Source organism: Lentibacillus sp. L22 (assembly GCF_040812445.1).
Classification (GTDB): domain Bacteria; phylum Bacillota; class Bacilli; order Bacillales; family Amphibacillaceae; genus Lentibacillus_C; species Lentibacillus_C daqui.
In genome coordinates, this window is sequence record NZ_JBFNXI010000009.1 from 57,672 (window position 1) to 115,342 (window position 57,671).

60 protein-coding genes, 1 other RNA gene and 3 other annotated features (1 of these 64 only partly in view) are annotated in these 57,671 nt (G+C 40.7%); of the genes, 7 read left to right on the forward strand and 54 right to left on the reverse strand.

All coding sequences use genetic code 11. The features are described from left to right. Positions 1-391: the 5' portion of a YqeG family HAD IIIA-type phosphatase gene (locus ABRT01_RS06580; RefSeq protein ID WP_367746628.1), read on the reverse strand. The gene continues 125 nt to the left of window position 1, outside the view; the window shows 391 of its 516 coding nt (coding positions 1-391); its start codon is at positions 389-391; the stop codon falls past the left edge of the window. A gap of 469 nt (positions 392-860) precedes the next feature. Between ABRT01_RS06580 and sda the strand changes: the two genes are divergently transcribed. Both sda and sigK read left to right on the forward strand, forming a co-directional pair. Further along, the gene (gene sda, locus ABRT01_RS06585) at positions 861-1,001 is read left to right on the forward strand and encodes a sporulation histidine kinase inhibitor Sda (RefSeq protein ID WP_269412134.1); all 141 of its coding nucleotides are present in this window, start codon (positions 861-863) and stop codon (positions 999-1,001) included. Between the two features lie 276 nt (positions 1,002-1,277). Beyond that, a complete protein-coding gene (sigK, locus tag ABRT01_RS06590; RefSeq protein ID WP_269412133.1) occupies positions 1,278-1,985 on the forward strand; it encodes an RNA polymerase sporulation sigma factor SigK in 708 nt (235 codons plus the stop codon). Between the two features lie 137 nt (positions 1,986-2,122). Here the strand turns inward: sigK and ABRT01_RS06595 are convergent, their stop codons facing one another. The 23 genes from ABRT01_RS06595 to cymR all read right to left on the reverse strand — a co-directional run bounded on the left by ABRT01_RS06595 (position 2,123) and on the right by cymR (position 24,139). Further along, positions 2,123-3,808, reverse strand: coding sequence for a DUF2334 domain-containing protein (locus ABRT01_RS06595; RefSeq protein ID WP_367746629.1), 1,686 nt, complete (start codon positions 3,806-3,808; stop codon positions 2,123-2,125). Next, entirely contained in the window at positions 3,805-4,590 is a 786-nt protein-coding gene (locus ABRT01_RS06600) for a hypothetical protein (protein ID WP_367746630.1), read from the reverse strand. Before ABRT01_RS06600 ends, ABRT01_RS06595 begins: the two co-directional genes overlap by 4 nt. Positions 4,591-4,779: 189 nt before the next feature. Then, complete coding sequence (locus ABRT01_RS06605) at positions 4,780-5,331, reverse strand: glycosyltransferase family 2 protein (protein ID WP_367746631.1); 552 nt, start codon at positions 5,329-5,331, stop codon at positions 4,780-4,782. Positions 5,332-5,359: 28 nt separating this feature from the next. Beyond that, the gene (locus tag ABRT01_RS06610) at positions 5,360-6,022 is read right to left on the reverse strand and encodes a glycosyltransferase family 2 protein (protein ID WP_367746632.1); all 663 of its coding nucleotides are present in this window, start codon (positions 6,020-6,022) and stop codon (positions 5,360-5,362) included. Then, the gene (locus ABRT01_RS06615) at positions 6,023-6,784 is read right to left on the reverse strand and encodes a hypothetical protein (protein WP_367746633.1); all 762 of its coding nucleotides are present in this window, start codon (positions 6,782-6,784) and stop codon (positions 6,023-6,025) included. A gap of 378 nt (positions 6,785-7,162) precedes the next feature. Then, positions 7,163-7,390: a YrhC family protein gene (locus ABRT01_RS06620; RefSeq protein ID WP_367746635.1), complete on the reverse strand. Its 228-nt coding sequence runs from the start codon at positions 7,388-7,390 to the stop codon at positions 7,163-7,165. 73 nt (positions 7,391-7,463) lie between these two features. After that, positions 7,464-8,153, reverse strand: coding sequence for a 5'-methylthioadenosine/S-adenosylhomocysteine nucleosidase (gene mtnN / locus ABRT01_RS06625; protein WP_367746636.1), 690 nt, complete (start codon positions 8,151-8,153; stop codon positions 7,464-7,466). Between the two features lie 26 nt (positions 8,154-8,179). After that, the gene (locus tag ABRT01_RS06630) at positions 8,180-8,905 is read right to left on the reverse strand and encodes a YrrS family protein (protein ID WP_367746637.1); all 726 of its coding nucleotides are present in this window, start codon (positions 8,903-8,905) and stop codon (positions 8,180-8,182) included. 205 nt (positions 8,906-9,110) lie between these two features. Then, positions 9,111-9,587 carry a transcription elongation factor GreA gene (gene greA, locus ABRT01_RS06635; RefSeq protein WP_367746638.1) on the reverse strand — a complete coding sequence of 159 codons (477 nt, stop codon included), beginning with the start codon at positions 9,585-9,587 and terminating at the stop codon, positions 9,111-9,113. Positions 9,588-9,742: 155 nt separating this feature from the next. Then, a complete protein-coding gene (gene udk, locus ABRT01_RS06640; RefSeq protein ID WP_269412125.1) occupies positions 9,743-10,384 on the reverse strand; it encodes a uridine kinase in 642 nt (213 codons plus the stop codon). Then, the gene (locus ABRT01_RS06645) at positions 10,366-11,037 is read right to left on the reverse strand and encodes an O-methyltransferase (RefSeq protein ID WP_367746640.1); all 672 of its coding nucleotides are present in this window, start codon (positions 11,035-11,037) and stop codon (positions 10,366-10,368) included. Before ABRT01_RS06645 ends, udk begins: the two co-directional genes overlap by 19 nt. Before the next feature lie 359 nt (positions 11,038-11,396). After that, entirely contained in the window at positions 11,397-12,512 is a 1,116-nt protein-coding gene (gene mltG / locus ABRT01_RS06650) for an endolytic transglycosylase MltG (RefSeq protein ID WP_269412123.1), read from the reverse strand. A gap of 159 nt (positions 12,513-12,671) precedes the next feature. Further along, the gene (locus ABRT01_RS06655) at positions 12,672-12,959 is read right to left on the reverse strand and encodes a DUF1292 domain-containing protein (protein ID WP_269412122.1); all 288 of its coding nucleotides are present in this window, start codon (positions 12,957-12,959) and stop codon (positions 12,672-12,674) included. Positions 12,960-13,109: 150 nt separating this feature from the next. Next, positions 13,110-13,526, reverse strand: coding sequence for a Holliday junction resolvase RuvX (ruvX, locus tag ABRT01_RS06660; protein ID WP_269412121.1), 417 nt, complete (start codon positions 13,524-13,526; stop codon positions 13,110-13,112). 3 nt (positions 13,527-13,529) lie between these two features. Further along, positions 13,530-13,796, reverse strand: coding sequence for an IreB family regulatory phosphoprotein (locus ABRT01_RS06665; protein ID WP_269412120.1), 267 nt, complete (start codon positions 13,794-13,796; stop codon positions 13,530-13,532). A gap of 123 nt (positions 13,797-13,919) precedes the next feature. Then, on the reverse strand, positions 13,920-16,556 hold the full coding sequence (gene alaS / locus ABRT01_RS06670) for an alanine--tRNA ligase (RefSeq protein WP_367746641.1): 2,637 nt from the start codon (positions 16,554-16,556) through the stop codon (positions 13,920-13,922). Between the two features lie 52 nt (positions 16,557-16,608). Next, positions 16,609-16,824, reverse strand: a binding site (T-box leader). 37 nt (positions 16,825-16,861) lie between these two features. Next, the gene (locus tag ABRT01_RS06675) at positions 16,862-17,938 is read right to left on the reverse strand and encodes an AI-2E family transporter (protein ID WP_367746642.1); all 1,077 of its coding nucleotides are present in this window, start codon (positions 17,936-17,938) and stop codon (positions 16,862-16,864) included. A 45-nt stretch (positions 17,939-17,983) separates the two neighbouring features. Next, the gene (locus tag ABRT01_RS06680; RefSeq protein WP_269412117.1) at positions 17,984-18,178 is read right to left on the reverse strand and encodes a hypothetical protein; all 195 of its coding nucleotides are present in this window, start codon (positions 18,176-18,178) and stop codon (positions 17,984-17,986) included. Positions 18,179-18,300: 122 nt separating this feature from the next. Continuing rightward, positions 18,301-20,670: an SF1B family DNA helicase RecD2 gene (recD2, locus tag ABRT01_RS06685; protein ID WP_367746644.1), complete on the reverse strand. Its 2,370-nt coding sequence runs from the start codon at positions 20,668-20,670 to the stop codon at positions 18,301-18,303. 18 nt (positions 20,671-20,688) lie between these two features. Beyond that, the gene (locus ABRT01_RS06690) at positions 20,689-21,357 is read right to left on the reverse strand and encodes a tetratricopeptide repeat protein (RefSeq protein WP_367746645.1); all 669 of its coding nucleotides are present in this window, start codon (positions 21,355-21,357) and stop codon (positions 20,689-20,691) included. A gap of 25 nt (positions 21,358-21,382) precedes the next feature. Then, complete coding sequence (gene mnmA / locus ABRT01_RS06695) at positions 21,383-22,495, reverse strand: tRNA 2-thiouridine(34) synthase MnmA (protein ID WP_367746646.1); 1,113 nt, start codon at positions 22,493-22,495, stop codon at positions 21,383-21,385. A 17-nt stretch (positions 22,496-22,512) separates the two neighbouring features. After that, on the reverse strand, positions 22,513-23,655 hold the full coding sequence (locus tag ABRT01_RS06700) for a cysteine desulfurase family protein (protein WP_367746647.1): 1,143 nt from the start codon (positions 23,653-23,655) through the stop codon (positions 22,513-22,515). 64 nt (positions 23,656-23,719) lie between these two features. Then, positions 23,720-24,139, reverse strand: coding sequence for a cysteine metabolism transcriptional regulator CymR (gene cymR, locus ABRT01_RS06705; protein WP_269412112.1), 420 nt, complete (start codon positions 24,137-24,139; stop codon positions 23,720-23,722). A gap of 214 nt (positions 24,140-24,353) precedes the next feature. Here cymR and ABRT01_RS06710 point away from each other — a divergent pair, with 214 nt between their 5' ends. Both ABRT01_RS06710 and ABRT01_RS06715 read left to right on the forward strand, forming a co-directional pair. Continuing rightward, a complete protein-coding gene (locus tag ABRT01_RS06710; RefSeq protein ID WP_367746648.1) occupies positions 24,354-25,634 on the forward strand; it encodes a replication-associated recombination protein A in 1,281 nt (426 codons plus the stop codon). A 101-nt stretch (positions 25,635-25,735) separates the two neighbouring features. After that, the gene (locus ABRT01_RS06715; RefSeq protein WP_269412110.1) at positions 25,736-26,407 is read left to right on the forward strand and encodes an RsfA family transcriptional regulator; all 672 of its coding nucleotides are present in this window, start codon (positions 25,736-25,738) and stop codon (positions 26,405-26,407) included. Between the two features lie 50 nt (positions 26,408-26,457). Here the strand turns inward: ABRT01_RS06715 and ssrS are convergent. The 4 genes from ssrS to ABRT01_RS06735 form a co-directional block, all read right to left on the reverse strand. Beyond that, positions 26,458-26,645, reverse strand: a non-coding RNA gene (ssrS, locus tag ABRT01_RS06720) — 6S RNA. A gap of 112 nt (positions 26,646-26,757) precedes the next feature. Next, entirely contained in the window at positions 26,758-28,530 is a 1,773-nt protein-coding gene (aspS, locus tag ABRT01_RS06725; protein WP_367746649.1) for an aspartate--tRNA ligase, read from the reverse strand. After that, entirely contained in the window at positions 28,530-29,813 is a 1,284-nt protein-coding gene (hisS, locus tag ABRT01_RS06730; RefSeq protein ID WP_367746651.1) for a histidine--tRNA ligase, read from the reverse strand. The genes aspS and hisS overlap by 1 nt, the downstream gene beginning before the upstream one ends. Positions 29,814-29,862: 49 nt before the next feature. Beyond that, positions 29,863-30,145 (reverse strand) — a binding site (T-box leader). Positions 30,146-30,231: 86 nt separating this feature from the next. Continuing rightward, on the reverse strand, positions 30,232-30,405 hold the full coding sequence (locus ABRT01_RS06735; RefSeq protein ID WP_269412107.1) for a sigma factor-like helix-turn-helix DNA-binding protein: 174 nt from the start codon (positions 30,403-30,405) through the stop codon (positions 30,232-30,234). 90 nt (positions 30,406-30,495) lie between these two features. On the opposite strand from ABRT01_RS06735, the gene ABRT01_RS06740 reads away from it, so the two are divergent. Continuing rightward, the gene (locus ABRT01_RS06740) at positions 30,496-31,215 is read left to right on the forward strand and encodes an N-acetylmuramoyl-L-alanine amidase family protein (RefSeq protein ID WP_367746652.1); all 720 of its coding nucleotides are present in this window, start codon (positions 30,496-30,498) and stop codon (positions 31,213-31,215) included. Positions 31,216-31,256: 41 nt separating this feature from the next. On the opposite strand, the gene dtd is transcribed toward ABRT01_RS06740, so the two are convergent. The 7 genes from dtd to ABRT01_RS06775 all read right to left on the reverse strand — a co-directional run bounded on the left by dtd (position 31,257) and on the right by ABRT01_RS06775 (position 40,134). Beyond that, positions 31,257-31,703, reverse strand: coding sequence for a D-aminoacyl-tRNA deacylase (gene dtd, locus ABRT01_RS06745; protein ID WP_367746653.1), 447 nt, complete (start codon positions 31,701-31,703; stop codon positions 31,257-31,259). Positions 31,704-31,764: 61 nt separating this feature from the next. Further along, entirely contained in the window at positions 31,765-33,969 is a 2,205-nt protein-coding gene (locus tag ABRT01_RS06750; protein ID WP_367746655.1) for a RelA/SpoT family protein, read from the reverse strand. A gap of 185 nt (positions 33,970-34,154) precedes the next feature. Next, entirely contained in the window at positions 34,155-34,667 is a 513-nt protein-coding gene (locus ABRT01_RS06755; RefSeq protein ID WP_269412103.1) for an adenine phosphoribosyltransferase, read from the reverse strand. After that, the gene (gene recJ / locus ABRT01_RS06760; RefSeq protein WP_367746656.1) at positions 34,657-36,984 is read right to left on the reverse strand and encodes a single-stranded-DNA-specific exonuclease RecJ; all 2,328 of its coding nucleotides are present in this window, start codon (positions 36,982-36,984) and stop codon (positions 34,657-34,659) included. Before recJ ends, ABRT01_RS06755 begins: the two co-directional genes overlap by 11 nt. 73 nt (positions 36,985-37,057) lie before the next feature. Continuing rightward, the gene (locus tag ABRT01_RS06765; protein ID WP_269412101.1) at positions 37,058-37,408 is read right to left on the reverse strand and encodes a LapA family protein; all 351 of its coding nucleotides are present in this window, start codon (positions 37,406-37,408) and stop codon (positions 37,058-37,060) included. A 97-nt stretch (positions 37,409-37,505) separates the two neighbouring features. Then, positions 37,506-39,779, reverse strand: coding sequence for a protein translocase subunit SecDF (gene secDF / locus ABRT01_RS06770; RefSeq protein WP_367746657.1), 2,274 nt, complete (start codon positions 39,777-39,779; stop codon positions 37,506-37,508). Positions 39,780-39,834: 55 nt separating this feature from the next. After that, complete coding sequence (locus ABRT01_RS06775) at positions 39,835-40,134, reverse strand: post-transcriptional regulator (protein WP_367746658.1); 300 nt, start codon at positions 40,132-40,134, stop codon at positions 39,835-39,837. Between the two features lie 205 nt (positions 40,135-40,339). Between ABRT01_RS06775 and spoVB the strand changes: the two genes are divergently transcribed. Next, entirely contained in the window at positions 40,340-41,884 is a 1,545-nt protein-coding gene (gene spoVB, locus ABRT01_RS06780) for a stage V sporulation protein B (protein WP_367746660.1), read from the forward strand. A gap of 130 nt (positions 41,885-42,014) precedes the next feature. Continuing rightward, positions 42,015-42,395: a TIGR04086 family membrane protein gene (locus ABRT01_RS06785; RefSeq protein ID WP_269412097.1), complete on the forward strand. Its 381-nt coding sequence runs from the start codon at positions 42,015-42,017 to the stop codon at positions 42,393-42,395. A gap of 135 nt (positions 42,396-42,530) precedes the next feature. Here ABRT01_RS06785 and yajC read toward each other — a convergent pair whose 3' ends face one another. From yajC to ABRT01_RS06880, 19 genes are all read right to left on the reverse strand, one after another. Beyond that, positions 42,531-42,791 carry a preprotein translocase subunit YajC gene (yajC, locus tag ABRT01_RS06790; RefSeq protein WP_367746661.1) on the reverse strand — a complete coding sequence of 87 codons (261 nt, stop codon included), beginning with the start codon at positions 42,789-42,791 and terminating at the stop codon, positions 42,531-42,533. Positions 42,792-42,809: 18 nt separating this feature from the next. Next, positions 42,810-43,949 (reverse strand): tRNA guanosine(34) transglycosylase Tgt, encoded by a 1,140-nt coding sequence (tgt, locus tag ABRT01_RS06795; RefSeq protein ID WP_367746662.1) that lies wholly within the window; start codon positions 43,947-43,949, stop codon positions 42,810-42,812. Between the two features lie 23 nt (positions 43,950-43,972). Beyond that, the gene (gene queA / locus ABRT01_RS06800) at positions 43,973-44,998 is read right to left on the reverse strand and encodes a tRNA preQ1(34) S-adenosylmethionine ribosyltransferase-isomerase QueA (protein ID WP_367746663.1); all 1,026 of its coding nucleotides are present in this window, start codon (positions 44,996-44,998) and stop codon (positions 43,973-43,975) included. Positions 44,999-45,021: 23 nt separating this feature from the next. After that, complete coding sequence (locus ABRT01_RS06805) at positions 45,022-45,213, reverse strand: DUF2905 domain-containing protein (protein ID WP_269412093.1); 192 nt, start codon at positions 45,211-45,213, stop codon at positions 45,022-45,024. 2 nt (positions 45,214-45,215) lie between these two features. Beyond that, positions 45,216-46,220: a Holliday junction branch migration DNA helicase RuvB gene (ruvB, locus tag ABRT01_RS06810; protein ID WP_367746664.1), complete on the reverse strand. Its 1,005-nt coding sequence runs from the start codon at positions 46,218-46,220 to the stop codon at positions 45,216-45,218. A gap of 12 nt (positions 46,221-46,232) precedes the next feature. Then, positions 46,233-46,850 (reverse strand): Holliday junction branch migration protein RuvA, encoded by a 618-nt coding sequence (gene ruvA / locus ABRT01_RS06815; protein WP_367746665.1) that lies wholly within the window; start codon positions 46,848-46,850, stop codon positions 46,233-46,235. Positions 46,851-46,992: 142 nt separating this feature from the next. Continuing rightward, positions 46,993-47,724: a YebC/PmpR family DNA-binding transcriptional regulator gene (locus tag ABRT01_RS06820; RefSeq protein WP_367746666.1), complete on the reverse strand. Its 732-nt coding sequence runs from the start codon at positions 47,722-47,724 to the stop codon at positions 46,993-46,995. A gap of 238 nt (positions 47,725-47,962) precedes the next feature. Next, complete coding sequence (locus ABRT01_RS06825) at positions 47,963-48,502, reverse strand: YhcN/YlaJ family sporulation lipoprotein (protein ID WP_367746668.1); 540 nt, start codon at positions 48,500-48,502, stop codon at positions 47,963-47,965. Positions 48,503-48,569: 67 nt separating this feature from the next. Continuing rightward, positions 48,570-49,319, reverse strand: a complete 750-nt coding sequence (nadE, locus tag ABRT01_RS06830) for an NAD(+) synthase (protein WP_367746669.1) — start codon at positions 49,317-49,319, stop codon at positions 48,570-48,572. Positions 49,320-49,382: 63 nt separating this feature from the next. After that, positions 49,383-50,342: a phosphotransferase gene (locus ABRT01_RS06835; protein ID WP_367746670.1), complete on the reverse strand. Its 960-nt coding sequence runs from the start codon at positions 50,340-50,342 to the stop codon at positions 49,383-49,385. Further along, on the reverse strand, positions 50,335-51,333 hold the full coding sequence (gene safA, locus ABRT01_RS06840) for a SafA/ExsA family spore coat assembly protein (RefSeq protein WP_367746671.1): 999 nt from the start codon (positions 51,331-51,333) through the stop codon (positions 50,335-50,337). The genes ABRT01_RS06835 and safA overlap by 8 nt, the downstream gene beginning before the upstream one ends. Positions 51,334-51,482: 149 nt before the next feature. Next, the gene (gene pheA / locus ABRT01_RS06845; RefSeq protein WP_269412085.1) at positions 51,483-52,337 is read right to left on the reverse strand and encodes a prephenate dehydratase; all 855 of its coding nucleotides are present in this window, start codon (positions 52,335-52,337) and stop codon (positions 51,483-51,485) included. A gap of 39 nt (positions 52,338-52,376) precedes the next feature. Next, positions 52,377-53,660 carry a GTPase ObgE gene (gene obgE / locus ABRT01_RS06850; RefSeq protein WP_367746673.1) on the reverse strand — a complete coding sequence of 428 codons (1,284 nt, stop codon included), beginning with the start codon at positions 53,658-53,660 and terminating at the stop codon, positions 52,377-52,379. A gap of 10 nt (positions 53,661-53,670) precedes the next feature. Beyond that, entirely contained in the window at positions 53,671-54,192 is a 522-nt protein-coding gene (locus ABRT01_RS06855; RefSeq protein WP_269412083.1) for a Spo0B domain-containing protein, read from the reverse strand. 353 nt (positions 54,193-54,545) lie between these two features. After that, the gene (gene rpmA, locus ABRT01_RS06860; RefSeq protein WP_269412082.1) at positions 54,546-54,836 is read right to left on the reverse strand and encodes a 50S ribosomal protein L27; all 291 of its coding nucleotides are present in this window, start codon (positions 54,834-54,836) and stop codon (positions 54,546-54,548) included. 14 nt (positions 54,837-54,850) lie between these two features. Beyond that, the gene (locus tag ABRT01_RS06865; protein ID WP_367746675.1) at positions 54,851-55,180 is read right to left on the reverse strand and encodes a ribosomal-processing cysteine protease Prp; all 330 of its coding nucleotides are present in this window, start codon (positions 55,178-55,180) and stop codon (positions 54,851-54,853) included. Positions 55,181-55,189: 9 nt separating this feature from the next. Further along, positions 55,190-55,498: a 50S ribosomal protein L21 gene (rplU, locus tag ABRT01_RS06870; protein ID WP_269412080.1), complete on the reverse strand. Its 309-nt coding sequence runs from the start codon at positions 55,496-55,498 to the stop codon at positions 55,190-55,192. Positions 55,499-55,509: 11 nt separating this feature from the next. After that, positions 55,510-55,612 (reverse strand) — a sequence feature (ribosomal protein L21 leader region). Between the two features lie 108 nt (positions 55,613-55,720). After that, positions 55,721-56,584, reverse strand: coding sequence for a site-2 protease family protein (locus ABRT01_RS06875; protein WP_367746676.1), 864 nt, complete (start codon positions 56,582-56,584; stop codon positions 55,721-55,723). Continuing rightward, a complete protein-coding gene (locus tag ABRT01_RS06880; protein WP_367746677.1) occupies positions 56,571-57,362 on the reverse strand; it encodes a peptidoglycan DD-metalloendopeptidase family protein in 792 nt (263 codons plus the stop codon). Before ABRT01_RS06880 ends, ABRT01_RS06875 begins: the two co-directional genes overlap by 14 nt. Positions 57,363-57,671 lie beyond the last annotated feature (309 nt).

Below are 57,671 nucleotides of genomic sequence, written 5' to 3' on the forward strand. Positions count from 1 at the left end.
ATCCGCACAAATTACCACCCAATACATCTGTGAGCAACTGATCGCCGACAACGACAATCTCATTTTTATTCAACTTCATTGTTTTGGCGGCTGATTTAAACGCCCGGCCAAGAGGTTTTTTGGCCCTAAATAAGAATGGGATGTCAAGTGGTTGAGAAAAAATCTTTACCCGTTCCTCATTATTATTGGAAATAATCGTTACTTTGATATTGTTTTCTTTCATCAATTGAAACCATTGAATAATCTCAGGTGTTGCATCCTTCACATTCCAAGCAACAAGTGTATTATCCAGATCGGTAATGATACCTTTTATTCCTTGTTGTTTTAAAACATCAGGATGAATGTCAAATACACTCTTTACATGTTGATTCGGCAAAAACTTCTTCAGCAACTTTCACACCTCATTACAAATTTCCCTGCTTTTTAGCTAAATGATATAAAAACAGCCAAACGAAAAGCATTAAGACTGTTTGAATTTCCTTTGCAGTGTAATATTATACCTTAATCCTATAATAACTTTCCACAATATGAAAGAGGTAACTTTAAGAGGATGTTCAAAAATCCAAATGAAATGCAGTATTCCTTTGTCTGCTTATGTCAATTTTTAAAAAATATGCATGATTTCACCCGCTTCCCCACAAAAACCGTTCGACAATTTCTTTCATTTTTTGCATTGTGGATAACATTACTAACAGTATCCACATGTACAGAATAGTAGTTCAACCCTATTTTCTTTTATTTATACACAAGTTATCTACAGGTCATTGTAGATAACTACCATCTTGTTCAGCCTTATTTTTCGTGATAAATTATTAATAGATTACATGAGAATCCTATTATTTGACCAGGAGGGCATATTGATGGAACATTTGTCAGATGAATTATTGTTGGAATCTTACCAAAAAGCAAATGAATTAAATCTAAGCCCTGATTTTATCCGCTTAATTGAACAGGAAATTCAAAGAAGGTCTTTACTAACTAAAAAAGAATGTTCCAGTTAAATCGATGACGTCATGCATTGAACAATATGCCGCTTTTTGCAAAAACGTGTCAATTGTATGATGAACTGAAGTGTACCACGTTCGTCCGACTATCTCAACAGCCGGATTGGTCATATGGCTTTGTAATGTCATACTGCTAATTTTTATCATACAGCTCATAACTGGATTTTCGGGAATAAAAATTTTTCAAATAAGGACAGACACAAATGGATGCAACGCCTCATAAGAATGTTATATAGGCAAAAGCCCAGCCAACATTTCAGGAGGTGCATGCATTTGTCTGGAATTTTAAGTGTGCTTGCTTTATTGGTTAAAGAAGCACTGTTTTTTGTATCTTATGTGAAAAATCATGCCTTTCCGCAACCTCTCCCGCCCGAAGAGGAAGCAAAGTATATCAAGTTGATGCAAGATGGTGATGCTGACGCCAGAAATAAGCTTATAGAACATAATTTGCGTTTGGTCGCCCATATCGTTAAAAAGTTTGAAAACACTGGTGAAGATATGGAAGATCTGATTTCAATCGGCACAATTGGATTGATTAAGGGAATTGAAAGTTTCTCAGTCAAAAAAGGAACGAAGCTTGCAACTTATGCTGCTCGGTGCATTGAAAATGAAATACTGATGCATTTGCGTGCGCTGAAAAAGGTGAAGAAAGACGTTTCCCTCCATGATCCAATTGGGCAGGACAAAGAAGGAAATGAAATAAGCTTAATTGACATTTTAGAAGCTGAAAATACCGATGTGATCGAGTATATTCAATTAAACATGGAAATTGACAAGCTGAAAGATTATCTTACTATCCTCACTAACAGGGAAAAAGAAGTCATTGTGTACCGATATGGTTTGAATGATTATAAAGAGTTAACCCAGAGAGAAATAGCGAAAAAACTAAACATATCCAGAAGTTATGTATCACGAATTGAAAAACGGGCATTAATGAAGGTTTTTCATGAATACTTCCGTAAAGAACGGCGCGATCAATAATCCTCCCTTTCTTTCCCTCTAATTTTGACAGTCCATAGATAAACAAAAACCCGCAAAAAACTTGTAGCAACTGTTTTTTGCGGTTGTTATTCTATACGAGTATCTTCATTTCATGGAGTCTGTCGCTAACTGTATCCCTATTGCTCCGCGAACAACGATCCGTGCTGCGAACCTGTCAAGCTGTTTGTTTTTTTCTTTTTGTCTCGAATGGAAATAATCACAATCAGAAAATAAATGATCGCTGGCGGGATAACCCACCACGTTCTTACAATCATGCTTCTTGCCTTTTCTTTTCCAGACATAGATACGTCGATTTCGCTTTTGCCTGATGTAATAACTATCCCTTCCGTTTCTGCCTTATTTTGTGTCTGCTTTAAATCGAACCAAGGGTAGTTTTCCCGCTGCTCCAACTCTTCAATGATTGTTTTCAGTTTGTCCAGGCCCAAATAAGGATGGTAGAACAGCCCTAATTGGCTATCGGAAAAGCGAGAATAATAAGCTTCATTATCCAATATATCCTTGATCGCATCCTTATTACCCGGATCTACGTAGCCTAACGTTTCCGGAACCAATTTCATTCCGTGTAAAAAGGATGCCCGGCTGGTAAAGACAGTAGTAAATGTAATCTCATTCGTTTTGTTAGAAATTTGTGCCTCACCGACATAAGTAGAAAAATAGTTAGCTACTCCCCTGTATCCTTCCAGTGACATCGCATAGTGAGATGGTTCAAAAGCAAGCGGATACAGCTTTTGCTCGTTTAGTTCTCTGATGCCCTTATCAAGTGTCCCGGAAATATACTTCTGTTCAAACGCCTCTCCTTTTTTAATAAATTCCTGAAAAGCCTTCTCGCTGCCAAAGTCATTGCGCAACAGTGCTTTTTCATTCTTTTTTTGATAGATCGGCCGGTCGTTTTTTTCATCCCAATATTCATAGCCTTCGCCAGTTTCTGTATTACGATACTGGTGCTTATAGCCGTGAAGGATAATACTGGCGCCATGACTCTGCATGTTCTGGAGAATTTTGACCAATTTCGGCTCATCGGATAAATGGATTTCTTCCCCCGTTCTGGGATTTGTGTAAACAGGAATCAGAGTGATCATATAGGGAATGCCCTTCTGCTCCAGATAGTCCCCGATTTCTTTTAGTTTCTCCCTGTCGCTTTTGGGATGGACATCTTCCAGGCGAATGTAGCGCTGCGGCCCTCTTTTTTTTGCACCAAAAAAATCAAACATAGCTTCACCGGCAAAGTTTCCTATCATTTCAGTGACTCCGTCGGTTGCAATAACCATATCATCATCGTGCCGAAAGATAAGAGGAAAACGGGTGTTGCCGCTTTTTCCATCATACAGTACATCCGTGTTACTGTCGGTTTCATATCTTATAGCGGTTTGCGCAGAATCCAGTTCCAATTCGTCTTGATCATCAATAATATGGGTGGCTGTTCCCACGCCTTGAAAAGAGAGAAAGGAGCCAAACTTGAACATCTCGCTGTACCTCCCAATATGGAAAATCCCTCCTTTAAATCCATCAAGCTTTGCAATGGTTGCCCCCGATGGTTTCTTCTCGTTCGTATGGATATAGACCAAGTGCGAGTAATCATTAAGTTCTGCTTCATCCAGTTTATCTGCGCGCAATGTCGTAATGTCCTGCGTGAAATGCCCCACCAGCAAGTCAGTCATATAGACCTGCTCATCATGTTCATTATCTTTCAGATCGTAAACGATTAATACTTTTGTTTTATCCGCAGCCAAGCCAGTAGAGGGCAGTGTCAGCCAACAAAGCAATACAATGAGCAAACAAAAACCTATAAGCTGTTTCGTCATTGCATCCCCTCCGTTTCGTATTTCATTTGCTGGTAATGGATAAAATCAAAAAAATGTGTTTCCTTCAGTTTATGCTCCTTTGCCAATTCACTGGCATGATCGGCTACTTCAATGGCGAGCTGATCTTCGTGCATCTGCAGGAAATAACGGTACAAGTAATAGTAAACGGCCAGCGATTCATAGGACACTGTAGGCTCCAAGGTGCTCCGATCATACCTTCCGTACAAAATACCTTGATCCCATTGTGCTTTCAACCATTGATTAAATCGATCAGAAGTATAGCCAGCATGGTTTCGATTAATAGCGATTAATAATTGATCCACCATATGTATCTCTTTCTGCTTCTTGTATTGCTTCTCCCGTAATTGATAACTTTCCGGGAAGAATGTCTCCTCCGTATTTACCCCACCCAGGATATGTACTGTCTTTTGCGTACCAGGAAGCATTATAGCAAATTCGTTTGTGATATAACTTAGTGTGATCTGTGGAGCGATATCCTTGTTTTGCCAATTGTAATAATCAGCATACACATCACCTTGCCTTAAAGCCTTTAAAGTCGTAGTCAGACTGTTGGCAAGGGTAGTGTAGGCAGGCTTGTTAAACTGTTTCCCACCAACCCTTAATGCATGGATGATACGGGTATCATCAATTAGTGCATTGGCCGAAACATCCTCCTTCAGTTCCCATCGAATAAGAAATGACCCGCGTTTTTTCCGCAAAAATTGCTCGGTCAATACGTGAAATTGCTCGTCGAAGCCTTCCTCGTCATTAGTCTGAAGCAAATACTCCATGTACAAACCGATGCTTTCAGAAAGACAAGGACTGTCCATATCATCCGGATATGCATGAATACACCTGTAGTATCTGTATAGTGTTTCTCTACGATTTGCTTCACGGAATCCATCTTATTAAACATAGTGAAGAATATCCCCCCTATGGTTGCTGCGAATAATAGCAAAGCAAGAACAGGCCTATTTCTCATTCGTTTGTCCCTTTTGCTTAAACCGCTTCGTCTTATCCCACTCAATGGTCGTTCCTTTCAACCTGCTCCAGACGTACTGTGTCAGACTTCTGAGTAACAGCAGAATAAACAGTTGCGCATACGTAAAATACATGATAAATACAAAAACAATATTTGCAAGAGACACATTGCGGTCGACAGCGATTGCAGCCAGGAAATGCGACGTATAAATGATGTAACTCATTGACCATAGCAATATGATGGGCACCTGAATGTTGGGCATCTCGTACCCCGACAAACCGATAACAAACATCACATCGGAAACTAACAGCAACAGAACAAACAACAAATAGGTCATGAGATGCTGTATCGACAGGAAAAATGTTTTGCCTTTCCAATGACTGAAATCGTGAAGTGACTTTTCCAACAAATAAATATTACCTGTCAGCCATCTGGTGCGCTGCTTAATAAAGGTTCGAAGCTTTTCCGGTTCCTGCTCAAACGTCCGGGAATTTGCCACAACAGGCAGGAGATAGCCGGCCGCAGTGATCCGGACCGTCAATTCCGCATCCTCCGCCAGCGCATGGACATCATATCCCCCCCAATTCCTTCAACACCGCCCGCTTTAAAAGCATATTCGTTCCTGCGAGCGAGCCCAGTTTAAACAGAGCCCATCTGCCGGATTGCATCAATAACTGAAAGACCTGAAACTCCAGCCCGATCATCCTGGTAAGTACATTGGTGAACATATTCTTCGTTTTTACGTAACCGACCGCACCGGCAGCCTTTCCCGTGGTTTCTGCTGCTTCGACCAATCGAACAAGCGCATCCGGTTCAGGCTGGTTATCAGCGTCATAGACAGCAAAATAATACGAATCCGAGATGTGTAATCCATAGTTCAGAACGCGTGATTTTCCCTTTGGTTTGCCATCCGGCACAGGAATATAATGAATATGAGAAAACACTGAGGAAAACTCCTGCACAATTTCCGCTGTATTGTCGGTTGACTGATCATCGAGCAAATAAATTTCCAGCTTCCCGGGATAGCGCAACTCGCTCATGGCTCGCAACGTATCTGTGATAACAACTCCTTCATTATGTGCCGGGATCAACACGGCCACACTGGGGTAATGTTCCAACTGCATCGTTTGTTGTTTACTACTCCGGTGTTTCACCCCCGCAGTTGTCAACAGAGAATAAAACAAGGTCATCCCCCAAAAAAATACCGTGATGATATATAGCAACACACTCATTTACTGCACCTCCTCGACAACCCCAACAGAAATTTCTTCTTCGACCGGTGCTGCATGGACGATAATAGGCGGATCAATGAGGTTAAATTTTTTTCGCATCCTATCATATAGCATATCGATCATTTCATCGACATACCGCTGATCTGCATTTTTAAGCAGAATATAAATATGGCCATCTGTTGAGGTAACCAGGTCAAAACGCTTGCGAATGAGCGACTGAGAAATATCTTCTATGACTTGTTGAATATTCATTTCAATCTCGGGGTGCCTGTTTGCTATTTCCAGTTGCACCATCCAGGTTACCGTACGGTTTATTTTGGACGCAGTAAGCGCCCATTTAGCCTGCTCCACAAACTCTTGAACAGTAAGGATACTGGTATCTTCCTTGTATTTCTGTAATTGTGCATTTTTTTGGATGAGCTGTTCATTTTCCTCTCCCATCTTTTTGATAAAATTGAGCAGCACCCAGAACAGCAAAGTCAAGCTGGTAAACAGCAGGTGGCTCTGTATGTACATGACCTGCATTTCTGATGAAGCATGTTTATTTACAAATGCGTACAAAATTAAAAAGAAACCATAGCTTAAAATCAGGCTAAGGACATACAAAAAGATAAACCGCTCCTTAATCAAACTCATAAGCACAAAGGATATCCCCGCAATCATCAATACCTCCTGATAGAATGGCAGTTGCAAAAAATAGATTCCCCAGCTATTGAAGCAGATTAGCAAAACGAGTAGCGTCAATACAAAATTTTTGTTCATTTGAACCTACTCCTTCTTGTTATGTAATGTTTCAAAAATGTCCACAGTTATAAATACCTATTTTCATTATGTTCGTGATTAAATATGCCCGTTCGTTCTTTTACCTTTATTGATAAAAAATAACTATGACAATAACGTGTATAAGGTTCAAAGGGTTTCAAGGCATTCAAAATAAAAAGACATATGGGTATATCTAATTACATTATATTATATAAAGAATGTAGTGTCTATTATAAAGAACGAAAATCGAAGTTATTCAAGCAAATGTCTGCGGGATAAATCTCTTACCTTCCTCAAGAAATGTGGATGTGTTTTACGGGGATTTTCAAGTCCTTTTTGACAATAAAAAAGCGTGTATGATCTAAACATCATACGCGCTTACCAATTTTCCAACATCATTTTTATTTTACGGGATCTAAACATAAACCATCCCGAGCAAATTACCATGATCAGGGATAATAAAGTGAGTATGCCCCCATCAGCCGTGGGTTCCATATACGTATCCATGATCCCGCCCAGGTAAAAATAAATACCAATGATTAACAATGTAACACTAAATCGCCGATAATCTTTCAATTTTTCCTTAAGCTTTTGTCTTGAGATCATGTTATCCTCTCCTTACCTATATCGCATCATATCATAGATGAATAGGTTACGAAGACGGTAATTACTGGAACAGTTATAACTGTTCCAGTATAGCCATGACCAAATGGGCGGCATTTTTTGCAGCTTTGTCGAGGAATGCATCAAATGATATCGATGATTGTTTGCCAGCGATATCAGATAATGCCCTTGTAATGACAAATGGCGTTTCATATTGATAACAAACCTGAGCAATGGCAGCTGCCTCCATTTCTGCGGCAAGCATGTCAGGAAACTTGTCATGGACAAAACCAACACGTTCCGGGTCATCCATAAAAGAATCACCTGTCGCGATCACTCCAATTTTTGATCGTATATGCAGATTATCCATTGCTTGCTTGGCTGCTTCCATTAATTCCGTGTCAGCCGCGTACATAGCAGGCATTCCTGGTACTTGTCCATATGCATAATCAAAAGCGGTTGCATCAACATCATGATGGACAACCTGTGCCGAAATGACAGCATCGCCAACGTCCAATTCCTTGGCAAATCCACCGGCAGAGCCAGTATTAATTACGTGTGATGGAGAAAAACGTTCATGCAATATGGTTGCAGCCATCGCAGCATTCACTTTACCAATTCCGGACTTTAGGAGAACAGCATCCTTATTACCTAAGTTACCTTGTACAAATAAACAATTGGCAACAGTTATTTCCCGTTTATTCTTCATATTAGCTTTTAAAGTGGCAATTTCCTCATCCATTGCGCCGATAATTCCGATTGTCAACATTCACACGCCCTATTCGCATCCGGTTATTTTTTATCGTTTTCTTTTAATACTTCCACTTTTGTTGGCTTCCATCCTTGGTCATCAACCCATGTTAAGTGTACCCTGTAGGTCTTGGGATCATTTTTACCAGAAACTGTTGCAGTCACCTTTTGGTCTCCGGCACGCCCAAGCCACCATGCGGTCATATTTTCCGGATCCAATCCCGCTCCGACAGCAGCTGCCTCTTCCATTTCTTTGCGATCCTGGGTTCCTTCATCGTAATTGGTTGTATGTGATCCCTTTTGCTCGGTTCCGACTGGTTTCCAGTTACCTTTATAAGCCTCTGCAACATTGTTGTCATCCGATGTTTCAACTTTTTTGGTTTTTACCTCTTCTTTATCAGTATCTGTTTCATCCTTTTCTTTGTCGGTGTCTTCATCCTTTTCTTTGTCGGTATCTTCATCCTGATCATTATCAGCATGTTCCTGCTCGTCCGCTTGCTGTTCATCGTTTTCTGACGATTCATCTTCTGATAAATCCATTGAATCCTTGTTGGTAGTATCGGGATCTGAGGTGCCAGAAGCGTGTTCAGCACTCGTTTGCTTTTCATCAGTTTTATCGGCTTCATCATTACCACCGAATATGAATGTGCCAATCAAAAGTACAAATAGCACTGCTCCAACAACAAGCATGATCGATAGCCATTTGGTATTTTTGCGCCGTTTTTCAAATCGGTCAACCCGGGAATTTTTATTATTATCATCGTCCATTAACCTAACCTCCTTACTCGATTTATATCATACCATATAAAAAAAAGAATATTGTAGAGAATTAATAAAAATTCTGATGACATTTATTACGTTTTATTTACATTTTTTACTCTGAATAACAAAAGCGGGGTTTTCCCGCTTTTGTTGACACTATACATGTGTTTCGACTTTTGCTTATCCGGTTCCAGCGAAAAGATCGTTGTGTTTATTCAACTTTTGTGATTTTGACTTGCATGTCACCGCCTGGAGTTGCAACGGTTACCTCTTCACCAACTTCGTGACCAAGCAGGCTTTTAGCGATTGGTGAGTCATTGGAGATTTTTCCTTCAAACGGGTCTGCCTCGGCACTGCCGACAATTTGGTATGTTTCCTCTTCCCCGTCTGGAAGCTCAGTAAAAGTAACAGATTTCCCTAACGAAACAATATTAGGATCCTCATTATCATTTTCGATAATTACTGCATTGCGGATCATTTTTTCAACCTGGGTTATCCGGGATTCAACAAATGCCTGCTCATCTTTCGCAGCATCATATTCGGAGTTTTCAGATAGGTCGCCAAATCCTCGCGCCACTTTTATCCGTTCGACAACCTCCTGACGTCGATCGGTTTTTAGATAATGTAATTCATCTTCTAATTTCTTTTTCCCCTCTTTTGTCATGTAATAACTTTTTTCTGTAGCCATGTAAAAACACTCCTTTTTCTGCATCGCCAAATATTTAACATTTTACAAAGTTGTTATGATGATATATGGTTCATAATTGCTTGGGATTCCCTTATCAGAATAAAATAATGTACTATTTCATACTATGGCAGATTTAATTTTAATTTTCAATTCTTTTAACCATTCATTTTTCGATTTTTGGATAAAATCGTTTCTATTTTGGTAGCCATGATGTCGATGGCAACGTGATTTTGCCCGCCTTCAGGAATAATAATATCGGCATATCGTTTGGTTGGCTCCACAAATTGTAAGTGCATTGGCCTTACGCTGTTAATATATTGGTCAATCACCGAATCAAGCGATCTCCCTCTCTCCTTTATATCCCGCATGAGCCGACGCACCATCCTTAGGTCAGCGTCCGTATCCACGAATACCTTAATGTCCATTAGATCAACTAATCGTGGATCCTCCAATATTAATATCCCTTCTAAAATAATAACCTCTTTCGGTTCAACATGGATGACCTCTTGTGATCGATTATGAACTTTATAATCGTACACAGGTTTCTCAATTGCTTTTTGATGAACCAAATCCTTGACATGTTCAATCAATAAATCATTGTCAAATGCCAACGGGTGATCGTAATTTGTCTTCAACCGTTCTTCAAAGGGTAAATGGCTTTGATCTTTATAATAATAATCCTGTTCGATGACAAGAATGGTCTTATCAGAAAATCGCTGGGAAATCGAACGGGTTACAGTGGTCTTTCCACTTCCGGTTCCTCCAGCGACACCAATTACTACTGGTCTTTCCACCATGGGTCTGGCATGCTCCCTTCTTTTTTAACGCTCATTGCTACACCATCGCCGATAGGAACAATGGATGTTATATAATCAGGATTGCTTATCAGCCAATCATTGTAATTGCGTATTTTTTGGCCCAATTTCTTGAACCGTGGATGTTCTTTTTCCGGATCATCCACATACCCTTTAAATAATACATTATCAGTTATAATTAAGCCATCTTTTACAACTACAGGGGAATATAAAGAAAAAAACTGCTGATATTTTCCTTTTGCAGCGTCGATGAATAACATATCAAACGGACCTTTTACCAATACATCCGAAACAATTTCCAATGCATCCCCATGCATGATATCAATCTGTCCTTGCTTATTGTGCGCTCTCACGTTGGTTACGGCTTGCCGGTACCGTTCTTCATCCCGTTCAATCGTCACAATCATTGATTCTGGATTAGCGTCAAGCATTCGTAACGCGGAGTAGCCAATTGCTGTACCAAGTTCTAAAATCCGTGACGGTTTTTGCAGGCGAATAAGCTGCATAACAAATTGCATACTGACTGGTTCCATAATTGGAACACGATCTTTTTTTGCCTGCTCTTCCATTTTTCTCACCCAGTCTTGCTGTTTTGGCAATAAGCTGGTTAAATAGTTTCTCAAGCTTGCATCCATCTTTTTAGCCCTCATTTCATGTAAAAAAGCGGGAAATTGCCTGGTTGGACGGTGTTCAAAAAGTCCGGTAAAAATGACATGCCCCTGCAAAAGGGGTATGCCGACGCCTGAGCGCAAGCCCGTTTTTAGTCGGCCTTCCTTTGAAGCTCGTTGGCTTGCTTTTCCGCTCCTCATGTACCTTTTATGTACACTCCGGTGCTCAAAGCTACGCCGCCTGGAACTTCTCGGTCCTTTTTATCCTCCTTTTTGAACACGCACTCTTAACCTTGAACACACCATTAACGTTTACCGCATATATAACCATTATCCCTTTGTTCTAAAGATTGGTTGTCAACGGACACCGAATCCGTGAAATGATTTTACTTGATGTATTTTTCTTTAAGCTGCACATGCTCATCATGTGTCTTTGCATAATAAATATGTCCTTTATCATCATGCAGGAAATATTTATAATCGGAATCTTCCGGGTCCAGTGTAGCTGTTAGTGAGCTTTCTGAGAAATTGGAAATCGGGCCAACTGGTAATGTATCAATGTAATACGTGTTATATGGTGACTTTACCTTCAGATCCTTTAACGATACCTTATCCTTATGCTTCCCTAACGCATACAAAACTGTTGGATCGGTTTGCAGTGGCATCCCTGCATCCAGACGATTGTAGAAAACCCCGGCAATTTTTTGGCGCTGATCCTCGGAGCTCGCTTCATTTTCTACCAAAGAAGCCATTGTCAATGCTTGATGAACAGTGAGATCCTTTTTGGAAATCTCTTCTAGATGTGGTGACACGACCTTCACCGTTTTCTTTAGCATTTTTTGTACAATCGTATCGATATTTGGATCTTCATCATAAAACTGGTATGTTGCCGCGAACAAATATCCTTCCAAAGGAGTTTTGATATCACTGTCAAGGATTTCATCAGACAGGACATCAGGATATTGTTTGATTAATTGCTTAACGTACTTGGGATCGTTAACTTTTTTCAGGAAAGCTTTCTTGGAAATCGGCAGTTTCTTCGCATAGATTTCCGCGATTTGATCGATCGTCTTTCCCTCAGGAATCGTGACTGTATAAACCGCTTCTTTTTCCATCTTGCCTTTTTTCAACGAACTAATAATTTCATTTAGCGTCATGGACGGCATAAATGTATAATCGCCTGCTTGAAATTCCGATTCATTCTTAAACTTCATGTAAAAACGGAATACCCGTGCATCTTTAACAATTCCTTGGTCTTCAAGAATAGAAGCGATATCGGAAGTGGAAGAACCCATTGGAATCTGGACATTAATTTCCTTTTTGCTATCCGGATTAACCGGCTTGAGTGCAGATTTTACATACATATATCCTGATATACCGCCAACGAGAAGAATAAGTACAATCGCGATAATAATGGTTGCAACAATTTTTCGAACCGTTTTAGCTTCTTCGTTTGCCATTAGCTTGTCCTTTTCTTTTCCTCTATTTGTCTTCTTGAACATGAAGGATCCCCCTTTTTCCCATCCGGTATATTATACTAAAAAAAGAATGAATATGCCACGATTCGCTAAAATTCGCCTTTATCAGCGCGAATCCCTGCTTTTTATGGGGGGTTTTTATAAATAAAGCTGATGCCATGTTTTGACACCAGCACTTTTTCATTACTGCTCATCTTCCTCGTCTGCCAATGTATTCAGCATTTCTTCAACCATATCCCATTCTTCATCCGAATCAATCGGGAATAATTGTAGATCATTATCATCACTGTCCTTCTCTTCGTAGCGGAACGCATAAACTTCTACTTCATCATCGTCTTTTTGCTCGGCTGGTACAACAGCAATGTATGACTGATTCGTTTGATCAACATCAAAGGTAAACAATACCTCAAAAAGATGCTCTTCACCATTTTCATCTGGAATAATAATTCGTTCTTTTTCTTCTAATGCCATGTCCACACTCCTTATAGTGGGTGTTCAAAAAGTCCGGTAAAAAACGTACTGAATTTCGACGCATGGGATGTGCTAGTGTCAGCATTGCAACAGGACGCCTGAAGACCTTCACCGACCTTGATTCTTTTTATCTTCTTTTTGAACACATCGTTATTTGTTTTGATCTAGATACCCTTGCAAAATCATCACTGCAGCCATTTTGTCAATGACCTTCTTTCGTTTCTTGCGACTGACGTCCGCCTCAAGTAACACGCGCTCAGCGGCGATGGTTGTTAACCGCTCATCCCAGAGAACGGCTGGTATATGATGCACTGACTCAACATGCCGGGCGTACAATTCTGAAGCTTTCCCGCGTTCTCCAATTGTGCCATTCATGTTTTTCGGCAAGCCGATAACCGCTTTATCCACCTCATGTTCCCTGACAATTTGGGCTAACTCATCATCGGCTGAACCAATGTCCTGTTCGTCCCAGTGAATCGTTGTCAGCCCTTGAGCTGTCCAGCCTAATGCATCACTTACAGCCACACCAATCGTTTTCGATCCAACATCCAAGCCCATTGTCTTCATTAATTACGCCTCTTGTTGATGTTCCAAATAGAATTTTACCAGTTCTTCAATGACCTCATCCCGTTCGACTTTCCGGATCAAATTTCGCGCATCATTATACCTGGGAATGTACGCGGGGTCACCTGACAATAAATAGCCTACAATTTGATTGATTGGATTATATCCTTTTTCTTTTAGTGCGCCATGAACAGTCAGTAAAATTTCCTTAATATCCTGATCAAATGGTTCCTCGGAAAAATTAAATTTCATCGTCTTATCAATCGAGCTCATCGTGACACCTCGTTCCATAATTTGCTTTCTGTTATTATTCTAACATGTTTGGATCTAATATTATACTTTTTTCCAATATGAAACGCCATTCAGCGGAAAGCTCGGCAAGATAATCACAACTATTTACACATTTTCCGCTATATAGTTTGTTGCTGCCTGTAATGCTTCCGTTATTTTTTGTGGGTCTTTACCCCCGGCCTGGGCCATATCAGGGCGACCGCCACCTCCACCACCACATGCCTGGGCTGCCTGTTTTATCAAATTTCCTGCGTGTATCCCCGTTTGGACAAGATCCTTGGAAACACCTGCTGCCAATTGGACTTTTTGGTTATTTTCAGAAGCAAGTAAAATAACACCCGTTCCCAGTTTTTGTTTTAACTCATCAACCATATTACGTAACTGATTCATGTCCTTTACGTCTACCTTTTGCGCCAGCAGCGGAATTCCTTTTATCTCTTCTACCTTATCCAGAATAGAGGATGCCTCCAAATTGGATAATTTTGCACTGAGTGATTCATTTTCTTTCTGTAGCGCTTTGATTTCTTTAAACAATCCATCAATTCGCTCAGGTATATGATTATCTGTTGTTTTTAACAGTTGTGATACGTGAGCAATGATTGCCAACTTTTGGTTAAAGAAAGTGTAAGCCTGTTTGCCTGTCACGGCTTCGATCCTTCTGGTTCCAGCACCGATTCCTGTTTCAACGGCTATTTTAAATATACCGATTTCAGCCGTGTTTTGCACATGACAGCCACCACAAAGTTCAATGCTGTAATCCCCTGCCTGAACAACACGAACAATATCACCATATTTTTCGCCAAACAATGCCATGGCACCCATTTCTTTTGCCTCATCAATTTTCATGGTATTAATGACAACCGGCAGCGATGCCCAGATTTTTTCATTAACGATTTGTTCAATTTGCTGCAATTCATCCTGACTAATCGCGTTAAAGTGGGAAAAGTCAAAGCGCAATCGCTCCGGGGTTACTAATGATCCGGCCTGGTTAACATGATCTCCCAACACATCTTTAAGTGCCTGATGCAGCAAATGGGTGGCCGTATGGTTTTTGACAATCATGTTGCGGAATTCTGTATCAACGGCAGCCTTCACACAGTCCCCAATCTTTATTTCTCCATCCTTTACCTTAACATAATGAAGGTGTTGGCCTTTTGGCGACTTTTGTACATTTTCAACATACAAAGACACTTGATCGGTGTATATCCACCCCTTGTCTGCAATTTGCCCTCCGCTTTCCGCATAAAACGGCGTCTCTCTAAGAAATACAACCACCTCATCCCCAGATTTGGCAACGTCCGTTAGTTCCTTGCCGTATATGATCTGTTCAATGGTTGTATCTGTTTCTAACCGGTCATAGCCAACAAATTCACTCACCACATCAACTTTTCCCAGTAGCTCATCTTGCACATGCATCGAATCCACTTTTTGTTGTGCGTTTCGGGCCCGTTCACGCTGTTGTTTCATTTCTTCTGCAAAACCAGCCTCATCAATAGTGAACCCTTCCTCTTGCACATATTCTTCAGTTAATTCTTTGGGAAATCCATAGGTATCATATAAACGAAAAACTTCCTTGCCAGGGAATACCTGACTTCCATTTTCCTTTTCCTTTTTCAAAATCGAATGAAGAATTCCCAGACCTTCATTTAAAGTCTCGTGAAAGCGTTCCTCTTCTGTTTTAATAACCGTCTCAATATAATCTTTTTGTTTTAAAACCTCTGGATAAAAGGCGTTCATTATCTCCCCGACTGTTGCCACCAGCTTGTACATAAATGGTTTTTCAATCCCCAGTTGTTTGGCAAATCGTACAGCCCGGCGCAATAAACGGCGTAACACATAACCTCTTCCTTCATTGGACGGCAACGCATTGTCACCAATCGCAAATGCAACTGTACGAATATGATCGGCAATCACCTTATAGGCCGTATCTGTTGCATGATCCGTTCCATACCGAACTGCAGCAATTTCTTCAATCTTGTTGATGATCGGCATAAATAGATCCGTTTCGAAATTGGTTGATGCATTCTGAATGACGGAAACAATTCGTTCAAGCCCCATACCGGTATCAATATTTTTTTTGGGTAAAGGAGTGTACGTATCGTCCGGGTTATGGTTAAACTGGGAAAATACCAAATTCCAAATTTCCAAATAACGTTCGTTTTCACCTCCAGGATATAATTCCGGATCGGTTGGATCATTTCCGTATTTATCACCACGATCATAGAAAATTTCTGTATTCGGTCCGCTTGGTCCTTCACCAATATCCCAGAAATTTTCTTCCAGGCGGATGATCCGTTCCTTTGGCAGTTTTATCTCGTGCAACCAAATATCATACGCTTCATCATCTTCCGGATGGACCGTAACTGATAACAATTCCGGGTCAAAGCCAATCCATTTTTCATCGGTCAGAAATTCCCACGCCCATAAAATGGCTTCTTTTTTAAAATAATCACCTATCGAAAAGTTACCCAACATTTCAAAAAAAGTATGGTGCCTTGCTGTAAAACCAACATTTTCAATATCATTTGTCCTGATTGCCTTTTGTACATTGACAATTCTCGGATTATCCGGAATGACACTACCATCAAAATACTTTTTTAATGTGGCAACTCCACTGTTGATCCAAAGTAGTGTTGGATCATTCTTCGGTACCAGGGAGGCACTTGGCTCTACCCGATGACCTTTTTCTTTAAAGAAATCCAAAAACATTTGACGTACTTGTGCTGATGTTAACTGTTTCATATTACTGCCTCCATATTTTCTTTCCCCATTAAAAAATCTCCTCTCTGCATAATGCAGGGACGAGATATTCGCGGTACCACCCTATTTATAAATGAAAATAATTTGATCATTTATCACTTTGCACGATAACGGTGTGGGTACCGGCGGAGTTTTTTCCGCACTCCAGTTTAGCTTCCATGACGCTTGTTCTAAGGATTCCTTTCAGCAACTGGCATCCATCTCTTGTAGACAAGGTTATCATGTACTTGGAACTTTCAAACGTGTTAGCTTATTTAGCGATATTATAAAAAATAATCAATGAAATGTCAACGTTGCTGTTTCATCATTCTGATTGCCATCACATGGGATACAACGACTTTAAGTATCGTTAAAACCGGTACTGCCACAATCATGCCGATAACGCCTCCGAGTTCCCCACCTAATAACAGGGCAAAAATAATGGCGATCGGGTGAATGGCAATACTCTTTCCAACGATGTACGGTGATAGTAAATTACTTTCAATTAATTGTATGACAAAGACCGCGATTAACACAAAAATGATTAATTTTGCCGACATGGTTAAGGTAATAGCCACCGCTGGAACTGCACCAATTATCGGACCAAAATACGGAATAATATTTGTCAAACCCATAATAATGGCAAGCAGCAATGCATATTTAATATGGAGTAGCTGAAAAGCAATGTACGTTGCCAGAAAAACAAAAAAACAAACAATTAGTTGCCCGCGAATATAGTCACCAAGACTTTTGTCAATCTTTGCACATAGATCACTGCCATCACGATGATATTTTACCGGTATCCATTTTTTGATATAGTCCTTTATTCTTGTAAAATCTTTTAGGAAGTAAAACACCAAAACGGGAATCACCGTAAGGAAAACAATCATGTCAAAAACCTTGGTGAATCCGTTAACCGCTTTACCGACCAGATTTTCAACCCTTGTTTCCATTCCGGCGATTAAGTGATCCATCTTGTCATGAACCACTTCCGGCAAAAAGGATGTATATTCATAAAGTTGATAAACCAAGTCTTGATACATCTGGATTAGTTGTGGTAATTGCGCCTGTAAATCACTCAGTTGGTGAATCATGGCCGGATATATGCGGTAAATGGCATAACCGGAACTACCGAAAAACACCAAATAAATCAAAAGAATAGCAAGACCTTTGGGAATATGGTAGCTATTGATTTTTTTGACAATTGGATAAAGAAGATACGCGATCAAGCCGGCGATAATAAATGGTGCAAACAAATGCCATAGAAAAGCAAGGATAACACGGTAAATGGGAAAAAGTTTAACAAGTAAATAGATAAATAATAAGACAAAAATACCGGTAATGACCCAGTAGAGGAATGGAAGTGGTGTTTTCTGCTTAAACATGGGTTGCGCCCCTTCTCCGTATGCTGCACGAAACAAAAATTAGCGCTACCACTGTACTTTCCTTTCCTCTTCCGTAAATAGATCATTTAAAGAACTCAGCGAACCATCTGCTTCAATCTGGTGTACTGTAAGTTCGTTATCACTAGTAATGGATAGCTCAATAAAACAATTCCAGCAATAATACTGCTGTGAACCGATTTTCCCAATATCTTTTCCTTTGCAATTCGGACACTGCAACATCCTGATACTCCTTTGTGAACGAGCATAAGTACCAGTACCAGCACATGAAAGTGTACACTACGCTCATAATATAGATTATTAATGTAGCGTAACCCCGAATTGGAAAAAATATACCTTTTTCGTTACATAAAATCGTAGGGAGTAAGCTCTTCCTCTCCGCTATCCATTTCATCCACTGGGGGAGTAGGCTCTTCCTCCCCATTGTCCGTTTCTGCCATTGGTTTTATCAGCCGCTCCTGCAATTGTTCCCGAAGTGAGGTATACCTGATGTTGGTGTCCGTTGTTCGTACCCCGCGAAGAAATGCACCCATCTCCCCGCAAATAATCAATGACCGTTTACTCCTGGTAATCGCCGTATATAGCAGGTTTTTTCGAAGCATCCGACTGTATCCGGATACGACAGGCATAATAACGATAGGAAACTCACTTCCTTGCGATTTATGAATGGAAATACAGTAAGCGTGCATGATGTTCACATACTCATTAGGCTCATAAGCAACCTCATGTCCATCATAATCAATAACCAACTGTTCCACCTGTTCTTCATTTTCATCCTCTTTAAATATCGCCACGACTTCGCCAATATCTCCATTAAATACCCGATCCTCCGGTTGATTGACCAGCTGAATCACTTTATCGCCAACCCGAAAAACCGCATCCTGTGTTCTCACTTCCCGTTTCTGCTCTGTTTGCGGATTGATCAACTGCTGCAAATGCTGATTGATCATCGTAATCCCGGCTTGCGTTCGATACATCGGAGCAAGAACCTGGATATCCCGCAAATCAATGCCTTTATCCAGTGCTTTTTGATAGATCGTTTCAATACAAGTAATGACCTGTGATTCAAAGCAGGAAATAAAACTAAAATCTTTCGCCTGCTCTAATGATGATTCCGTACACATATCATCTTTGATTTGGTGTGCCAGCTGAATAATTTTCGAACCTTCCTTCTGCCGGTAGACCTCATTTAACCGGACGAACGGAATCAGAGAACTGCCGAGCAAATCACTTAACACCTGTCCAGGACCAACAGATGGCAGCTGATCTTCATCACCTACCAATAGGACTTGCATATCATCTGGAATAGCTTTAAACAGATTATTGGCCAGCCAAATGTCCACCATGGAAAATTCATCAATAATAATAAATTTCCCGTTCAATGGTTCCTTCTGATCTTTTTCGAACGTACGATCACCATCCCAGCCAAGCAAACGATGAATCGTCGTTGCCGGAAGTCCGGTCGATTCATTTAACCGTTTGGCTGCCCGACCTGTTGGTGCTGTTAAAATAAATGGAAAATTCGATGGCTTATCATAGTCTTTAGGTTGAAGTGATAGATCCTCGATAGTAGCGTATGCCTTTAGAATGCCTTTGACAACCGTTGTTTTCCCCGTACCAGGCCCCCCGGTAAGGATCATGATCTTTGAATCAAGTGCCTGGTGAATCGCTTCAAACTGTTCCTTTCCGTAACTTAATATTTCCTGATCTTCAATTTCACCAGTAATTTTCATTAATTCGGCTAGTGGTGTTTGATGCTCAACAGGTTTGTCAATAAGTCGCTTTAAATGGGAAGCAAGACCGTCCTCCGCATAGTATAACGAGGGCAAATAAACATTTCCCTGGTTTAAAATCAGCCGCTTTTCCTTATTCAATTCCTGCAAACGATCCTTGACGTCATCTTCCATTAATGGGGAACCAGGATGATGAAGTAGTTGCATCACCCGTCTGATACACTCCATTAGTGGTAAATATACATGTCCATCCGGCACGCTTTTTTGCAAGATGTAAATGCACGCAGCACCAATTCGATTTGGATGTGTTAAGGGGATACCATTTTGTCTGGCGATTTCATCTGCTTTTTGAAAGCCAAACCCTTCCACATCAAAGACATATTGGTAAGGATCCTTCTGCAGCTGATCTATGGTCGCTTCTTGATAAACCTGGTAGATCGTTTGCGCCATTTTTAAGCCAATACCATATTTCGCCAAATGAACCGCTACATGTTCAAATCCCTCATTTTCTTGTAAGTTTTTTACAAGTGATTCTTTATTTTCTTTTTTGAGTCCCGGAATTGCATCCAATACCGATGGGTTATTTAAAATAGTGGAAATCGCGGTTTCACCTAAGTGATCGATGATTTTGGCAGCTGTCTTCTTTCCAATGCCATGAAATAAGTTACTGGATAAATAGGCAATTAAACCATCCTTTGTGTCAGGTATGATGGTTTGATAGGAATGGACTTTATATTGCAGTCCAAATTTGGAATGGCGTTCGAATTTCCCGTAAAAGCAGTAATTTTTCCCTGTTATTAAATTGGAAAAATATCCTTTGGCCACAATATCCTTTTTGCTATAATCCTCATTGGTGCTTTTTATTTTTATTTTGGCAATCGAAAAATGCTCCGCCTCATTATGGAAAATGGTATACAACAGTTCCCCTGTTATATACCCTCCTTCATTTCTATTCATTTCGGCATTGGTTTCGTTCGTCATCACAACTACCCCGCCATCTTACTTGTGGTCATGACCGATCAGCTCATCGACTTTTTTCTTTCCGTTTGCAGCCAAAACATGGTCAGGCTGGTACTGTAACGCTTCTTCAAAATGTTGACGTGCACTTTTTGGTTTGTCATGATACAAATCAATCACACCAAGATTATAATGGGCATCGCTATGCTGTGCATTACGATCCAGGACTTTTCTGAACACAGGCTCAGCCTCGGTCACATAATCGCTTTGCGCCAAAGCAAGGCCATATTGAAACAACAATTCATCATCATTTTGATCCAGCTCGGTAGCCCGAAGCAAATAGGGTAACGCCAATCTAAACTGTTCTTCCTTTTGCAATGTTAGGCCGAGCATATAATAAACGTCCGCTTCTTCCAGTCCCAGTTCTATTGCCTTTTGGAAATTCTCCTGCGCCCTGGCATAGACAGATTGTTCGAAAAATAGGTTTCCCAGTCCGTAATATGCTGTAGCCGCATCTTCATCGAGAGCGATCGCCTTTTCAAAAAATGCTTTAGCACGAGGCAGTTCATTTATATGCATTAATAAATTCCCAAAATTAATGTAGCCAACCGGATCTTCGGGATGTTCCTCAATCCATTCATTGAATAGTTTTGCCGCCGTCTCATAGTTTCCATCTCTCATTTCGGCAATTGCCTGCTGGTTTTTATTCATTTCTATTCACCCCTGTTGAATAGGTTTAGCCTACATAATCAAGATACTGCTCGTCCTTGATAATTTCATCGATCGTACCGCCGCCGAGGCAGACTTCACTATCGTAAAATACAACGGATTGACCTGGAGTAATTGCACGTTCTGGTTCGTCGAAGATCACTTGTACTTTCCCGTTCGCCAATGGGTGTACGGTTACACCACTGTCCTGCTGACGATAACGGAATTTGGCTGTGCATGTTAATGGTTCGGACAAATCAACACTGCCAATCCAATTCATATCTGAAGCAATGAGACTATCAGAATATAATGCTTCATTGGCAAAACCTTGCTCAACATAAAGCACATTATCTTTAAGATTTTTTCCCACAACAAACCACGGATCTCCAGCACCACCAATTCCAAGACCTTGGCGCTGCCCGATTGTATAATACATCAGACCATCATGCTTACCTTTCACTGCGCCCGCCAACGTACGCATTTCCCCAGGCTGAGCTGGTAGATATTCACTCAAGAATTCTTTGAAATTCCGTTCTCCAATAAAACAGATGCCTGTACTATCTTTTTTCGTTGCAGTTGCCAGATTATGTTGCTTGGCAATTTCGCGTACTTCACTTTTTGGTAAATGACCCAGCGGAAACATAACTTTGCTGAGTACATCCTCTGTCAATTGATTGAGGAAATATGTCTGATCTTTATTATCATCCACTCCTCGCAGCATTTGATAGTGGCCATCTATAAAACGGATCCGTGCATAATGTCCTGTCGCTACATAATCGGCACCAAGGGATAAGGCATGATCTAAAAATGCCTTGAACTTGATTTCTTTATTACACATAACATCCGGGTTTGGCGTTCTTCCTGCTTTATACTCGTCCAGAAAATAGGTAAATACTTTATCCCAATATTGTTTTTCAAAGTTAACCGCATAATAAGGGATACCAATTTGGTTACACACCCGGACAACATCATCAAAATCTTCAGTTGCGGTACATACACCGGCGTCATCCGTGTCATCCCAGTTTTTCATAAAAATGCCTACTACATCATAACCTTGTTCTTTTAAAAGCAATGCCGCAACCGAGGAATCAACACCGCCACTCATACCAACAACGACTCTGGTATTTTCATTTGTTTTCATATCTGTTCACCACCTTATTATGATTTTAATCGATTTATGATTGCTGCAACACGTTTTGCCGCAGTCGTTACATTCTCCATTGTATTATATGTGCCAAAGCTAAAACGAATGGAGTTTGTTGCCCGTTCATTATCTGCTCCATACATTGCCGTTAACACATGGGAAGGTTCCACTGACCCGGCTGTACATGCACTGCCACTTGAAGCGGCGATCCCGGCTAAATCCAAATTGGTTAACAATGTTTCCACATGCATACCCGAAAAGCTGATATTTACGATTGTTGGAACAGCCAATTCCGAATCGCCATTTACTTGAAAAGAAATCCCTTCCTCGGTTAAAATATCGAGAAATAATTGCTTAAACCGCTTGTACTGTTCGATCCGATCCGTTCTTGCAGCAATGCTTTGTTCAACCGCCTTTTGAAAACCAACTGCCTCAACAACATTTTCAGTGCCAGCACGGCGTTTGCGTTCCTGCTCACCACCAAATTGCAGTTGCTTCAGAGGAACTCCATTTCTAACAAACAAAAAGCCGATCCCTTTTGGCCCATTTAATTTATGGGCAGATGTAGACAGCAGATCAATCCCCAGTTCATGTACCGGGAGATCCAACAGTCCATAAGCTTGCACCGCATCCGTATGGAAATACGCCTGGTGTTCCTTAAGCAAATTGCCAATTTCTGCAACCGGCTGGATCACACCTGTTTCATTATTTACAGTCATCACCGAAACAAGAATCGTATCATCGGTCAATGCATGCTGCAAATCATCCATCGCAATTTTCCCATCCTGATAAACCGGTAAATAGGTTACTTGAAATCCCTTTTGTTCCAGTGCCTTTGCCGTATGCAATGTAGCATGATGCTCCTGAGCTGTCGTAATAATATGGTTTCCTTTTTCCTGATTTGCAAGTGCCGTTCCAATCAGGGCCAGATTGTCTGCTTCAGTTCCACCGCTTGTAAAAATAATTTCTTTGTCATTTGCGCCAATACTATCTGCCAAAACATGCCTGGCCTCATCCAAATAGCTTCTCGCTTTGCGTCCGAATGAATGAACACTGGACGCATTGCCAAACACATCCGCATAAATGGAATACATGGCATCCAATACCTCTTTGGTAACCGGAGTTGTTGCAGCATGATCCAAATAAATTTGTTCCATCTTTACCTTTCCTTCCTGTCTAGCTCTGGCGTCCAGTCAAACAGACACCTTTTGTTTTAACCTCCTAAATATAAAACATATACGAATCTTGCAGCTGGTCATTTTCGTGGTTTTTCAAATCTTCTAATGTCGTTGTATCAAGCACATTTTTAACCGCATCTCTGACCCGTAACCATAATGCCTGTTGAGCAGGCTCTTCGTTTTCAATACCTTCCACAAGCGTAATCGGTCCTTCCAACACACGAATAATATCACCAGCAGTTATTTCTTTTGACTGTTTTGCCAAAACATATCCTCCGTAGGCTCCGCGCACGCTTTTTACCAGTCCGGCATTGCGCAATGGGGAAGCCAATTGTTCCAAATAATGTTCCGACAAGTCCTTTTCCCGGGCAATTTGTTTAAGTGAGATGGGACCCTCCCCAGCGTTTCTCGCCAATTCAATCATGATCGTCAAACCATATCGACCTTTTGTTGATATTTTCATTATATACACCTCAATATTTCTTCATAACGTTTTTCGTATTTTAGCATACATCGCTCATTTCCATTCCAGATACTTGCTATTATAGCACGAATGGTAGTTCCTTGCATTTTCATACATTCACAATTAGGCTTATTAAAGAAAGGCATTACAACCAACCCAATTGATTAACAATGCTTTGTGCATAAATCATTATTATATACAAAGGAAGATTAAAATGAAACAAAAACCACTTGCCTATCGAATGCGGCCCGCACATATTGAAGAGATAATCGGCCAGGAACACTTAGTTGGTGAGGGGAAAATTCTACGACGCATGATTGATGCCAAACGGCTTGCCTCCATGATTTTATTTGGCCCTCCAGGCACCGGAAAGACATCGATGGCAGTAGCATTAGCCAAAACACTTGGTATCCGGGTTAAAATGCTCAATGCGGTGGTCGACAAAAAGAAAGATATGGAAATTGTTGTTGAGGAAGCAAAAATGTCCGGGCAAATTGTTCTCGTGTTAGATGAGGTCCATCGCTTGGACAAGGCGAAGCAGGACTTTCTGCTGCCACACGTGGAGAACAACCTGATCACGTTAATCGGTTGTACAACGAGTAACCCATATCACTCGATCAATCCGGCGATACGTAGCCGCTGCCACCTATTTGAAGTCCATGGGCTAACCATTGAAAACATTAAAACAGCCATTAAACGGGCGATTACCGATAAACAAAACGGACTTGGAGATCAGAATATCGAATTGACCGATGATGCAGTCGAACACTTTGCTTTTGCCGCCAATGGAGATATGCGGTCAGCATTAAACGGACTGGAACTGGCTGTTGCCTCGACACCAAAAGATAATGATGGAAAAATCATTATTACACTTGCAATTGCGGAAGAATGCATGCAGAAAAAAAGTTTTTCCCATGATAAGGATGGGGATGCCCATTATGATGTCTTGTCAGCCTTTCAGAAATCCATTAGAGGTAGTGATGTCAATGCCGCGTTGCATTATTTAGGAAGACTAATCGAAGCTGGTGATTTGGACAGTATTGCCAGAAGGATGATTGTCTGCGCCTATGAAGACATTGGACTTGCAAATCCGCAGGCGGGACCCCGCGCAGTTGCGGCAGTACAAGCAGCCGAACGATTAGGTTTTCCGGAAGCTCGTATTCCGCTTGCGGTAGCCATTACAGAATTGGCATTATCACCGAAATCAAACACGGCCTACGAAGCCATGGATGCTGCTCTAAGTGATATCCATAATGGTAAAAGTGGTGAGATCCCGCTTCATTTAAAGGACGCACATTATCAAGGTGCCAAAACTATCGGCCGCGGCGTAGCGTACAAATATCCGCATCACTATGAAAACAGCTGGGTCAAGCAACAATATTTACCTGATTCAATTAAAAAAAGGCAGTACTACAAGCCAAAAGGGTCAGGTAAATTTGAACAGGCATTAAAACAAGTATATGAAAAAATTCAGGCAGCAAATAATACAAACTAGTCACGTATATTTCCTTTTTCAACCGGTCATAATAGTTACTAGATAATCAATCTATGGAATTATGATGATATCTCGTGAATCGAAAAAGGAGATGAATGATATTGGTTAAGGTTAGACAGGATGCATGGTCACATGAGGATGATCTATTATTAGCGGAAACCGTATTACGGCATATCAGGGAAGGCAGCACCCAGCTTAACGCATTTGAAGAAGTTGGGGATAAATTAAATCGTACATCGGCAGCATGCGGGTTTCGTTGGAATGCCGAGGTAAGAAGGAAATATGATCATGCTATTGATTTGGCAAAAAGACAACGAAAAGAAAAGAAACGGGCAATAGCACAAAGCTTACCGAAGTCTAGAAAAACAGCAATTTCATTACCGCAGCCAAACAAAGAGAGACCGGTTGTAACGGAAACTAGTTCAGATAGTGTTCCAGCGAATACATCCGCACTTACTTTAGATATGGTGATCCAATACCTGAATGAGGTAAAAAAAGACTATCATGCTTCCAATCAATCAAAACAAAGCTTGGAAGCTATGCAAGAGGAAAACGCCAGGTTAAACGAACAGGTGGATGAATTGGAACAGAAGTTGGCACAAACCGAGAAACAGCTGGCAACTATTCAGGAGGATTATCAAGTGTTTATGCAAATTATGGATCGCGCTAGAAAAATGACTGTTTTTGAAGATCAGGGTAATATGAAGCCACCCGCATTTAGGATGGACAAAAATGGTAATTTGCAACAAATTGCCCAAAGTTCCAATCAATAAAAAACTCTTCCCTACAGGAAGAGTTTTTTATTGATTGTTAACTATGTAAGATCAATCCCAATGTGCCGTTTAATTCCTGGTTTTGATCCCGCTCTACGCAGGTGGGTGCTCTGTTCCATACATTGTACGTCCCCGCTTCATGTAAGTAGAGGCATGCACGCAACATGGAAACCTGCAAGCTCCCGGTTATATTAATGTTCGGTCAAAACAATATACCAAACGTACACATCAGGATTGACCAACAAACCTAATTGTTTGTAAAAATAATAATATCATAAGGAGTTAACTTTTTCAATATTTAAGAATATGAAAAATTAATTACTTTTGTTTCGATATCACAACAATTTACTTTAATCTTCATATTTCTTCTGTAGTTGAATAGAGAGCTCATCTAATTGGTTTGTACTTACCTCACTTGGCGCTTCCGTTAATAAGTCGGAAGCAGATGCTGTTTTTGGAAATAAAATCGTATCCCGCATATTTGTCCATCCTGCGAGCAGCATAATAATCCGGTCTAATCCAAGTGCGATTCCACCATGGGGAGGTGCGCCATATTCCAGGGCATCAAGTAAAAAGCCAAATTGCTCTTCCGCTTTTTCTTTACTAAATCCCAACACCTCAAACATTTTATCCTGCTGTTCGCGTTTATAATTACGGAGGGATCCGCCACCAAGCTCATAACCGTTTAATACAATGTCATAGGCGATTGCCCGAACATTTCCGGGATCAGACGTTAACTTATCCCAGTCCGCTTCTTGCGGCATCGTAAATGGATGATGGGCTGCAGAATATCTTTCCGTATCCTCATCGTACTCCAGAAGTGGCCAGTCTGTCACCCACAAGAAATTAAATTGCGTTTCATCGATTAAGTTCAATTCCTTGCCCAGCTTCAATCGTAATGCACCAAGACTGTCATAAACAATGCTTGTCTTATCAGCGCAAAATAACAGTAAGTCCCCTTCAGTCGCTTCTGCCCGATTGATTAGATTTTGTTTTTCAGCATCAGATAAAAATTTGGCAATCGGTCCTTTGACTCCATAGTTTTCCAGCTTGAGCCAGGCTAATCCTTTGGCATTATAGATCTTGGCAAATTCAGTCAGTTTATCAATATCTTTTCTGGAAAAATCGTTTGCCTGCTGCTTTACATTTAACAAACATACTTTTCCCCCATTGGCAATTGCCTGCTTGAAAACACCAAAAGAGGAATCCTGAACAATATCAGATACATGAATCAATTCCATCGCAAATCTTGTATCTGGCTTATCCGAGCCATAACGCTGCATTGCTTCGTCATAAGATAAACGGGGAAAAGGCAACGAAACGTCCAGACCTTTTACTTCCTTCATTACTTTTTTCATCATTCGCTCGGTCATTTCCATAATTTCGTCACTTGACATAAATGATGTTTCAATATCAATTTGCGTGAACTCCGGCTGCCGGTCCGCACGTAGATCCTCATCACGAAAACAGCGGGCAATTTGATAATATTTTTCAAATCCGGACATCATGATTAATTGTTTGAACAACTGTGGTGATTGCGGCAAAGCATAAAATTCGCCCGGATGTACCCTGCTTGGTACTAAATAATCTCGAGCCCCCTCTGGTGTACTCTTGGTTAAAATAGGTGTCTCCATTTCCAAAAAACCTTCATCGTTCAAAAAGTTCCTTACTGTCTGTGTTGTCTGATGCCTTAGCTTAAAAGTCTTTTGCAATGTATTCCTGCGTAAATCCAAATACCGATACTTCAGGCGTAAATCCTCACTCACATCTGTCTCATCCTGAATCATAAATGGTGGGTTTTTCGCCTTATTTAGCACAACCAGGCTGGAGGCAAGGACCTCAATATGCCCGGTTGCCATCGCCTCATTTACCGTTGATTCATCCCGTTTTACTACTTTTCCTGTTATTTCAACTACATATTCATTACGTACATCCTCTGCAACGGCGAGTGCATCCTGAGAAACTGCGGGGTTGAACACAACCTGAACAATACCTGAACGATCCCGTAAGTCAATAAAGATTAAACCACCCAGATCACGACGTTTTTGCACCCAGCCTTTCAATAAAACATCAAAATTTATATGCTCCTCTGTTAATGTACCTGCTTGAACCCGTTCATGCATTAGTTACTTCCTCCCTCAAGCAAATCTTTCATTTCGTCAGCTAACCGGGAAAGTGCAATTTCTTGTTGATCACCGGTTTTCATTGTTTTAACCGTTATCACCTGCTTTGCCAATTCTTCTTCACCAAGAATCAGAACAAATTTTGCGTGCAACCTGTCAGCAGATTTTAATTGTGCTTTCATTTTTCGCCCTTGATAATCCTGATCCACCTGGATTCCTTGTTTCCTTAGTTCATGAGCAAGTGAAACTGCCTGTTTTTTAGGCTCATCCCCAACCGCAACAATATAACAATCCAAATCATTATCAATGGGAATCTCGATGTGTTCCGCCTCCATCGCCAGCAGCAATCGCTCAAGCCCCATACCGAAACCAATTCCCGGTGTATCAGGTCCGCCTAATTCCTCGGTAAGGCCGTTATATCTGCCGCCACCACATAATGTTGTAATCGCACCAAATCCTTCTGCGTCACTCATAATTTCAAATGTAGTATGATTGTAATAATCCAATCCGCGAACAAGATTTTTATCAACCGTGTATGAAATTCCCATTCTTGTTAAGTAGTCTTTCAACTGTTCAAAATAAGTTGCCGACTCCTCATTTAAATAATCAAGTATGGACGGGGCTGTTTTCATTGCCGGGTGATCCCGATCTTTCTTACAGTCCAGAATGCGTAATGGATTTTGGGTCAGGCGTGTTTGACAATCTGTGCAAAGTTCATCCTTATGTGGTGTGAAATGATCAACTAACGCTTGTCGATAATGATCGCGACTCTCCTTATCCCCTAAACTATTGATAACCAGCTTAAGCGATGTTAATCCAAGCTCCTGGTAACAAGTCATGGCCAGTGATATCACCTCGGCATCAACTGCTGGATCAGCACTGCCAAGTACCTCTACACCAAATTGATTTAATTGACGCATCCGACCTTGCTGTGGCCGTTCATAACGAAACATTTGCATAAAATAAAATAATTTTACCGGTTGGATTGCTGAACCATATAGTTTGTGCTCAACAAATGCTCGTACGACTGCTGCTGTACCCTCCGGACGTAAAGTGATACTTCGCCCGCCCCGGTCAAGAAACGTATACATTTCTTTTTGCACAATATCGGTAGTATCACCAACCCCGCGTTGGAATACCTCGGTATGTTCAAATAATGGCGTACGAATTTCCTCATAATGGAATCGATCACAAATGTTTTTGATTACCTTTTCAACGTATTGCCATTTCTTTGCATCTTCAGGAAGAATATCGTTTGTTCCCCTCGGTGCTTTCATACTCATGGTTATACCTCCAAATCCTGATATAATATAAAAAACCCCGTCCCTAAATAAAAGGGACGAGAGCTAACCCGCGTTGCCACCCTGATTGATGCAAACCTATGCATCCACCTTTCACAGTTAACGCCTGCAAAACGTCCATACCTACTAAATAAATCCTGTCTTTTCACCATATATCAATTTTATATCATATTTGGCCTAACGGATTTATTCATTTCGATACCGAACCTAAGGAATGTCTTTCATTGGACCATCATGTAAAAATGCTTTCAGCCACTGGCATTTTCTCTCTGTTCACCTGGTTTTCAATTACTCTTTCCCTCGAGCGGTGTGTATTAATTAGAAATTGTCCGTAAATCACGAATTCATGCTCCGATATTGTTTCGAATGATTATAATCATAAGCGGTGTGAAATAGAAAGTCAAGCGCGAATGATCTTCTTCTTTAACATTTTTACCTCACCTAGTGAAATTCCCAACTCCTGGGCTATTTCCAGATGGTTCAAACTATTCTCCAACTCCATGAACCGATGAAGATCCACTCCATATATATCTTTGTTCTGTTGTGCATTCCAATGCTTATCGGCATATCGCATACTCATTCCTCCTGCAATTAGTTTTGCCGATTAATGCATTTTTTATGAATGAAAATGGCATACTAACAGCTTAAACAAGGAGGAATCTACTTGCGCACTTGGTTAAAGCTTGTGTTTTGTTTTGGAATTGTTTGCGGTTTAGCCTTTATTATTTATTTTTATCGAATAGAAACAAGCAAACAAGAAACTGACATGAATACCAATGAGCCATCACCGAAAATCACAAACGATAATCCTTCACAGACAGATGAACGAATGAGGAACAAAACGATCGTAATTGATGCGGGTCATGGCGGAACGGATACGGGGGCTATTAGTACTTCCGGAGTTTTTGAAAAAGACCTGACATATGAAACTGCCTCATTATTAAAAAAGATCCTAACTACAATAGGTGCAGACGTTATCATGACCAGGGAACATGATGATTATATAACGTTGGCAACCCGGGCGAATCTTGCCAATATGAATGAAACAGATGCTTTCATCAGCATTCATTATAACAGTGTACAAGAGTTGCCTGAAGTAACAGGGATTAGTACTTTTTATTATGATAAAGCAAACAAACAGCTGGCTGAAGTAGTACAAACAAACATTATTGGGGAAACAAAGGCGAATGACCGAGGAATTTCCTTTGCTGACTTTCAGGTCCTTAGGGATAACATAAAACCTGCCATTCTTTTGGAACTAGGGTTTTTATCCAATCAAGAAACAGAACAAAAGCTCCTGGACAAAAACTACCAGCAGCAGATGGTTGACGGAATCACGAAAGGATTACTTACATTTTTCTCAAAAGAACACACAACCGATTGATCCTTGAGCAAAGGAATAGCGTTACCACCATCATCCCTTTGCTACCTGTCTTTGCTATCAATAATCATGGTTACAGGGCCGGGGTTGGTAAATGATACATCCATCATTGCACCAAATTGACCAGTGGCAACGAGAACACCTTCTGCACCTGCAAGCTCATTAAAATAATGATATAGCTCGTTTGCCTGATCCGGTTTTGCCGCTTGCATGAAATTAGGTCTTCTTCCCTTTCTCGTATCTCCGTATAAGGTAAATTGGGATATCGACAGCAACCCGCCGGAAACATCCTTTAGCGATTTATTCATTTTTCCATTTTCATCTTCAAAGATACGCATATGAACAATTTTACGAACGAGATATTCAGCATCTGCCTTTGTGTCCCCGTGGGTCACCCCCAGGAAAACGACCAACCCTTCTTTTATTTCGCCAATTATTTCTCTATTCACCGAGACACTCGCTCGATGTGCCAGTTGAACTACAGCCTTCACGATTGTGCTCCCCCTTTTGCAAAGATGTTCCAAAAGTCCGACCTGAAACACTTTACTTCACCTATTGTAATGTTCGAGTCACTGTATAAATATCTTTGATTTGTTTAATTCGTTCGACAATTTTCCGTAAATGAGCTGTATTATGGACCAAAATGGTAATGGTAAAGTTAGCTATTTTGTTGCGGTCTGAGCCACCATTAACCTGTGTAATATTGGTTTTTGTTTCATTGATTGCCTGTAATACTTCATTTAACAAGCCTCGTCGATCATATCCGGATATCTCCAAATCCACATGATACTGCTTTTTGTCTACCTGATGATTTTCCCATTCCACATGCAAGTAACGTTGTTTCGCTTCCTCTGTCTGTACATTGGGACAATCTGCACGATGAACAGAGACACCGCGACCTTTCGTAATATAACCGACTATCGGATCACCCGGAACCGGATTACAGCATTTGGACAACCGCACTAAGACATTATCGACGCCTTCTACCTTGACACCTGAATCCCGCTTGCGTGCAGGCTTCTTCTGGTTTACATCCGCTTTCACCTCTTCAAGTGTCTGCGAAAGTTCCTGCTCCTTTTGTTTTTCTTTCCGCAGTTTATCCGTCAGCCGTGTTGCAATGAGTGCTGCCGTTATCCCCTGATAACCAACTGCAGCATACATATCATCTTCATTCGCGAAATTAAATTTTTCAAAAACACGTTGAAGATTTTCTGTTGTTAATACATCCTTTGGCTCATACGACAATGCCTTAATTTCTTTGGCAACTAATTCTTTTCCTTTGGCAATATTTTCATCCCGGCGTTGCTTTTTAAAAAACTGTTTGATTTTGTTTTTAGCCTGCGATGTTTGGGTAACCTTTAGCCAGTCTTGTGAAGGTCCATAGGAATGTTTCGAAGTCATCACTTCAACAATGTCGCCGTTTTTTAGCTGATAATCAAGCGGCTCCATTTTCCCGTTAACCTTTGCACCAATTGTCTGGTTGCCGATTTCTGTATGGATTTTATAGGCAAAATCCAGCGGAACAGAACCAGATGGCAATTCAATAACGTCTCCTTTTGGGGTAAAAACATATACCATGTCCGAAAACAAATCGACCTTTAAGGATTCCATGAACTCCTCGGCATCATGCGCTTCATTTTGCCACTCGAGAATTTCCCTGAACCAGGTTAGTTTTTTTTCAAATGACTGTTTATTTTTGTTTACCTGTTTGCCTTCCTTATAGGCCCAATGTGCAGCAATACCATATTCAGCTATTTCGTGCATTTCTTTCGTTCGTATTTGTACTTCCAACGGATCTCCTTTTGGCCCGATAACCGTTGTGTGTAATGACTGATATAGATTTGGCTTGGGCATGGCAATGTAATCTTTGAATCTGCCCGGCATAGGTTTCCAACAGGTATGAATAATACCCAATACTGCATAACAATCCTTAATACTATTTACAATGATACGGACGGCAAGCAAATCATAAATTTCGTTAAATTGTTTGTTTTGTTTAACCATTTTTCGGTAAATACTATACAGGTGTTTGGGTCTGCCGGAAATATTCGCTTTAATATTTACATCCTCCAGCTGTTCATTCACCTCATCCATTACTTCTTTGACATACTTTTCACGTTCGTCTCTTTTTTGCCGCATTAATTGAACGATCCGATAATATTGCTGCGGATTTAAGTAACGTAAAGCAGTATCTTCCAGCTCCCACTTAATGGTAGATATTCCTAATCGATGGGCCAACGGTGCGAAAATTTCCAGCGTTTCATTCGAGATACGACGCTGTTTTTCCGGTTTTAAATGCTTTAATGTCCGCATATTATGCAGCCGATCCGCCAATTTGATTAGAATAACACGTATATCCTTTGCCATGGCTACGAACATTTTACGGTGATTTTCGGCTTGAAGTGCTTCTTTTGATTTATATTTTATTTTGCCAAGCTTCGTTACACCATCAACAAGCATGGCGACTTCATGATTGAACGCTTCTTCAATTTGATCAAGCGTAATCGTTGTATCCTCTACCACATCGTGCAAAAACCCACCGGCAATCGTTTCCGGATCCATTTCCAAACCAACAAGGATCCCAGCAACCTGAACCGGGTGAATAATATACGGCTCCCCTGACTTGCGAAATTGGCCCCGATGCACCTCGTATGCAAATTCGTATGCAAGGCGGATGAACGCAATATCTTCTTCATCAAGATACTTTTCCGCTTCACTTATCACATTCTCCACTGTCATTATTGTTTCTTTTGCCATGTAATCACCTTTATTCGCTACTTTAGCATTCTTTTTAGAGGTTGTATAAAGGGGGAACTTCCGCTAAAACCGGCCGCGTCCTGTGTCCTGTACAAGCCCTCCTTTTTGAACACGAGCTATAAATTAAGAAGTCTGACGAAAATGTATAACAATCGCCAGACCTATTATATCTTCAAAAACACCTATCAATATTCCATCAAAGTCAAAACTTCATAGCCGGTAAGCTTATCCCGGCCATTTAAATAGGTAAGTTCAACTAAAAAGGCACAGCCTACAACAACCCCGCCAAGTTCTTCAACTAATTTAATCGTTGCTTCTATTGTACCACCAGTGGCAAGTAGATCATCTGTTATTAATACACGCTGTCCTGGTTCAATGGCATCTTTATGGATGGTCAGAACATTTTTACCGTATTCCAGCCCATAGTCCACCTTAATCACTTCACGTGGCAGCTTTCCTTCCTTTCGAACAGGTGCAAATCCAACCCCCAAGGCATACGAAACCGGACAACCGATAATAAATCCTCTTGCTTCCGGACCAACTACAAGATCGATAGCCTTTTCTTTTGCAAAGTTCACAATCTCATCCGTAGCAGCTTTAAATGCGTCACCATTAGCCATCAATGGGGTAATATCTTTAAATTGAACGCCAGCCTTTGGCCAGTCTTCCACTATTTTAATATAGTTTTTATAATCCATGGGTTACTTCTTCCTTCCTGCTCGCTTCGGTATCATTCATCCATAATGAAAACCACTTTTTTAATGTTGGATAATTGGAATAGTATAAGGTCTTTTCAATATCAGCTTGTCTTAATCGCTCCTGAAAAACTTTTGAATCTTGTAAATCACGTTTAACAGGGCTTGTATTTACCCGAATAACTCCATTCTCTATTTTAACAAATCCCAACTCAAAAAACACCTTTGACATAAAAATAATGCGATCCTTCGTCCATCCTCTTGCCTGCATCAACATCTCCAGCTGTTGATTCAAATCAATCGACTTATGAATAAGGATTTGTTTATAAAACCATTTGAAATCATCTCTAGACGGAAATACTTGCATATACTTACTATTTTCCACATAGAAACAGGCATGTATACGTGAGGGTTGCGTTCGCTTAATTAATTCCTCAAGCTGCTCTAAACTTGGTGGAAGATCGAATAGATATAAAGATTTTACCTGAGATACAATTGAAAGGTCCGTTTCGTAGCTGATTGTCTTGATTTGTTCCGGAATGCGTTCGGACTTTGCTTCACATACCACTAAATCAGTATTCGGATCAGGATCGTATTGTAAAATAGAAACATCTTTTTTTCCGCGATGATCAAACAGCTGCCATTCATCAATTCGTAAATCCTGGATTACCATTTGTGGTTTTCGGATGCCATTCCATTCATTAATTCCTAACTCGCCAACGAGCGATACAACAGTTTGCGATGAGATTTTCGGGAATAATCCCCCCAGACCAAACCCAATTCCATCCAGTTGTCCGGTAGCATCCCGAAACTGCAATTTTAAATGTGCTTGATTATTTCCTAGCTGGCGAATGTCTGTCGGTATATGTTTTATATGAAAAACAGGTTTTGGATTAGCCATACCAAACGGCGCGAGTTGGCTGATTTCTGTTATCAGAGACTCATTAACTTCGGCTATATTTACTGTTTTGCTCACTACGATTTCCTGCTTAAAATCATCTTCAGTTAATTCCCGTTGGATGCATTCATTCAATCCATCGGTTAATTTAGTGACATTCATCATTGGCAACGTCATACCAGCTGCTTGGGAATGACCGCCAAAATGTGTAAATAGTTCCCGGTACCTCATGCAATTTCGGAAAAGATCAAAGGCAGGTATACTTCGTGCAGAGCCTTTTGCCGATTCTTGTTCCGGGTTTATTGCCAACACGATTGCCGGACGGTCATATTTTTGCACCAATCTGGAGGCTACTATCCCCAAGACACCTTCATTCCAGCCCTCTTTGGCAACAACAATCACACCTTCACGGGATTTTGGGGAAATCATATCCTCTGCTTCCTTGACAATTTCGGCAACAACTTTCTTTCGTTGTTTGTTTAACGCTTCTACCATTTCTGCCAACTCTGCTGCCTCATTCAAATCATCACAGAGCAATAACTGAACTGCTAAGCCGGCATCTTGCATGCGTCCAACAGCATTAAGGCGTGGTCCAATTAAAAAGCCAATATCATCTTCGGTTACGATTCCTTCTATGTTACAAATCTTTTTTAGTGCTTTTAATCCAGGTCGCTTTGTTTTTGTTAGCTTTTGCAAACCGTGGAATGTCAATATGCGATTTTCGTCAATCAACGGAACCAAGTCGGCAACGGTTCCAATTGCCACAAGATCCAATAATTGTTCGGGAAAATAACCTAATAGCTGTTCAGCAAATTTAAAAGCAACACCAACCCCGGCAAGCTCTGAAAAAACATAATCAGGTGAACACTTTGGATGAACGATGGCAAACGCATCCGGTAGTGTTTCCTGTGGTTCGTGATGGTCCGTGATAATTAAGTCTATCCCCAGCTCTTTTGCAACATCCGCTTCATGAACGGCCGCTATTCCATTATCGACCGTTATGATCAAACGAAAGCCATTTGTGTATGCCTTTTGAAAGGCTGCTTCATTCGGTCCATATCCTTCCGTGAACCGGTTGGGAATATAATAATCGCAGTTCGCACCAAGTGTTTGTAAAGCTAATAATAATACGGCGGTCGAGCTGACACCATCCGCATCATAATCCCCATAGACAAGAATTGGTTCTTGTTGTTCAATCGCTGTATGTACACGGGCACAAGCCCTTTCAATTGATGCCAGATAGCTAGGATTGTGCAATTTTGCCAGGCTGGGAGATAAGAAATCAACCGCTTGATCGGTAGTTGTTATTCCGCGTTGTATTAAAAGATCTCTTATTATTGGTGATACTGTTAACCTATCGTCTTCTAATTGTGACGATTCCTCTGTTGTCGTAAACTTCCACTTTTTACTACTTGATAACATACTTTCACCCCTGACTAGCCTATTATACACAAATCATGTCAGGAGTGGCAATCAGAAAAGTGTAAACCTCTTGTCAGCGCGTTGAATTATTTGGGTTATCTTTATTGCTGTTCGCCGACTGTTGTTTATCATACTGATGACGCAACTTATCAGCCAATCCATGTTTCTGCAATAATTGCTTCATTTCCCGATTCTCTGCTTTTAGTGACCGGGCTTCCCGCTGCAATCGAAATAATCGGATCGCCCCAACAGCGGCAGTAATAATGCCCCCCATCAAAACAGAAAATAATATAACCAGAATAAGCGGTGCCGAGCCTGACCAAAACAGATAATTTACCTCAACCGTATCAACATTGGTCACTGCAAATATAGCTACAATGATCACAACAACAATTGCCAGAATTACATAAGTTTGTCCACGCATAATGCTCCTCCTTATGTCATGTTTATTACCCTGATTTATTAGCAAACAAACCCTTGTTACCAAAATGTAACAAGGGTTTGGATCGTTATTTTTGATATTAAACCTGCGGTCCCTCTGTACGTTTTTTCTTTGCAAACACAACTGGTTTTTTCTTCAGCATTTTACCGCGCCATACCAACCAGAGTTGGGAGGCCAGGAACAAGGACGAATACGTACCCATAATCAGTCCAACTGCCAGGGCAATTCCAAATCCTCTAATCGATTCAGCACCTAAAAACAAGAATGCCAACACAGCAATTAATGTCGTAAGTGACGTGTTGATACTACGCGTCATTGTTTGTACTAAACTTCGGTTGACAATTTTGGCAAGTTCTCCAAACGATTTGACCCGCTTTTTATTTCGGATATTTTCTCTGATCCGGTCAAAGGTAACAATCGTATCATTTATGGAATATCCAATAATGGTCAGAACCGCAGCAACAATTGTCGCATCAAATTCAAGCCTGGTAAAACTGAAGAATGCCAGGATAAAAAATACATCGTGGAGCAACGCAATAATGGCAGTAATCGCAAAGAAAAATTCGAATCGGAACGCCACATAAATAATCATGCCGATCGAAGCAACTGCGAGTGCTTTTAATGCATTCTTAACCAGTTCCTGCCCGACAATTGGCGATACCACACTAACACTAGGATCTTCACCATACTTGTCATTGGCATAATTTTTTAAGTCGGCGATTTTGTCTTTATTAAGAACCGTATCGTAACGGATAACTGCAACATTATTGTTATCCCCGGAAATAACCGGTTTTTCCTTAGGTTTAATGTCCAGCTCATCCAGATCTTTGACAATTTCATCCGCTGATAGCGAATGATCACTCATAATCTGCACTCTTGACCCACTGGTAAAATCAATTCCCGGATTTAACTTGAAGATCGCAAGTGCAATAACACCGAGTATGACCATCAATGTCGATGCAATAAAGAATTTTTTTCGGTGTTTAACCGGATTGATTTCCCGGCGAAACAGCGTTGGCTCTACCTCGGTCCGATCCCGGATATCCCGAATATCTTTTTTCTTCACGCCGAACCAGCCTGGACGATTTTTCAGGAACTTTGATTTAATCCAAAGTTGCAGCAAAAGTCTTGAACCATAAACGGCGGTAAGGAAACTAACCAGAATACTGAGAATCAGCATGGTCGCAAACCCTTTTATCGAGCTTGTCCCAAAAATAAACAGTACAGCAGCTGCCAGGATTGTTGTGATGTTGGCATCAAGAATGGACGGCAATGAGTTGCTTGTCCCTGCTTTAAATGCGGATTGTAATGATTTCCCATCCCGCATTTCTTCTTTTATGCGTTCGAACGTGATTACATTCGCATCAACAGCCATTCCGACGCCAAGGATTAGTGCGGCAATCCCCGGTAATGTCAATGTACCATGCAACAGCTCAAAGAATAATAAAATGAGATAAATATAGATACTTAAATTAATGGATGCAATCAGACCCGGAAAACGGTAAACAACGATCATGAATAAGAAGACCGCAGCTATACCAATTATTCCTGCAAACACTGTGTTATTTAGTGCTTGCTGCCCAAATTGCGCACCAACGGATGTAGAATATTTTTCCGTTAAATTAACCGGTAGTGATCCTGAATTAATTACATCCGCCAAACGCTGCGCGGAATCAACCGTAAAATTTCCACTGATCATTACATTGGTTGTATTTAGTGTTTGTGATACTTGTGGAGCGGAAATGTATTTCGGATCATCTTTTTGATTTTCCTCGGCAAATGAATCACCTTTTTGATAATCCATCCAGATAACAAGCAAATTATCGGCATAAGGTGTATCTGGATCATTCATATCCTTAATTTTACTGGTAACATCCGCAAATTTTTCGGCACTCTTTAACGACAATGTGACAATCGGCTGTTTTGTGTCCGGGTCAAAATCCTGTTTGGCGCTGCCTTCTTTTACATCGGCACCATTTAGCAGTTCTTTGTCATTTACATCCCTGAAAGATAAACGGGCTGATGTAGCTAGTAACTCCCTTGCCTCATTTTGATCTTTAACCCCGGCAAGCTGAACCCGGATCCGATTTGGCTCCTCAATATCGATGTTCGCTTCACTAATACCAAGACGATCCACCCGCTCAGTCAGTGTACGAACAGTAGCCTCAAGTAATTGCCGATCTACCTTTTGATGTTCATTAACCGGATGCACATCATACAAGACCTCAAAGCCGCCCTGCAGATCCAGTCCCAAATTTATTTTCTTGGTAATTCCTGTTATCGTTGTCCCAATCAATCCCGCGAACAAGAGGATGATTAGAAAAAAGGCAACGATCCTGCCTCTGTTTTTCATCTACTAGATTGCCTCCCTTTATATCGGTAGCGCATTTTAAACCTGATAAACTGCATTAATCTGTTTCATTCCCATCGTCCGTTAATGCAGCAATGGATGCTGCTAAATCATCATCCTGATACGCTTCAAGTGTTAAATAACTCATATATACATTTGATGCAAGGTGAAAAATATCATTCGTCACCTCATATAAACGTTTGGTTGGGTTTCCTTTCCAAACCTTTTTTACCAAGCAATCCCAAATGTCATCATTGGTTGCCTGCATATACCCCATTAGCCTTAACTCACTCGTCTTGCTATCCAATGCAGGCTTGATGTGTGATTTCCATTGTTCCACACGTTGCACCTTTTCCACACTGTTCCCTCCTGTTATCGGGATATACCTGTCGAAAGAAAAAATCAGCTGCAAAGTAATTTTCGACCCTATGTAAACAGCAATAACAAATAATATCTTACACCGTTTCACCACAAGATGTAAATATTGTCATGCTTGGCCAACTTCATAGCATATATATCATTGTATACGAAAATTTATTTTTTGAGAAGGCAGGACGTACAAAATGACCAAACAATCATTTCTACAAGGAACATTAATATTAATTATGGCTGGTATGATTACCCGTTTTCTCGGATTTATCAATCGCATGGTACTTGCACGATTTCTGGGCGAGGAAGGTGTGGGCATTTATATGATGGCACTGCCAACCCTCTTTCTCGTCATGACCCTGACCCAATTAGGCTTGCCTGTTGCAATTTCCAAACGTGTGGCCGAAGCAGAAGCCAAAAATGATCGTGTGAAGGTTAAAAAAATCCTTACCGTATCGTTAATCGTAACTGCGGTATCCAGTATTGTTTTTACCATAGGTATGATTGCTTTTTCACCATTTGTCGCTTCCTTAACCGATAAACGAACGTTATATCCATTGATTGCAATCAGTCCAATTATCCCAATCACCGCTGTCTCTGCAGTGCTTAAAGGGTACTTCCAAGGGAAACAAAACATGAAACCGCAAAGCTATACCCTGGTCATCGAACAAGTTGTCAGGATCACCAGTGTTGCTTTATTCATTAAACTGCTGCTGCCTTATGGGATTGAATACGCAGCAGCCGGTGCCATGTTTAGTGTTATTCTCGGCGAATTTGTATCTTTGCTCGTGATGATCCAAATTTTCAAGCGTAAAAAAACGATCAAGATTCGCTATCGATTTTTCACGTATCTAAAGGCTAGTAAACATACACTAAAAGAATTATTTTCGATTGCCTTGCCTAGTACAGGCAGTCGTTTAATTGGTTCTTTCTCCAATTTTTTGGAACCAATCCTGGTCGCACAAAGTTTGGCTATCGCGGGAATATCAAGCAGTCTGGCAACAAAGCAGTATGGTGAACTAACCGGATTCGCCTTGCCATTACTATTTTTGCCAACATTTATTACCAATTCCTTATCGATTGCCCTTGTTCCATCGATATCTGAGGCGGACGCAAAAAGACATGACCGATTAATTCATTACCGAATCCACCAATCCATTCGTATTTCCTTTGCTTCCGGGGCTCTTGCCACCATTATACTAACACTTTTTTCCGTACCTATATTAACATATATGTATGGAACCGGAAATGCAAGCAAATTCTTAGTACTTATGGCCCCTTTTTATTTACTGCTTTACATCCAGGCACCATTACAATCTGCATTACAGGCCCTTGATTTGGCCAGGCCAGCCATGTGGAACAGTTTGATTGGTGCAGCCTGTAAATTTACCGTACTGATTTTGTTGGCATCCAATCCAAATTTCGGAATTATGGGAGTAGCAATCGCCATGTCAGCGAGTGTTGTATTGGTAACCTTGCTGCATTTGGTATCCCTTAACAAGGCGATTCATTATTCAATCCCTTTTAAAGATGTGATAAAAATGATTGTTTTGCTTGTAACTACTTGGTTTGTAGGGGAATTTTTCAAAGCAATCTATCAACATATGGATCCAAATATCCTGATTTTCTTTTTGATGTTGTTCGTTATTGGCTGTTTATATATTGTTCTGTTGTTTGTCCTAAGGTTTATTACCAGAGAAGAATTGAAGCAGCTTCCGATTATTCAAAAGTGGGTTTAATCTCTGGACAGTGTCAAAAGCATCTGGGGCAATACAGGATACAGACCAGTCATTTGAAATTTTTTCAGTCTATTTTCTGTACAGGCGAATAAAATGACAATAAGTGGACAATCAAGGGAGGGAAGAATTTATGAGAGGAAAACAGCTTACCGCATTACTGTATGGCTGGATCGTTATCCTCGGTCTTATTTTGTTAACGAGTTTTGTTTTGGGACTTCTGCTCCGATTTACCAGCATGAATGAAACGACACTATCCTGGGCCAGCTTAATCATCGGACTTATTGCATTATTCATCGGTGGTATTGTCGCCGGCGTAAAAAGCAAAAAAAAGGGTTGGATTATCGGAACAGTAACAGGGTTGGGTTTTACCCTATTTATCTTTCTTGTACAATATTTAGGTTTCCAGCAAACATTTTCATTGGAACAGACCCTGCACCACCTGGGATTTATTGTTGCAGCCCTTTTTGGTGGTGTTATCGGAGTAAATGTAGCAGGGCAGGAAAGCAATTAAACTCATACCATTTAACCCAAAAGAGGAACAGGCAATGCCTGTTCCTCTTTTTCTATGTAAAATAACTTTTTGCAGCATAAGCAACAGACCTTTTATGATTTGCAATTTCATACGAAGTCTGCTGCTTTTCCTTTATTAGTCCGCCTTTGTTTCGCGAATCGCTGAACGGTCAAATGTCAATTTTGTTCCATCACCAGCTTGAATAACAATGAGATTTTCATCAATTTGGTGAATGGTACCATGAAATCCACCAATTGTTACAACATTATCTCCTTTTTTTAGTTCCGACTGCATTTGTCGTACTTGCTTTTGTCGCTTTTGCTGTGGACGAATAAGTAAAAAATAGAAGATAATAAACATTAAAATAATCGGTGATAATTGGATAAGCATGTCCATTATATATTCCTCCCTTCTTTAAAAATTTCTGGCATTCGGCTGGTTGAAACCATATTGTTCAAAGAATGCTTCTTTAAAGTCCAAAAGTCGATCGTCACGTATCGCTTCTCGTACTTTCTTCATTAATTCTAACAGAAAATATAAATTATGGTAAGTAGTAAGTCGAAATCCGAACGTTTCATTACATTTTATTAAATGTCGGATATAACTTCGCGAATAATTTTGACACACATGACAATCGCAATTTTCATCAATTGGCCCAAAATCACGGGCATATTTGGCATTTCTTACAACAAGTCGCCCGTTAGATGTCATGCATGTCCCATTCCGGGCAATTCTCGTTGGTAATACGCAATCAAACATGTCCACACCACGGATGGCGCCATCGATGAGCGAATCCGGTGATCCTACTCCCATCAAGTATCTTGGTTTATTTGTTGGTAGAAGTGGAGCGGTAAATTCGAGCATCTCGTTCATAACCTCTTTCGGTTCTCCTACCGAAAGACCCCCAATTGCATACCCCGGGAAATCCAATGATGCCAAATCTGCTGCGCTTTGTTTGCGTAAATCCTTATATTCCCCACCTTGAACAATCCCGAATAGTCCCTGATTTTCCACATTACGGTGGGCATGCAAACAACGCTCTGCCCAACGTGATGTGCGTTCAACAGATGCTTTCATATATTCATACGTTGCAGGATACGGCGGGCACTCATCAAATGCCATCATAATATCCGACCCTAGCTTATTCTGGATGTCGATTGATTTTTCCGGAGATAAAAATAGTTTCTCTCCATTTAGATGATTACGAAAATGCACACCTTCCTCTTTAATATCGCGTATATCACTTAAACTAAAAACCTGGAAACCGCCGGAATCTGTCAGGATCGGTTTATCCCAGTTCATAAATCTGTGCAGTCCACCTGCTTCCTGAATGATATCCTCCCCCGGTCTAAGCCATAAATGGTACGTGTTGGAAAGAATGATCCTGGCATTCATTCCGGTTAATTCTTCCGGGCTCATCGTCTTAACCGTCGCAAGGGTACCTACTGGCATAAATATTGGTGTATCAAATGAACCGTGTGGTGTATGCACTTTTCCAAGTCTGGCACCTGATTGTTTACACGTCTTAATTAATTCATATGTTATTGCAGTCATGTTATTCGTCCTTCGCAGTATACTTAAATAATGAACATGGCGTCACCGAAACTAAAGAATCGATAGCGCTTTTCAACGGCTTCGTGATATGCAGCTAAAATCGTCTTGCGATCAGCCAAGGCACTAACCATCATGATCAGGGTTGATTTTGGCAAATGGAAGTTGGTGATCAACCCATCAATAGCCTTAAATTCGTATGGCGGATAAATAAAAATATCAGTCCACCCGCTTGCCTCCACAAACCCACCGTGGTCGCGGACAATCGTTTCCAGTGTACGCGTTGATGTCGTACCCACAGATATAATGCGACCGCCATGGTTTTTGACATCTGTTAAGGTTTTTGCGGTTTCTTTTGACATATGATAAAACTCTGAATGCATTTTATGCTCATCAATTTTATCAACACTAACGGGGCGAAATGTTCCCAGACCAACGTGCAAGGTAATAAAGGCAATGGTTACCCCCATCTGCCGTATCTCATCCAGCAATTCCGTGGTAAAATGCAATCCCGCTGTTGGCGCCGCCGCTGATCCTTCTTCTTTGGCATAAACCGTCTGGTAGCGTTCCTTTTCTGGAAGCTGTTGTTTAATATACGGCGGCAACGGCATCTCACCAAGTTCATCCAACACTTCATAAAAAATACCATCATAGTCAAATTGCATGATTCGCCCACCATGGTCGAGAATGTCCAAACATGTCGCTGTCAATTTTCCATCCCCAAAAACAAGCTTTGTCCCCTGTTTAATTTTTTTGGCAGGTTTAGCTAGTACTTCCCAGTTATCTTGTTCCTGTTGATGCAAAAGCAGAATTTCGACTTTTGCCCCTGTATCTTCTTTGATACCATAAAGTCTGGCAGGCATTACCCGTGTATCATTTAACACAAGGCAATCCCCTTGATGCAAATATTGTTTAATATCCGTAAAATGTTTATGTTCCATTGTTTTAGCTTTCCGATTTAATACCAATAGCCTTGATGCGGACCGGTCTTTCAATGGAGTTTGTGCAATTAATTCTTCCGGTAAATCAAAATCAAAATCTTCTATATCCATGTTCAAAATCTCCTTGCTATGTCCTAACGAAATCGTCCTAATAGATACAGGATTAACGATAAAATAACACTAACGACAATTGATGTCATAATTGGAAAATGGAAGGAGAAATTCCCCTTTTTAAAACTAATATCTCCCGGGAGTTTGCCGACAAAGGTCCAAAGTGTCCCAATTAGAATGAACACAATCCCCAGAATAATGAATAGTTTCCCCATACTCATTCGCTATCGTTTCCTTTTAAGCCAAAATGCTGATATGCTTTGGGGGTGACTATCCTTCCCCTCGGAGTCCGCTGGATAAAGCCAATTTGCAATAAATATGGCTCATAAACATCTTCAATCGTCTGTGATTCTTCACCAATGGTTGCAGCGATTGTATCCAGGCCAACCGGACCGCCTCTAAATCCCTCAATAATCCCTTTTAATAACTTATGATCGATATGATCCAGTCCAACATCATCAACCTGCAGCATATCCAGTGCGATATCGGTTGTTTTAAGGCTAATTTCTTTTTCACCCTTAACCTGTGAAATATCACGAATTCGTTTCAATAATCGATTGGCTATTCGGGGGGTTCCCCGTGACCGTCCAGCTACCTCTTTGGCTGCCTCTTTGGTGATCGACGTTTGAAAAATTTCCGCCGTTCGTTCTACGATTGAGCATAGATCCTCCGTTTCATAATACTCCAACCGGCTGAGAACTCCAAAGCGATCCCGCAATGGGGCAGAAAGCAAACCTGCTCTCGTTGTAGCCCCAACCAATGTAAAAGGTGGTAAATCAATACGAACCGACCTGGCACTTGGACCGTTACCAATCACAATATCCAGGAAAAAGTCTTCCATTGCCGGATATAATATTTCTTCAACCGACCGTGGCAGTCGATGTACTTCGTCAATAAATAAAACGTCACCGGGTTCAAGCGACGAAAGAATAGCGGCAAGATCTCCCGACCGTTCAACAGCAGGGCCGGAAGTCGAACGGAACTGAACACCCATTTCATTCGCAATGATTGCAGCAAGCGTTGTTTTCCCCAATCCTGGTGGTCCATATATTAATACATGGTCAAGTGGCTCCTCACGCATTTTTGCCGCTTGAATAAAAATCCGCAAATTATCTTTTACTTTCCGCTGCCCAATATATTGATTTAATGTAGTGGGGCGAAGACTGAGTTCGTCAGTCGCATCGTCTGCCTGTAATTCTCCTGTAACCATGCGCTCCTCCATGCTTCATCTCCCCTAACTTTTAACAAGTAGTCCCAGTGCCTTACGAATGATTTCGTCAGTACTTACAGCGTCATCTTGTTGTAGTTGCGGTAAAATAGCTTTAATTTCACGTTCAGAATAACCAAGTGATTTTAATGCCTCCTGGGCATCCGTCAACCCTTTGTCAAATTCTTTGTTGTTTTCCTCCGCCATATTAGCCTTGTCTTGAGGCTGCGTATCCAATGACAGCATATTGGTTAATTTACCTTTCAAATCCAATATGACCTGTCTGGCTGTTTTCTTTCCGATACCGGGAAAGCTTGTCAAAAATTTATCATCTTCACGCTCTACCGCTGCAACAAAATCAGCCGTATTTACAGACCCCAGGATTGCAAGCGCTCCTTTGGGTCCAATACCGGACACCTGAAGCAATTTGGTAAATAACAGTTTTTCATCCTGTCGTTTAAAACCGTATAATACTTGTGTATCCTCGCGAACATAATGATATGTATAGATAAATGCTTCCTTATCCAACAGTGACTGAAATGCAAACGGGTTCGCACATATTATCTCATATCCAACACCCTGAACATCTATTATAACAGAATTATCATGAATAAATGTAACCATACCTCTAATGTATGCAATCATATAGATCTGCTCCTTTGCATTTCTTCCCTAATCATATCACATCTATACTATTTTTTAATACTGAATTGAACAGTGGGTCACATGAAAAAAGCACCAATTATATTAGAATTGGTGCTTTTTTCATGCCAGAACCAACAACTCGTTATTCTGACTCCTCCATATTATGGTGGATATCCTGCACGTCCTCATTATCCTCGAGCAGATCAATTAATTGCAGCATTTTTTCTTCATCTTCTGGTGATAATTTGTTATATGTTTGTGGAATCATCGTAACTTCAGCCTCGGCAAGTTCGTAACCACTCTCACGTAACTGTTCACTAACAGCTGAAAAACTGTCCGGTGATGTATATATTTCATATGCGCCGTCTTGGGTGACGATATCATCAGCACCTGCCTCAATGGCATCAAGTGTTATTGCATCCTCATCAACGGAACCATCTTCATTTTCAATCACAATATATCCTTGGCGGTCAAACATAAATGAGACACTGCCATTTTCCCCTAAATTGCCGCCGTTCTTTTTAAAAGCATGGCGAACCTCTGCAGCCGTACGATTTTTATTATCTGTTAAAACATTGACAATAACCGCCACACCGCCTGGACCGTAACCCTCATATGTGAGCTCTTCAAAATTTGCTCCATCCAGTGTACCAGTAGCCTTCTTAATTGCCCGATCGATATTATCGTTTGGCATATTATCCGCTTTTGCTTTATCTATCGTTAAGCGCAGGTTTGCATTGGTTGTCGGATCGCCACCGCCTGCTTTGGCCGCCATATAAATATCCTTCGCATGGCGCATAAATATTTTTCCCTTTTTGGCATCTTGCGCATTTTTTCGTCGTTGTATATTTTTCCACTTAGAATGACCAGCCATCGGACATTCTCCTCTCTAGAAATTTCCTTTTTCACTATACCAAAAAACATGTAAATAATAAAGCTTCAAATCAGGAATCTACTGGCAGTTTACCCCCACAGGTTAAGCTGAAGTCCCGGAGTGAGGGTATTACTGCCGGTTAATGCGTGATAAAGTGGCATTTCATTCATCAGTCAGTTTGGCGCGTAAGGCCCTTAATACTTTGTTCCGAAAAAAACCTTTGCCACAATAGCAAAGGTTAATCATTATATGGTCCATTTGCATGTCCATCGGTTGACCCGCGAGCTTTCATATTTTGTACTCGATTCCAATGGATGTCATCTGTATAAATCACGACTTCTTTATCTGGTTCAACCTTTTTAACTTCATTAACCACTAAGTCACGGACATTTTGGTCGTTATAATCATTAAGCATTAAAGCGACAATCACTTTGTCATCCGCGATGGCTACTTGTGCTTGCTTTATTTCCCTGTAATTGATTAATCGCTGATAAATTTGATCTGACTTTTCATTCACATAGTTATCGGAGTATTTACCTTTGTGACCATTTGAAGCATTTGTGCCACTTTGATCATTTTGCGGATATCCGCCACGATCGCCGATTGATTGATCATTTATCCCCAAGCGGTCATTGCGTTCGTGATTTGTTTCATAATTGATGGATTGTGTTTTTGGATTATCATTTTGCGCAGTACCATTGTTATCTGTATTTGTATTCGAACAACCGAATAACAGCAGTAAGCTTAAACCGGTAATGCCGATTACGCTTTGTTTCATCATAAACACCTCCTTACCAATTAGCTTGGTTGAAAGAGGTGTTTTTTAACACAGTTAAATTATCCCTTCATAGTGGATAACCAATATGAAAATGTTTTGCTCCGTTTCGCTTATGTTCTGTCCGTTTGTGCAGTTTTTCAATCAACGCTTTATCCTTTTCAGGAATTTTCCTGCCTTGTAAATAGGCATCAATCACGTCATAACTGGTACCCATTTCCGCTTCATCGGTTTGCCCTTCCCACAAATCAGCACTCGGCTTTTTATGGATAATATGGTCCGGAACTCCAACAAATTCCGCTACCTCTCTTACTTTTTGTTTGGTTAATTCCACCATTGGCAGGATATCAACGCCTCCGTCACCATATTTTGTGAAATAGCCTGTATACCACTCTGCAGCGTTATCGGTTCCGACCACCAAATAGTTATAGTTGGTTGCCAATGTATATAACGTACTCATTCGCAAGCGCGCTCGCAAATTGGCATCCGCAAGTCGTTCATTTGCTTCCTGCCATTCCTGTTTTTCGGTTACCTGTTGCGAAATAGTGGTAAAAAGGGTATCATGTGTGGCTGTCAAATCGACTGTGATGTCATTGATATTGCAGCTTGCAACGACGTCATTTGCATGTTTGATATCAGTGGGATTACTTTTACAAGGCATAATTACCCCTAGTGAGTGATCGGGTGCAGCCCGCTTAATCAAATGAGCTACAACTGCAGAATCGAGTCCGCCGCTCACCCCGACAAGCAATCCTTTCACGCCCGCTTCCTTGACCTGTTGCTGTAACCATTGTACCATATTTTCGACTAGTTCTTTCACGATATATCGCTCCTCTTACTGTGATGAGTTGTGGAAAATCTGGTTTATTTTCACAAACATTGATTACGTTGATTTTAGCATTAATTTAGCGGTTTTCAAAAAATATCGCCGTTTTAGCCAGTCGTTTTCCATCCTTCGTAAGTAATCTTTCATCGACTCACCTACATTGCTACCCAAATAATGCAGCCATTCTCGTAAAACATCGGTTGGCACGAGCATTGCATGAATCCACAATTTTAATTCTTTCTCCCCCACCATTTCATATACAAGCAATTTATCCAAATCCCATTCCAAATAAGGTAAAAACCGCTGACCCAGTTGAATATAATCGTAAAGCGCAGGGGAACAAGCAAGTAAATCAAAATCAATCATCCGTACCCCTGACCCACGAATAAAATTATGTCCTGCCACATCCCCATGAATCCACTCCGGCCTTTTTGCGGTACTTTGCTCTAATTTCCGCCAATCAAAGTGACTGATAAACGATAATTGCAGTTCGGTTGTTTTTACAATATCCCGAAATAGTGTCGAGTAACCATTTTCCATAAAACACCTTTCTGTTTTTTTAAATCGTGCCAGTCTGTGAGACCATCGGACATAAAACAGTGTGCGTTCAAGTGGATGTCTAATATTGACTGACATCGCATCCTGATGAAAACGCCTTAGTGTGGCAACACTTTCTTGCCGATCACGTTCGATCGAATAATGCAATTTCTCTCCCCGGACAAATGGTGCAATCGTCCAAAGGGAATTGTCATGTTTAATGAATTTTTGGCCATTGGGGAATCGTGTGAATGGGACAACGACCGGTGAATCGATCGCATCAAAAAAATCCCATTGTTGTTGCAGCACTTTTAGTTTAGGATGTTTCTTTAAGATATAGTGGTTTTTTTGGAGGGTTGATATGTGAAAGACATGTGCTTTAATCGGTGTTATTTTAATACAATCCAATTGCCCTTTATGATATAAAAAAGAAGAGAGACGATCAATTCGCATCTCGTCTCTTTGATTATACTTATTCACCTGAAGATTCATCCTCATCATCTTCAACTGTCCGGTCATCTGCTGAAAAATCTGGATAACCCGGTGGTGTTGGAAATGGTTGATATTCTGGTGTCATTGACCACTGGGGTGGATAGGTTGGTACAGGTTGTTGTTCCCGCCATTCTGGATAAGCCTGCCAATCATCTGGTGACTGCATACTGTAAAACGGTTGATGCATCGGGTGCTCATGAGAAAATTGCGGAAATGGTGTTTTTTCTTTACAGCCGCAATCCTTTTCACCGGCAGATAGTGTCGGTTTTATTGGCATTTCCATACTGGATGATTCCATCATTTTTCCATGGCCGTGATAGTGATGCATTGGTTGCATTGGTTGCATCTGCCCTGCATCAAATGCACCCATTACTGGAAAAAAGTCACATGGCATCGGTGGCGGACCACATGGATTTACTACATGACAACACATTGGTACCATGGCCACTGGCTGCGGTATTGGCATTGGCATCGGCTGTGGCATTGGCATTGGCTGATGCTGAGGTTTTTTATGATGTTTCTTTGGTTTTTCATGATGATGATGTTGCATTTCCGGAATATTAACAGACGTATAATTTTTTAACTCCTGTTCCATGATCGGCATTTGGATAATCGGTTGAATTTGCTCGACAGATTGTTGCGGTGCTACAGACTGTTGTGGTACTACATTCATATGTGGCTGCATTGGCATATGTGGCTGGACGTGTTTCGGTTTTTCCTTCTGTTCTTCTTTAATAACTGGGATCGGTTTTGGCTGCTGCATCTCTTTATATGGGTGAGCAGCCGGTTGGTGCGTTTCTTTCATACCTTCTTTTTGTACCGCTTTGGTTGAACCTGGTATTTTTATTTTCATCCCCGGCATGATCATATCGGGACTTGATAATTGTGGGTTAAGCTGTTTCAGTTCATTAAAATCAACACCATATTTTTTGGCAAGTTCCCACAATGTATCGCCCTTTTGAACAACATGGATTTTCAAGTTTAATCAAACTCCCTTCAATTCTATTTACAATTGGGCTAATCACTCTTTAACAACATATGCATTTGGACTTGAAATGTTGAGAAAAATTTAATACAGTCAGTGAGGCTTCATCCCCACTGACTGGCACGAATTAATATGTTGCATTTCTAAAGTTCCATCTGGTATACAGGGTACGTACCCAATATGGTTACATGACATCCCAGTGCTTCCAATTCAGCTTTAACCCCCGGAAATAATACATGATCATAGGGCTGGTTCACATCCACAATAAAAAAATAATTACCTAATCCTGTTTTCATCGGCCTTGACTCTATTTTTGAAAGATTCATCTTCCGCCATGCAAAAGCAGACAACACTTGATGCAGTGCCCCCGCATAATCGCTTGGCAATGTAATTAACAGACTGGTCTTCTCTGTCTCTATTTCCTGAGGGATGGAAAGTTTACAGTTATCCTTCGTCAACACTGCAAACCGAGTTTGGTTATTTGCATAATCGTGAATATTTTTCTGATAAATCGATAACCCAAATTCTTTTGCAGCCAGCCGATTGCCAATTGCAGCTATTCTTTTATTACTCGTGCTTACTAATTCAGCTGCCTTTCCTGTTGACGATGTAAAATGAATGACCGCTTGTGGTATGTATTTATGAATATACTGATGACATTGCGCAATTGCATGACTATGCGAATAGATTTCGGTTAATTCCGTTACCTCACCAGCGAATTCCGGTCGAACAAGTAAATGTTGTTGAATGGGAACGACTATTTCGGCAACAATTGGAAGCCGTACCTGATGCACCAAATAATCCACCGTCAGTGATACCGTTCCCTCAATCGTATTTTCCAGCGGGACAACTCCAACATCAATTTCATTCCGGTCCACAGCATCAATACAATCAGGAATTGTTTCAAAACCCTTTGTCGTTTCTCCATCAAATATAAGGTCAACTGCCAATTTTGTAAACGTTCCTTTCGGTCCCAAATATCCTATCCTTAATGTCAATCAAATCTACCCCTTGTCTTTAATCTTGGAGCGCATGAATTACTCGATAAATTCAAATTCATAATCCAGCAATCGAACTGTGTCCCCATCTTTAGCTCCCCGCTTTCTGAGTGCATCATCTACACCCATTCCCCTTAACTGGCGGGAAAACCGTTGAACCGCCTCATCCCGATTAAAATCGGTCATTTTAAACAGCTTTTCAATTTTATCTCCAGAAAGAACAAACGCACCATCATCATCCCGGGTAATATGAAATGCTGCCTGTGGGCGTTGATACCGGTAAACGACTTCCTCTTCCGTTTCGCTTATTTCCGGCATCATTTTTTTCGGCACTTTATCGAGTGCATCGGCAATTGCAAACAAAATTTCCCGTAGTCCTTCTTTCGTTAATGCAGAAATTGGATAGACAGGAAAATCATCCGTCAATTTTTCCTTAAAGTGTTGTAAATTTTCTTCGGCATACGGCATGTCCATTTTGTTGGCGGCAATGATTTGTGGACGATCCATTAATTTCTCATCGTATTCCTTTAATTCCAGGTTGATTTTTTGGTAATCCTCATACGGGTCTCGTCCCTCTGTACTTGCCATATCAATGATGTGCACAATAACTCTTGTCCGTTCGATGTGACGCAAGAACTGATGTCCCAAACCTACCCCCGCATGTGCTCCCTCTATTAGTCCAGGTAAATCGGCCATCACAAAGCTGCGATGGTCGTCCGTATCTACTACACCCAAATTGGGGGATAATGTTGTAAAATGATACGCAGCAATTTTTGGCTTTGCTGCACTTGCAACCGAAATAAAAGTTGACTTGCCGACACTTGGAAATCCAACGAGGCCAACGTCGGCAATTAATTTTAATTCGACCTTGATATTGCGCTCTTGTCCCGGTTCGCCATTTTCAGCAAATTCAGGTGCTGGATTCCTGGGTGTGGCAAATCGGGAATTCCCTCTGCCTCCACGTCCACCGTGCGCAATGATTGCTTGCTGCTTATGGTGGGTAAGATCCGCAATAATTTCATTTGTATCAATGTCAGTTACAGTTGTTCCGGGTGGTACAGGCACAATCAACGGATTCGCATTTTTGCCGTGCTGGTTTTTGCTCATGCCATTTTCGCCTCGTTTTGCTTTGAAATGCCGATTGTAGCGAAAATCCATAAGCGTATTTAATCCTTCATCCACCTCAAATACGACATCACCACCATTACCGCCGTCACCACCAGCAGGACCGCCCTTTGGCACATATTTTTCCCGTCGATAAGCAACCAGCCCGTTACCTCCGTCACCAGCCTTTATGTATACGTTAACCTGATCTACAAACATTGATCATACCTCATTTCGTTATCGGAAGTGATATAGTACAGTTCACTGCGTCTTTCGTTTTACTGAATTCCCAATAATCCGGAAATCTCTCTTCATCAATGGAAGTGTCTTCTGTGAAATTTCCTTCCAGGGAAAAGGTTACTTTTAAAGTAGTGTCCGTACAATTTAAATCAAGAATGCCCTTATACATTTCCATGTCATTACCAAGACGTTTGACCATTTCAACAACGGACTGACATTCTTCTACCAGCGTTTGATCGATTGCTTGCAGGTTAATGGGATTCATGTTTATATGATAAGACAACCGGATATTTGTATGTACAGAGTTAAAACAAATCAGCCAAAGGGTGAACTTGGGCATATCCAAACGCATTAATTTTCTTTCCTCGTTAAAATAATTCATCAATGAAGCTAACTTTTGTTTAACCTTATCCATTTTTTCCATTGATGCATATCCTTGTACAATTTGCAAATCATTCATCAGATCATGTCTATACAATCTTAATAATTCGACCATTTCTCGTTCATTCAAGTTTTCCCCTCCCCAGTAATATCAAAATTATAGCAGAAATATTGATTAAGTGCATACCTCGGATTGTCCTGATATTAAATACTCTGACCAAATAATGGCTCTTAACCAAAATCTATGGTTGACGGATTAGATGTAATTTTGATATTGGCGATCGCTACGGAAAAACACTACGCTTTCCGTGTTTTTCCTTCGCTGGCTAGTTTATCATTACCATTTTTATTCATTAATTTCAACCATGGATTTTGATGATGACCCCAAATAATAAGGTCGGAGTTTTTATCAAAAAAGGGGAGAATCAGTTATACTCTGATTCTCCCCTTTTTTGAACATCCTTTTTTATTCGGGTTCTTAGATTAAGCTTCCTGTGCTACAGGGTAAACACTAACTTTTTTACGATCACGGCCAAAGCGTTCGAATTTAACAACACCATCAGCCTTGGCAAAAAGTGTGTCATCTCCACCGCGACCTACATTTTCACCTGGATAAATCTTTGTTCCACGTTGGCGGAAAAGAATAGACCCACCCGTTACAAATTGACCATCAGCGCGTTTTGCACCAAGACGCTTTGACTCAGAGTCACGACCGTTCTTTGTACTACCAACACCTTTTTTCTGTGAGAAGAACTGTAAATTTAGACGTAGCATATGATTACACCTCCCTATTTGTCCTGTATCCTGATAAATTGACTATAATCGTTAGCGATCGTTTTTAATGAAACGATCATTCCCTCAAACAGGAGCTGTACCTTTTCCATTACCTCAAGCTCCAGATCGTCTGGAAGTACAACATGAAGGTAACCGCCCTCATCACCTTGCATAATATCAAGATCAATCCTGCATATTTCCAATACAGCGTTTATAGCACCAAAGGAAACTGCTGATACTCCTGCACAAACCAAATCATAGCCATAAGGGCCACTATCAGCATGTCCGGAAATTTCAAATGCCGTCATTTGGTTATTTGACCTGAATATAGTTATATCAATCATATCTTAACCCTATGCATTTATTTTTTCGACAACAAGTTTTGTGTATGGTTGACGATGACCTTGTTTACGGTGGTAATTTTTCTTCGGCTTATATTTGAACACGGTAATTTTCTTTTCCCGTCCTTGCTTTTCCACCTTTGCAGTTACACTAGCACCATCAACATATGGAGCACCGACTTTCACATCGTCACCACCCACGAAAAGCACTTTATCAAAGGTTACCGATTCATTTGTCTCGGCAGCAACCTTTTCCACGTAAATTTCCTGGCCTTCTGTAACCTTGATTTGTTTTCCACCAGTTTCAATAATTGCGTACATTTCTGCACCTCCTTAAGACTCAGACTCGCCATCGCAGGCACCCAAAAAATTGAGTTTAAACTAGCATTCAGCATACGCTTTAGTTTCACCTGTTCTGTGCGGTTGTAGCATTGGTGCTACGATAAATAACGTATCGATATTAGCATGTTCAAACACTCTTTGTCAAGTGGCTAACACAGCTAATCATCTACTTATTGCGTATAAACGAACTGTTACTTTACATTAATCCAAATAACGAGCTATTTCACCAATTGATTTATCAAACTGTTTCTCATAAAAGAAATGCTGCAAACAATCTTTTTCAGCTATCGTTTTTCGATTGTCACCCGGAAATTTAATATAAATAGCATGTTCCCTTTCCCTATGGAACCGGGAAAATACATCCATTAAACTATTTTCACACGATACAACAATGGATCGTATTCCTTTTATGGGAGTTTCCCCCTGATACCTTTTGATTAAAAAGCGCATGAAAACATAATACCGTTGTTTCCAATCCATCCTGTTTTCCTTCAGCAAAAACAGAATAAGCAAAACCGAACTCAATGTAAATGGAAAAACAAACAATTGCAATAATAAGAAGATCGAGCAAAAAATCAAAGAAATAAGCAATGTTCGATTATAGGCTGTCCGATAAGCCAAAAAAGAAGATAATAACAGAAACAGAAACTTACCACCGTCAAGCGGCCAAATTGGAATTAGATTGAACAAAAGAATCAGTGTATTGTAGTGAACCATTAACAAAATGATGGATGATGGTAATAATTCATTCACTGCAATGAGCCAGATAATACCATAGATCAATATATGTTGAAAGGGACCCGCAATAGTAACAAGCATCTCCTCACGTAATGGGCGGTTTCCGTGTTCATCTGTGTCCATGACCCCGCCAAAAATCCATAACATGATACTGCGGATTCGCCATTTAAAAAGGGTGGCCATTGTATAATGTCCTAATTCATGGATCAAAACAATGGCTAAAATAATAAATAACTCAACAAATGTTCCAGTAAAAAAAGATATGGCAATAAACACCAGGAGAATTGGATGAATATGAATGGCCGGTACATAATTACGGAGTGTCATCAACTTTAATTACCTGTACCGGATCAACATATTGATTGTCCTTTTCAATTGCAAAAAATACGGCTTTATTTGCTTCATCCGGCACAAATTTCCCCAGGCGTTCATGATCTGTGACATATTGATATAAATGGACATCAATTGAATTCAAATAACCATACGTTGACAAACTTCCATCTGTATGCTGGACAACTACAGTTTTATCAGTCTTTCGATCATTTCCCGCAAAAACAACAACCCCTTCTCGCAATACAGAAACATCTGCCGAATCTGTTGTAGCAATCTTGATTCCGGACCCGTTTGCCTGGAATGATTCCTCGACGGTTCCATTAACGGGAAGAGCTAATACTCCCGCATCTGCTGTTTGTTCCGTGTTCTCTGCTGTTTTATCCTTAGGTGTCAATGCTAAAGGCTCACCGAATGTTTCTTGATACCATTGATTAGCCCGGGCAAAGGGAAATTCCTTCGTTAAAGCGGCGGCTGTCCATGCTGCCGGTTTCTGTAAATAACCATTACCAGATTGATATAATAGTGCTGCACCGAAAAACAATATAACGGACAGAATTCCTTTCAGCATTACTCCTGATACTAGCTTGCCCCGGCTTGTCTTTTGGGTTTGTTCCAAATCACTTGGCAAGGAAGGATAATATCCATGTTTTTCCTCTTCTTGTGGAAAAACCGGATTCACTTTTTTGTGCTGTAATTCTGTGGTGTTTAACGTTCGTTGTTTCTTTTTCCGCTGTTCAATCGATTTTCGAACTTGTTTAACCCCTTTACTCATAATCCTCATCCTCATCAGACTTTTTTACAATTGTATGTGAGACAAGGACAAGTTATGATACGAAGAGCCAATGAGAATAGTTTGCACATCCTATATAAAGTGAAACTTCATTCAGTGGGGGTTTTCTTTCCACCCCCACTGATCCAGAGGAACAAAGGCTAAATTCGCAACATCCTGTTGCAACGACTTTGTGACCTGCCTCGTGCAGGCCCGAACAGAATCAGGAATTTACGGGCTGTTTATCCCCCACCTTCTAAGTTTTTGGTTACTCTCATTTATAGAGGTGGGGGTATTACAGCCCGTTAATGC

Excerpts from the sequence above, each read along its gene's own strand:
- sda (WP_269412134.1), top strand. The coding sequence starts at position 861 with ATGGAACATTTGTCAGATGAATTATTGTTGGAATCTTACCAAAAAGCA.
- ABRT01_RS06595 (WP_367746629.1), bottom strand. The coding sequence starts at position 3,808 with ATGACGAAACAGCTTATAGGTTTTTGTTTGCTCATTGTATTGCTTTGT.
- ABRT01_RS06610 (WP_367746632.1), bottom strand. The coding sequence starts at position 6,022 with ATGAGTGTGTTGCTATATATCATCACGGTATTTTTTTGGGGGATGACC.
- ABRT01_RS06615 (WP_367746633.1), bottom strand. The coding sequence starts at position 6,784 with ATGAACAAAAATTTTGTATTGACGCTACTCGTTTTGCTAATCTGCTTC.
- ABRT01_RS06620 (WP_367746635.1), bottom strand. The coding sequence starts at position 7,390 with ATGATCTCAAGACAAAAGCTTAAGGAAAAATTGAAAGATTATCGGCGA.
- ABRT01_RS06630 (WP_367746637.1), bottom strand. The coding sequence starts at position 8,905 with ATGGACGATGATAATAATAAAAATTCCCGGGTTGACCGATTTGAAAAA.
- greA (WP_367746638.1), bottom strand. The coding sequence starts at position 9,587 with ATGGCTACAGAAAAAAGTTATTACATGACAAAAGAGGGGAAAAAGAAA.
- udk (WP_269412125.1), bottom strand. The coding sequence starts at position 10,384 with ATGGTGGAAAGACCAGTAGTAATTGGTGTCGCTGGAGGAACCGGAAGT.
- ABRT01_RS06645 (WP_367746640.1), bottom strand. The coding sequence starts at position 11,037 with ATGGATGCAAGCTTGAGAAACTATTTAACCAGCTTATTGCCAAAACAG.
- mltG (WP_269412123.1), bottom strand. The coding sequence starts at position 12,512 with ATGTTCAAGAAGACAAATAGAGGAAAAGAAAAGGACAAGCTAATGGCA.
- ABRT01_RS06655 (WP_269412122.1), bottom strand. The coding sequence starts at position 12,959 with ATGGCATTAGAAGAAAAAGAACGAATTATTATTCCAGATGAAAATGGT.
- ruvX (WP_269412121.1), bottom strand. The coding sequence starts at position 13,526 with ATGAAGACAATGGGCTTGGATGTTGGATCGAAAACGATTGGTGTGGCT.
- ABRT01_RS06665 (WP_269412120.1), bottom strand. The coding sequence starts at position 13,796 with ATGAGCTCGATTGATAAGACGATGAAATTTAATTTTTCCGAGGAACCA.
- alaS (WP_367746641.1), bottom strand. The coding sequence starts at position 16,556 with ATGAAACAGTTAACATCAGCACAAGTACGTCAAATGTTTTTGGATTTC.
- ABRT01_RS06675 (WP_367746642.1), bottom strand. The coding sequence starts at position 17,938 with ATGTTTAAGCAGAAAACACCACTTCCATTCCTCTACTGGGTCATTACC.
- ABRT01_RS06680 (WP_269412117.1), bottom strand. The coding sequence starts at position 18,178 with ATGTTGCAGTGTCCGAATTGCAAAGGAAAAGATATTGGGAAAATCGGT.
- recD2 (WP_367746644.1), bottom strand. The coding sequence starts at position 20,670 with ATGACGAACGAAACCAATGCCGAAATGAATAGAAATGAAGGAGGGTAT.
- ABRT01_RS06690 (WP_367746645.1), bottom strand. The coding sequence starts at position 21,357 with ATGAATAAAAACCAGCAGGCAATTGCCGAAATGAGAGATGGAAACTAT.
- mnmA (WP_367746646.1), bottom strand. The coding sequence starts at position 22,495 with ATGAAAACAAATGAAAATACCAGAGTCGTTGTTGGTATGAGTGGCGGT.
- ABRT01_RS06700 (WP_367746647.1), bottom strand. The coding sequence starts at position 23,655 with ATGGAACAAATTTATTTGGATCATGCTGCAACAACTCCGGTTACCAAA.
- cymR (WP_269412112.1), bottom strand. The coding sequence starts at position 24,139 with ATGAAAATATCAACAAAAGGTCGATATGGTTTGACGATCATGATTGAA.
- ABRT01_RS06710 (WP_367746648.1), top strand. The coding sequence starts at position 24,354 with ATGAAACAAAAACCACTTGCCTATCGAATGCGGCCCGCACATATTGAA.
- aspS (WP_367746649.1), bottom strand. The coding sequence starts at position 28,530 with ATGCATGAACGGGTTCAAGCAGGTACATTAACAGAGGAGCATATAAAT.
- hisS (WP_367746651.1), bottom strand. The coding sequence starts at position 29,813 with ATGAGTATGAAAGCACCGAGGGGAACAAACGATATTCTTCCTGAAGAT.
- ABRT01_RS06735 (WP_269412107.1), bottom strand. The coding sequence starts at position 30,405 with ATGCGATATGCCGATAAGCATTGGAATGCACAACAGAACAAAGATATA.
- ABRT01_RS06750 (WP_367746655.1), bottom strand. The coding sequence starts at position 33,969 with ATGGCAAAAGAAACAATAATGACAGTGGAGAATGTGATAAGTGAAGCG.
- ABRT01_RS06755 (WP_269412103.1), bottom strand. The coding sequence starts at position 34,667 with ATGGATTATAAAAACTATATTAAAATAGTGGAAGACTGGCCAAAGGCT.
- recJ (WP_367746656.1), bottom strand. The coding sequence starts at position 36,984 with ATGTTATCAAGTAGTAAAAAGTGGAAGTTTACGACAACAGAGGAATCG.
- ABRT01_RS06765 (WP_269412101.1), bottom strand. The coding sequence starts at position 37,408 with ATGCGTGGACAAACTTATGTAATTCTGGCAATTGTTGTTGTGATCATT.
- secDF (WP_367746657.1), bottom strand. The coding sequence starts at position 39,779 with ATGAAAAACAGAGGCAGGATCGTTGCCTTTTTTCTAATCATCCTCTTG.
- spoVB (WP_367746660.1), top strand. The coding sequence starts at position 40,340 with ATGACCAAACAATCATTTCTACAAGGAACATTAATATTAATTATGGCT.
- ABRT01_RS06785 (WP_269412097.1), top strand. The coding sequence starts at position 42,015 with ATGAGAGGAAAACAGCTTACCGCATTACTGTATGGCTGGATCGTTATC.
- yajC (WP_367746661.1), bottom strand. The coding sequence starts at position 42,791 with ATGGACATGCTTATCCAATTATCACCGATTATTTTAATGTTTATTATC.
- tgt (WP_367746662.1), bottom strand. The coding sequence starts at position 43,949 with ATGACTGCAATAACATATGAATTAATTAAGACGTGTAAACAATCAGGT.
- queA (WP_367746663.1), bottom strand. The coding sequence starts at position 44,998 with ATGGATATAGAAGATTTTGATTTTGATTTACCGGAAGAATTAATTGCA.
- ABRT01_RS06805 (WP_269412093.1), bottom strand. The coding sequence starts at position 45,213 with ATGGGGAAACTATTCATTATTCTGGGGATTGTGTTCATTCTAATTGGG.
- ruvB (WP_367746664.1), bottom strand. The coding sequence starts at position 46,220 with ATGGAGGAGCGCATGGTTACAGGAGAATTACAGGCAGACGATGCGACT.
- ruvA (WP_367746665.1), bottom strand. The coding sequence starts at position 46,850 with ATGATTGCATACATTAGAGGTATGGTTACATTTATTCATGATAATTCT.
- ABRT01_RS06820 (WP_367746666.1), bottom strand. The coding sequence starts at position 47,724 with ATGGCTGGTCATTCTAAGTGGAAAAATATACAACGACGAAAAAATGCG.
- ABRT01_RS06825 (WP_367746668.1), bottom strand. The coding sequence starts at position 48,502 with ATGAAACAAAGCGTAATCGGCATTACCGGTTTAAGCTTACTGCTGTTA.
- obgE (WP_367746673.1), bottom strand. The coding sequence starts at position 53,660 with ATGTTTGTAGATCAGGTTAACGTATACATAAAGGCTGGTGACGGAGGT.
- rpmA (WP_269412082.1), bottom strand. The coding sequence starts at position 54,836 with ATGCTACGTCTAAATTTACAGTTCTTCTCACAGAAAAAAGGTGTTGGT.
- ABRT01_RS06865 (WP_367746675.1), bottom strand. The coding sequence starts at position 55,180 with ATGATTGATATAACTATATTCAGGTCAAATAACCAAATGACGGCATTT.
- rplU (WP_269412080.1), bottom strand. The coding sequence starts at position 55,498 with ATGTACGCAATTATTGAAACTGGTGGAAAACAAATCAAGGTTACAGAA.
- ABRT01_RS06875 (WP_367746676.1), bottom strand. The coding sequence starts at position 56,584 with ATGACACTCCGTAATTATGTACCGGCCATTCATATTCATCCAATTCTC.
- ABRT01_RS06880 (WP_367746677.1), bottom strand. The coding sequence starts at position 57,362 with ATGAGTAAAGGGGTTAAACAAGTTCGAAAATCGATTGAACAGCGGAAA.